General features: G+C 44.7%; 48 protein-coding genes and 1 tRNA gene (2 of these 49 cut by a window edge). 34 read left to right on the top strand and 15 right to left on the bottom strand.

Features of this window, described 5'->3' with window-relative positions:
* The 3 genes in view from L5M51_RS14205 to L5M51_RS14195 are tightly spaced (at most 11 nt apart) and all read left to right on the top strand, a layout consistent with a single transcriptional unit that may run on beyond the window.
* Positions 1 to 517 carry the 3' portion of a pilus assembly protein gene (locus L5M51_RS14205; protein ID WP_263148975.1) on the top strand. It extends 2,990 nt beyond the left edge of the window, so 517 of the gene's 3,507 nt are visible here — the last part of the coding sequence; its start codon lies off the left edge, out of view; it ends in the stop codon at positions 515 to 517.
* 11 nt (positions 518 to 528) lie between these two features.
* Positions 529 to 921: a type IV pilin protein gene (locus L5M51_RS14200; RefSeq protein WP_263173357.1), complete on the top strand. Its 393-nt coding sequence runs from the start codon at positions 529 to 531 to the stop codon at positions 919 to 921.
* Positions 918 to 1,223 carry a TapY2 family type IVa secretion system protein gene (locus tag L5M51_RS14195; RefSeq protein WP_113941310.1) on the top strand — a complete coding sequence of 102 codons (306 nt, stop codon included), beginning with the start codon at positions 918 to 920 and terminating at the stop codon, positions 1,221 to 1,223. The genes L5M51_RS14200 and L5M51_RS14195 overlap by 4 nt, the downstream gene beginning before the upstream one ends.
* A gap of 92 nt (positions 1,224 to 1,315) precedes the next feature.
* On the opposite strand, the gene L5M51_RS14190 is transcribed toward L5M51_RS14195, so the two are convergent.
* Positions 1,316 to 1,810 carry a GspH/FimT family pseudopilin gene (locus L5M51_RS14190; protein ID WP_028760913.1) on the bottom strand — a complete coding sequence of 165 codons (495 nt, stop codon included), beginning with the start codon at positions 1,808 to 1,810 and terminating at the stop codon, positions 1,316 to 1,318.
* A 143-nt stretch (positions 1,811 to 1,953) separates the two neighbouring features.
* Positions 1,954 to 2,466 (bottom strand): GspH/FimT family pseudopilin, encoded by a 513-nt coding sequence (locus L5M51_RS14185; protein WP_263173355.1) that lies wholly within the window; start codon positions 2,464 to 2,466, stop codon positions 1,954 to 1,956.
* 241 nt (positions 2,467 to 2,707) lie between these two features.
* Here L5M51_RS14185 and glnB point away from each other — a divergent pair, with 241 nt between their 5' ends.
* Both glnB and L5M51_RS14175 read left to right on the top strand, forming a co-directional pair.
* Complete coding sequence (gene glnB, locus L5M51_RS14180) at positions 2,708 to 3,046, top strand: nitrogen regulatory protein P-II (protein WP_028760911.1); 339 nt, start codon at positions 2,708 to 2,710, stop codon at positions 3,044 to 3,046.
* Between the two features lie 196 nt (positions 3,047 to 3,242).
* Entirely contained in the window at positions 3,243 to 4,532 is a 1,290-nt protein-coding gene (locus L5M51_RS14175; protein WP_105249931.1) for an NAD(P)/FAD-dependent oxidoreductase, read from the top strand.
* A 51-nt stretch (positions 4,533 to 4,583) separates the two neighbouring features.
* Here the strand turns inward: L5M51_RS14175 and L5M51_RS14170 are convergent, their stop codons facing one another.
* Positions 4,584 to 5,600 (bottom strand): LacI family DNA-binding transcriptional regulator, encoded by a 1,017-nt coding sequence (locus L5M51_RS14170; protein WP_263173353.1) that lies wholly within the window; start codon positions 5,598 to 5,600, stop codon positions 4,584 to 4,586.
* Between the two features lie 388 nt (positions 5,601 to 5,988).
* Here L5M51_RS14170 and L5M51_RS14165 point away from each other — a divergent pair, with 388 nt between their 5' ends.
* The 3 genes from L5M51_RS14165 to L5M51_RS14155 all read left to right on the top strand — a co-directional run bounded on the left by L5M51_RS14165 (position 5,989) and on the right by L5M51_RS14155 (position 11,030).
* Positions 5,989 to 8,667: a TonB-dependent receptor gene (locus tag L5M51_RS14165; RefSeq protein WP_411569251.1), complete on the top strand. Its 2,679-nt coding sequence runs from the start codon at positions 5,989 to 5,991 to the stop codon at positions 8,665 to 8,667.
* Between the two features lie 96 nt (positions 8,668 to 8,763).
* A complete protein-coding gene (locus L5M51_RS14160; RefSeq protein ID WP_263173350.1) occupies positions 8,764 to 9,468 on the top strand; it encodes a SapC family protein in 705 nt (234 codons plus the stop codon).
* Between the two features lie 20 nt (positions 9,469 to 9,488).
* Positions 9,489 to 11,030 (top strand): tryptophan halogenase family protein, encoded by a 1,542-nt coding sequence (locus L5M51_RS14155; RefSeq protein ID WP_263173348.1) that lies wholly within the window; start codon positions 9,489 to 9,491, stop codon positions 11,028 to 11,030.
* Positions 11,031 to 11,084: 54 nt separating this feature from the next.
* Here L5M51_RS14155 and L5M51_RS14150 read toward each other — a convergent pair whose 3' ends face one another.
* Genes L5M51_RS14150 through L5M51_RS14140 form a run of 3 tightly spaced genes read right to left on the bottom strand, consistent with a single transcriptional unit; the run spans position 11,085 to position 13,543 of the window.
* The gene (locus tag L5M51_RS14150) at positions 11,085 to 11,327 is read right to left on the bottom strand and encodes a hypothetical protein (RefSeq protein ID WP_263173346.1); all 243 of its coding nucleotides are present in this window, start codon (positions 11,325 to 11,327) and stop codon (positions 11,085 to 11,087) included.
* A 48-nt stretch (positions 11,328 to 11,375) separates the two neighbouring features.
* Positions 11,376 to 12,611, bottom strand: a complete 1,236-nt coding sequence (locus L5M51_RS14145; protein WP_263173345.1) for a tryptophan halogenase family protein — start codon at positions 12,609 to 12,611, stop codon at positions 11,376 to 11,378.
* Between the two features lie 14 nt (positions 12,612 to 12,625).
* The gene (locus L5M51_RS14140; protein WP_263173343.1) at positions 12,626 to 13,543 is read right to left on the bottom strand and encodes a sulfite exporter TauE/SafE family protein; all 918 of its coding nucleotides are present in this window, start codon (positions 13,541 to 13,543) and stop codon (positions 12,626 to 12,628) included.
* A 495-nt stretch (positions 13,544 to 14,038) separates the two neighbouring features.
* Between L5M51_RS14140 and L5M51_RS14135 the strand changes: the two genes are divergently transcribed.
* The 8 genes from L5M51_RS14135 to nagP all read left to right on the top strand — a co-directional run bounded on the left by L5M51_RS14135 (position 14,039) and on the right by nagP (position 25,994).
* The gene (locus L5M51_RS14135) at positions 14,039 to 15,052 is read left to right on the top strand and encodes a substrate-binding periplasmic protein (RefSeq protein ID WP_263173342.1); all 1,014 of its coding nucleotides are present in this window, start codon (positions 14,039 to 14,041) and stop codon (positions 15,050 to 15,052) included.
* Positions 15,052 to 16,539: a methyl-accepting chemotaxis protein gene (locus tag L5M51_RS14130; protein WP_263173340.1), complete on the top strand. Its 1,488-nt coding sequence runs from the start codon at positions 15,052 to 15,054 to the stop codon at positions 16,537 to 16,539. Before L5M51_RS14135 ends, L5M51_RS14130 begins: the two co-directional genes overlap by 1 nt.
* A 28-nt stretch (positions 16,540 to 16,567) precedes the next feature.
* Positions 16,568 to 19,366 (top strand): family 20 glycosylhydrolase, encoded by a 2,799-nt coding sequence (locus tag L5M51_RS14125; protein ID WP_263173338.1) that lies wholly within the window; start codon positions 16,568 to 16,570, stop codon positions 19,364 to 19,366.
* Between the two features lie 223 nt (positions 19,367 to 19,589).
* The gene (gene nagK, locus L5M51_RS14120) at positions 19,590 to 20,525 is read left to right on the top strand and encodes an N-acetylglucosamine kinase (RefSeq protein WP_263173336.1); all 936 of its coding nucleotides are present in this window, start codon (positions 19,590 to 19,592) and stop codon (positions 20,523 to 20,525) included.
* Between the two features lie 17 nt (positions 20,526 to 20,542).
* Complete coding sequence (nagB-II, locus tag L5M51_RS14115) at positions 20,543 to 21,541, top strand: glucosamine-6-phosphate deaminase NagB-II (protein WP_263173334.1); 999 nt, start codon at positions 20,543 to 20,545, stop codon at positions 21,539 to 21,541.
* 55 nt (positions 21,542 to 21,596) lie between these two features.
* A complete protein-coding gene (gene nagA / locus L5M51_RS14110) occupies positions 21,597 to 22,766 on the top strand; it encodes an N-acetylglucosamine-6-phosphate deacetylase (protein WP_263173333.1) in 1,170 nt (389 codons plus the stop codon).
* A gap of 173 nt (positions 22,767 to 22,939) precedes the next feature.
* Positions 22,940 to 24,094: a transmembrane glucosamine N-acetyltransferase NagX gene (nagX, locus tag L5M51_RS14105; RefSeq protein WP_263173332.1), complete on the top strand. Its 1,155-nt coding sequence runs from the start codon at positions 22,940 to 22,942 to the stop codon at positions 24,092 to 24,094.
* 601 nt (positions 24,095 to 24,695) lie between these two features.
* Positions 24,696 to 25,994 carry an N-acetylglucosamine MFS transporter NagP gene (gene nagP / locus L5M51_RS14100; protein ID WP_105252977.1) on the top strand — a complete coding sequence of 433 codons (1,299 nt, stop codon included), beginning with the start codon at positions 24,696 to 24,698 and terminating at the stop codon, positions 25,992 to 25,994.
* Between the two features lie 82 nt (positions 25,995 to 26,076).
* Here the strand turns inward: nagP and L5M51_RS14095 are convergent, their stop codons facing one another.
* From L5M51_RS14095 to L5M51_RS14080, 4 genes are all read right to left on the bottom strand, one after another.
* Positions 26,077 to 26,799, bottom strand: a complete 723-nt coding sequence (locus tag L5M51_RS14095) for a TorF family putative porin (protein ID WP_131525457.1) — start codon at positions 26,797 to 26,799, stop codon at positions 26,077 to 26,079.
* A gap of 183 nt (positions 26,800 to 26,982) precedes the next feature.
* Positions 26,983 to 27,348, bottom strand: coding sequence for a cupin domain-containing protein (locus tag L5M51_RS14090; protein WP_263173331.1), 366 nt, complete (start codon positions 27,346 to 27,348; stop codon positions 26,983 to 26,985).
* 30 nt (positions 27,349 to 27,378) lie between these two features.
* Positions 27,379 to 28,869, bottom strand: coding sequence for a CoA-acylating methylmalonate-semialdehyde dehydrogenase (locus L5M51_RS14085; RefSeq protein ID WP_263173330.1), 1,491 nt, complete (start codon positions 28,867 to 28,869; stop codon positions 27,379 to 27,381).
* Between the two features lie 69 nt (positions 28,870 to 28,938).
* Positions 28,939 to 30,276 (bottom strand): aspartate aminotransferase family protein, encoded by a 1,338-nt coding sequence (locus tag L5M51_RS14080; protein ID WP_263173329.1) that lies wholly within the window; start codon positions 30,274 to 30,276, stop codon positions 28,939 to 28,941.
* A gap of 280 nt (positions 30,277 to 30,556) precedes the next feature.
* Here L5M51_RS14080 and L5M51_RS14075 point away from each other — a divergent pair, with 280 nt between their 5' ends.
* The 6 genes from L5M51_RS14075 (at position 30,557) to L5M51_RS14050 (ending at position 35,844) form a co-directional block, all read left to right on the top strand.
* The gene (locus L5M51_RS14075) at positions 30,557 to 32,053 is read left to right on the top strand and encodes an aldehyde dehydrogenase (protein ID WP_263173328.1); all 1,497 of its coding nucleotides are present in this window, start codon (positions 30,557 to 30,559) and stop codon (positions 32,051 to 32,053) included.
* 426 nt (positions 32,054 to 32,479) lie between these two features.
* Positions 32,480 to 32,887: a hypothetical protein gene (locus L5M51_RS14070; RefSeq protein ID WP_263173327.1), complete on the top strand. Its 408-nt coding sequence runs from the start codon at positions 32,480 to 32,482 to the stop codon at positions 32,885 to 32,887.
* A 106-nt stretch (positions 32,888 to 32,993) separates the two neighbouring features.
* Complete coding sequence (locus L5M51_RS14065) at positions 32,994 to 33,389, top strand: hypothetical protein (RefSeq protein WP_263145988.1); 396 nt, start codon at positions 32,994 to 32,996, stop codon at positions 33,387 to 33,389.
* A gap of 262 nt (positions 33,390 to 33,651) precedes the next feature.
* Positions 33,652 to 34,065: a septal ring lytic transglycosylase RlpA family protein gene (locus L5M51_RS14060; protein WP_263145991.1), complete on the top strand. Its 414-nt coding sequence runs from the start codon at positions 33,652 to 33,654 to the stop codon at positions 34,063 to 34,065.
* A gap of 306 nt (positions 34,066 to 34,371) precedes the next feature.
* Positions 34,372 to 35,229: a sulfurtransferase gene (locus L5M51_RS14055; RefSeq protein WP_263145993.1), complete on the top strand. Its 858-nt coding sequence runs from the start codon at positions 34,372 to 34,374 to the stop codon at positions 35,227 to 35,229.
* Between the two features lie 108 nt (positions 35,230 to 35,337).
* Complete coding sequence (locus tag L5M51_RS14050) at positions 35,338 to 35,844, top strand: DUF2937 family protein (protein ID WP_263145995.1); 507 nt, start codon at positions 35,338 to 35,340, stop codon at positions 35,842 to 35,844.
* On the opposite strand, the gene L5M51_RS14045 is transcribed toward L5M51_RS14050, so the two are convergent.
* Positions 35,828 to 37,135, bottom strand: coding sequence for an NAD(P)/FAD-dependent oxidoreductase (locus tag L5M51_RS14045; protein ID WP_263145997.1), 1,308 nt, complete (start codon positions 37,133 to 37,135; stop codon positions 35,828 to 35,830). The two genes, L5M51_RS14050 and L5M51_RS14045, sit on opposite strands and share 17 nt — an antisense overlap.
* A 237-nt stretch (positions 37,136 to 37,372) precedes the next feature.
* Here L5M51_RS14045 and L5M51_RS14040 point away from each other — a divergent pair, with 237 nt between their 5' ends.
* From L5M51_RS14040 to gabT, 10 genes are all read left to right on the top strand, one after another.
* Entirely contained in the window at positions 37,373 to 37,921 is a 549-nt protein-coding gene (locus tag L5M51_RS14040) for a cupin domain-containing protein (protein WP_028760885.1), read from the top strand.
* 433 nt (positions 37,922 to 38,354) lie between these two features.
* Positions 38,355 to 39,116, top strand: coding sequence for a gamma-glutamyl-gamma-aminobutyrate hydrolase family protein (locus L5M51_RS14035; RefSeq protein ID WP_219252965.1), 762 nt, complete (start codon positions 38,355 to 38,357; stop codon positions 39,114 to 39,116).
* 2 nt (positions 39,117 to 39,118) lie between these two features.
* Complete coding sequence (locus L5M51_RS14030; RefSeq protein ID WP_105249908.1) at positions 39,119 to 40,474, top strand: glutamine synthetase family protein; 1,356 nt, start codon at positions 39,119 to 39,121, stop codon at positions 40,472 to 40,474.
* Positions 40,475 to 41,073: 599 nt separating this feature from the next.
* Complete coding sequence (locus tag L5M51_RS14025) at positions 41,074 to 42,174, top strand: polyamine ABC transporter substrate-binding protein (RefSeq protein ID WP_028760882.1); 1,101 nt, start codon at positions 41,074 to 41,076, stop codon at positions 42,172 to 42,174.
* 177 nt (positions 42,175 to 42,351) lie between these two features.
* On the top strand, positions 42,352 to 43,488 hold the full coding sequence (potA, locus tag L5M51_RS14020; RefSeq protein ID WP_028760881.1) for a polyamine ABC transporter ATP-binding protein: 1,137 nt from the start codon (positions 42,352 to 42,354) through the stop codon (positions 43,486 to 43,488).
* On the top strand, positions 43,485 to 44,390 hold the full coding sequence (locus L5M51_RS14015) for an ABC transporter permease subunit (RefSeq protein ID WP_263173326.1): 906 nt from the start codon (positions 43,485 to 43,487) through the stop codon (positions 44,388 to 44,390). Before potA ends, L5M51_RS14015 begins: the two co-directional genes overlap by 4 nt.
* Positions 44,387 to 45,202 (top strand): ABC transporter permease subunit, encoded by an 816-nt coding sequence (locus L5M51_RS14010; RefSeq protein WP_105249905.1) that lies wholly within the window; start codon positions 44,387 to 44,389, stop codon positions 45,200 to 45,202. The genes L5M51_RS14015 and L5M51_RS14010 overlap by 4 nt, the downstream gene beginning before the upstream one ends.
* A 262-nt stretch (positions 45,203 to 45,464) precedes the next feature.
* Entirely contained in the window at positions 45,465 to 46,751 is a 1,287-nt protein-coding gene (locus tag L5M51_RS14005; RefSeq protein ID WP_212599957.1) for an NAD(P)/FAD-dependent oxidoreductase, read from the top strand.
* Positions 46,752 to 46,801: 50 nt separating this feature from the next.
* Positions 46,802 to 48,250: an NADP-dependent succinate-semialdehyde dehydrogenase gene (gene gabD / locus L5M51_RS14000; RefSeq protein WP_263173325.1), complete on the top strand. Its 1,449-nt coding sequence runs from the start codon at positions 46,802 to 46,804 to the stop codon at positions 48,248 to 48,250.
* A gap of 32 nt (positions 48,251 to 48,282) precedes the next feature.
* Positions 48,283 to 49,560 (top strand): 4-aminobutyrate--2-oxoglutarate transaminase, encoded by a 1,278-nt coding sequence (gene gabT / locus L5M51_RS13995; protein WP_263146007.1) that lies wholly within the window; start codon positions 48,283 to 48,285, stop codon positions 49,558 to 49,560.
* A 147-nt stretch (positions 49,561 to 49,707) separates the two neighbouring features.
* Here gabT and L5M51_RS13990 read toward each other — a convergent pair whose 3' ends face one another.
* Together L5M51_RS13990 and L5M51_RS13985 are read right to left on the bottom strand one after the other, a co-directional pair.
* Positions 49,708 to 50,715, bottom strand: a complete 1,008-nt coding sequence (locus tag L5M51_RS13990; RefSeq protein ID WP_263173324.1) for an LLM class flavin-dependent oxidoreductase — start codon at positions 50,713 to 50,715, stop codon at positions 49,708 to 49,710.
* 540 nt (positions 50,716 to 51,255) lie between these two features.
* Positions 51,256 to 52,821, bottom strand: coding sequence for a peptide MFS transporter (locus tag L5M51_RS13985; RefSeq protein ID WP_263146012.1), 1,566 nt, complete (start codon positions 52,819 to 52,821; stop codon positions 51,256 to 51,258).
* Positions 52,822 to 53,240: 419 nt separating this feature from the next.
* Between L5M51_RS13985 and mak the strand changes: the two genes are divergently transcribed.
* Both mak and L5M51_RS13975 read left to right on the top strand, forming a co-directional pair.
* Positions 53,241 to 54,137, top strand: coding sequence for a fructokinase (gene mak / locus L5M51_RS13980; protein ID WP_028760873.1), 897 nt, complete (start codon positions 53,241 to 53,243; stop codon positions 54,135 to 54,137).
* A gap of 230 nt (positions 54,138 to 54,367) precedes the next feature.
* Complete coding sequence (locus tag L5M51_RS13975; protein WP_105249900.1) at positions 54,368 to 56,488, top strand: methyl-accepting chemotaxis protein; 2,121 nt, start codon at positions 54,368 to 54,370, stop codon at positions 56,486 to 56,488.
* Between the two features lie 242 nt (positions 56,489 to 56,730).
* Here the strand turns inward: L5M51_RS13975 and L5M51_RS13970 are convergent.
* Positions 56,731 to 56,807 (bottom strand) — tRNA-Ile (locus L5M51_RS13970).
* A 254-nt stretch (positions 56,808 to 57,061) separates the two neighbouring features.
* Positions 57,062 to 57,671 carry the final stretch of an RNA polymerase sigma factor RpoD gene (gene rpoD / locus L5M51_RS13965; RefSeq protein WP_105249892.1) on the bottom strand. 1,229 nt of this gene lie beyond the right edge of the window, so 610 of the gene's 1,839 nt are visible here — the last part of the coding sequence; the start codon falls outside the window, past its right edge — the gene reads right to left on this strand; its stop codon occupies positions 57,062 to 57,064.

The following is a 57,671-nucleotide window of genomic DNA, read 5'->3' as shown; positions in this document are numbered from 1 at the left end:
TCGTAATGTGGTGACTAAGAGTTTTACTGGCGGTGATGTTCCCGAGGCGATCACAATCAATGATCTCTATGATGTGACTTCTACTGCACCTGCGTCTGAAGCCGACAACATAAGTTTCGGTAAAAAACTCGGCTGGTTCTATGATTTTAGTGGTCTAGGTGAAAAGAGTTTAACAGCTGCCTTGATTGTCCAAGGCAAAGTTTATTTCACTTCTTATTCTCCCCCTGCTGACTCGGTTGCCGATAACGTGTGTTTGGTGTCTGGTTCTGGCAAGTTATATCCGTTCGATTTGCACAAAGGAACGAGATCCTTTTCTCAATTATATTATGAACTGGGTGAACGTGTACCGGATACACCGCAGATTGTTATTCCTGCACCTGAATCCGGTAAAGATCCGTATATCTATATTATTGGAGTTGGTAAAGGTGAGAAAAATGAAAATGGGGATTATACAGGTACAATCAACGTTGCTTCTGGGTTAGGTGTTAATAAAATTTATTATCATATAAATGAATGAGTTATTAATTTATGAAGGTTAAACTTAAAGGTTTTACCCTGATAGAGGTGATGATCGCCGTCGTGATCATTGGTATTTTGGCATCGATTGCATACCCTTCTTATACGCAATACATTGCTCAGAGTGCAAGATCAGAAGGGTTAGCTGCTTTGATGCGTATAGCAAACTTGCAGGAACAGTATTATCTCGATAATAAAAAATATGCTACTGATTTAACAAAACTTGTAGGGGCAAACCCTTATATCACTGAGCATAAACATTACTCTGTATCATCAAGTGGTGAATCAAGCTTTACGATTAAGGCAGTTGCTCAAGGGGTTCAGGCTAGTCGTGATGCCTCGTGCTCTTCTTTAACAATATCAGATACTGGGGCAAAAGGTCCGAGTGCGGAGTGTTGGAAATGAAATTAATAAACCTCTTTATAACGGTGGCTTTCTTACCAAGCTTAGTTTGGGCTGACTCTGGAGCGACAGTCAGCGAACAAGACTTCAAATGCTACATTACATCAAAGAAAAGTGCTGAGATTGCCTTCTATCATTGGAAGAGTAGTGAAATGAATGTGAGAATGGCTAGCCTTGTTGGTACTACTCGCCAATCAAATGATGGATCGAAATATTACATCTATAGTGTTGAGGAGTGTGTCGCATTAAACGCTGAATTTACTAATACTAAGGCGCAAGTTTTGGATAAGTTAACACCTAGATAAACATCTAACATGTATTTTTAAATATTAACAACGAACGATTTAAGGATAATATTATTTTAGGGTAGTGAACGGTAGATTTAGTCTCCCATAGTTTATGTGCAGCTTTTCCCATCTGCGCCCTCTTTTATTAAACCTGAAGTGCTAATGTTGATGCTTTTAGAATTGTCACTTTGCCCATTTGAACAATAGATAATTGATGTTTCAACTGAGACTAAACCATCGGGTGTAAAATCAATTTTTTTATCGGCGGGCCCTGATAGGGAAATTACATCGTGTGTATTGAAACTATCGATCACTTTCAATACATTCTTGGCACCCCCATTGTCAATATATACACTGAACCCCTTATTCCAGTCTGTGCCGCATGGTGATGCCGCGTATGGGCAGACTGTTACTGTTGCGCCATAGTTGACAGCTTGGTTTCTTGCAAAAGCAAACACATCACTAATTTTTCGTATTTCATTAGCGCTGCGTGTCCCTTCGTATAGCGACGTAAGTGATGGAACCCCTATGGCTAGTAGGATTGCTGCTACGGCAATTGTGACCATCAGTTCGACTAAGGTAAATCCTCTTGAAATAATTAACATGTAGCTATCCTCGTTAAAACTTAGCTAAGTATATGCGAGGAGACTCTAATGGTCAGTATCTATTCTATATTTTCAATATACCCAATAAATTGATTTTCTTGCTTTTATATAATTAAATTTAAATAGGGAGTATATATTTAAATTTAATCGCAATTGATATTCTTTGCGGTAGAAAGGCGAACTCTACCCGCCTGATTAACAACGATTGCACGGGAGTTTTTGCTATCAATTGTTCGTGGGCAATACTTGAAAGTACCATTACTTCCAGAAGCTAACCCATCAGGTTGAAATTTTATCGAACTTTTATTGTATGTTAAAAAATCTTTCGAATCGAATTCATCAATGACCTTAATAATTTTATCGTTAGCATCGAAGCTTTCGACTACACCTGTATCAATGAAAATTGTTAATCCCTTTTGCCAATCTTGAGTGCATTTTCCATTTACGAGTGGGCATGCTGTGACCCTATAACCATAACTAACAGCTGTATTTCGCGCAAATTGAAGTGTCTGCTGGATAGTTTTAATATTGGTATCAGCTCTTATCTGATCGCTGAGCTCGGTCAAGGAAGGAGCTCCAACTGTTAACAAGATTGTTGAAATCGATATCGTAGTGATAAGTTCTATCAGGCTAAAGCCTTTTCGATGTGAGTTCATAACAGATCCTTGTTATTTTACGCTTGCATCCCGCGAGCGAGTTAGTGCTGGTTAGAATGTAAGTATAAAATCTGGGGCAATATTCATAGTACTTTTTTTAGACTTTTATGTGCTAAAAGCGATTTTATAGAAACTGTGTTTTATGAGTAAAGCACTACATTCACTTCAATATTGACGTAACCCCGTGTAAGCTAGTGTTATTCTGTTTGTTTATGTTATTGCAAGGGATGAGGAATTTTTAATGAAAAAAGTTGAAGCCATTATTAAGCCATTTAAGTTAGATGATGTGCGCGAATCACTTGCAGAAATTGGTATCACTGGGATGACGGTACTGGAGGTTAAGGGCTTTGGTCGTCAGAAAGGGCATACAGAGCTGTATCGTGGTGCTGAATACATGGTGGATTTTCTGCCAAAAGTAAAAATAGAGTTAGTGATCCAAGACGATCTGCTCGACCAAGCAATTGATGTCATTGTTGAAACGGCCCGCACAGGCAAAATTGGTGATGGTAAAATTTTTGTCACTGATGTTGAACGTGTTATCCGTATTCGAACGGGTGAAGAAAACGAAGAAGCGGTATAAACAGCTTACGAACGATTCTAAAGGGCCTAGTGGCCCTTTTTTGTTGCCTAAGCATATGGAAAAACTAAATAGTACCGCTAGGTTTCTGAAATATCTTTAATGGAAAATAGCCTGTTTTACTCAACTAATGTAGTTATCTCTTATCTGTAACATGGTATAACTTAGCCTCGCAAATGAGTTTTATGAGGTTGTCATTTTGGCTACAAAAAGAATAGTGATCGTGGGTGGTGGTGCTGCTGGTTTAGCGCTTGCATCGAAGTTGGGCCGTAAATGGGGCGGTAGTGATGTCGTCGATGTGTGCTTAATTGATAAAAGTCCTATTCATATATGGAAGCCTAAATTACACGAAGTCGCTGTTGGTGTGATAGATCAATCTATTGAAGGTTTACTATATCGCGATCATGGACTTAAAAACGGTTATCGCTATATTCGTGGTGAGATAGAGCAGTGTGAGCCGGATGCTAAATCGATTCAGTTAGCTGCAGTTTATAATGATGAAGGCGAGTTGCTCCTAGAGCAGCGACAAATCAATTATGATTTTTTAGTGCTTGCATTGGGTGGAGTTTCTAATAGTTTCAATACATTAGGTGCTGATGAGCATTGTATTTTCTTAGACAGCCTTGAAAATGCCAATTTATTTCATCATAAATTACTCGACGCTTTACTCCAATTAAATGAAACGCAAGAAAGAGTCAGCATTGGTATTGTCGGTGCGGGTGCGACAGGTGTTGAATTGGCAGCAGAGCTTCATCATGTCATTGAGTCTGTTAAAGAGTACGGCTATCTGAATATCGCTAAGCATCATCTTGATGTGCATTTGATTGAAGCGTCACCTAAAATCCTTCCTCAATTACCAGAGCGTGTAAGCGCTAGGGCTCAAGCTGTTCTTGATCAGATTGGTATACGTTTACATATCGGTGTTCAAGTTAAAGAAGTGACTCGTGATGGTTTCATTACCCAAGATGGCGATGTGATTAAAGCAGGCTTAAAAGTATGGGCTGCCGGTGTAAAAGGGCCAAAAGCATTTCAGCATTTTGCAAAACTGCCCATTACTCCGCGAAATCAGGTAGAAGTTGATGATTGTATGCGAGTTAAAGGTCATCAAGATATTTACGCCCTTGGCGATTGCGCTCTATTGATCCAAAGTTCTGGCCAGCCTGTTCCACCAAGGGCGCAAGCAGCAGCTCAGATGGCTGATACCTTGTTTGATAATATCGTTAATCGATTACAAGGTAAGCCTGAAAAGGCCTTTATTTATAAAGATTACGGCTCATTAGTGTCTTTAAGCCGCTTCTCTGCGGTAGGCAATTTAATGGGGAACCTACGTTCTGGCACTTTCTTTGTTGAAGGCCATATAGCAAGATTGATGTATATCTCTTTGTATCAGAGGCATTTAGCCAGCCTTTATGGTTGGTTTTCGGCAATTGTGTATCGAGTGGCACAAAAGTTATTGAAGTGGCAGCGTCCGAAGCTCAAATTACATTGATTTCTATGTGATTTAGGAGATAGAAAGAGAGCAAATATGCTCTCTTTTTTTTTATTGTTTAGGAATTGCCGACGAGTCACGAATGATAGGTTCAGGAGTAAAGGTTCTAGAATATATGGCATCTTGCTCGCGACGTTTTGCTATTAATAATTCAGTAGCAACCTGAGCAATTTCTGCGTTTGGCTGATGTACAGTGGTAAGTTTAGGCCAGGTTTGACGTGAGAATGGGCTATCTTCGAAACCGACAATTGATAAATCAGCGGGTATGTCTAAACCCGCTAAACGAGCCGCAAAAAGTGCACCAGCGGCAATTTCATCGTTACAAGCAACAATCGCCGTCGGGCGATTTTTTAGTTTGATGAGCTTGTTAGCACCATCAACACCGGACTCAAATGAGTACTTCCCTTCAATTATGTAGTTTTCATTCAGCTTTAGGTTGTTTATTGTTAATGCCTGTTTAAAACCAAGTAATCGCTCTTTGGTGGATTCATGGTGTAAATCTCCGCTTAAAAAAGCGATATGCTTGTGACCTAAATCAATCAGATGCTGGGTGATTTGTACTGCACCGAATTTATCGTTGACTAAAATAGTCAACCCATTCTGATCGTTGTCCTTTTCTCCCGCAATAATGCGCACATAGTTAGCATCAATTTCAGTGAGTGCTTTGAGTACTTTAGGATCTTCTGACAAGGGCGGTGTCAGTACTAATCCAGCGAGCCTAGAATATTTGACTAGTGCTGTAAGCTCATCACATATGGTCTCTGATTTGGCATTGCAAGGGTGGATGACAAGTTCATAGCCCTTGTCTTTACAGGCTGACAAAATCCCATTTTGCATATCAATAATATAGTAAGCGTTTGGATTATCGTAAATAAAACCAATAGCATAGGATTTAGTTCCTGCTAGATTTCTTGCTGCTAAATTAGGTTGGTAGTTAAGTGCTTTTATCGCCTCGTTCACTTTGTCAACGGTGGCCTGCTTCACTGAAGGTTCGTTATTGGTTACACGGGATACTGTCTTGATAGACACTCCAGCACATTTAGCTACGTCGTTGATAGTGACTTTCATTGATGTAAAAACTCTTTGTCTAAGGTCGCGAGGGGTTTAACTGTTCTATGAACGTAAATTCTTTACCAGCAATTTACAAGCTTACATTTTTTATCAGTTTTTTCTGACTTATACATCTTATAGTGCGAGCTTTTGATGTGCTTAGCAATCCTGAATTGTTACAAATTGGCGTTAATTTATCATTGTTACAATTATGCTTGGAGTTGTAAATTTACGTCATAATATTAAAGCTCATGTTTTATAATGATTTTTAATAAAAATACTGATTCAACATTCTGCTTTATGACATTTTTTTACTTCCATCGTTATTTTGTTGTGGCAAGGCTGTTAATTATTGTGTAATGTTTGCACCAGACATGACAGCGTTGTCATTCCTCAGGGAATGGTTATGAATACTAAAACGATAATAAAGTTATGGAAGGGAAACGAGATGCGACCATCAACCTTTAAGAAAACTGTACTAGCTACAAATATTGCTATCCTACTCGGCAGTGCTGTATCCATTAGCGCTGTTGCTGCAGACGCCGTGGCAACCACCGCAGCACCTGAAAATATTGAAAAAATTGAAGTTCGCGGTATTCGCGCTTCCCAGCAAGCTAACTTAAATGCTAAACGCTTCTCAGACAGTACTGTGGATGCGATTACTGCTGAAGACATTGGTAAATTTCCGGATAAAAACGTTGCAGAATCTCTGCAACGTATTCCTGGTGTCACGATCCAGCGTCAATTTGGTGAAGGCGCGGGTGTTTCAATTCGTGGTGCGGGTCAAGATCTGACTTTGACGACTCTGAATGGACAAAACGTAGCTTCAACAGGTTGGTTTGTTCTTGAGCCAGCAAAACGTTCATTTAACTATGAATTATTACCATCTGAATTAGTTGGTAACTTAGAGGTCTATAAATCATCTCAAGCGGACTTAGCTGAAGGTGGTGTGGGTGGTACTGTTGTAGTTAATACACGTAAGCCATTGGATATGGATTCAATGACTTTCTTTGCTTCTGCTGAAGCTCAATATCAAAGCGATTCGGGTGAAACAGATCCACAATTTTCAGGCTTAGGTAGCTGGAAGAATGATGATGAAACTTTTGGTGTATTAGTTTCTGGCGTTATGCAAAATCGTAGCTTGCAGCGTCAAGGCGATGAAGCGTTTTGGGAATGGGGTGCTGGCCCTGTCGCATTTGAACAAGAGCGCGAACGTTCAGCTATTGCTGCAACATTCCAGTATGCCCCATCTGATTCATTAAACTTTGTGTTTAACGCGATGGACATGCAAATGGCCGCGGACAACACCAACTACGCATTATGGTTTACGCAAGCTGACACTTCATGGTCAGGAGCTCCAGGTTCTGGTGCTTGGGGTAACACGGAATGGATTGGTGGCTGCGGTTTATGTGGTGGTGATAAGCCAGATGCATCACAGTCAGGTTCTCAAGTTGCAGGCCCTGTTAACTTGGCATACTGGCAAGCTCGCCCTCGTGAAGCGACAATGAAGTCTCAAGTTTTCGACTTGAAGATGGAATATAGCGGCGATGGATACCAGTTTACGACTCAAATCGGTGATACAAGCTCTACTGGTGGTACCGATTTCGAAATGGTTGTTGAAGATGGTCTGGGTGGTACAGCATTAAATGGTGCAACTTACGACTTTACCAATGGTCATCAAACTTGGGATTTAAATGGTTTTGATACAGCTACTTATGATCCTGGTTCGCTTGCAATGGGTACTGGCAGTAACTTTAATAAAACACCAAAAACAGATGATGAAACTTATATTCAAGCAGATATTAAGTTTGATGTAGATCTAGGTGTGGTTAATGCCATTAAAACGGGTCTGAAATATGCGAAGCATAATACAACGAGTCGACGTTTTGACTTTGTACAAGCCGATGACTTTAATCCTGTCATATCAACAGCAGGCTTAAATACTGGTACTTTTGCTGTAGGTACGAGTGAATACGATATTATTCGTTTTGATCCAGATGCACTAAAAGATTGGGCTAAATCGAGCATCATCGGTGAGACTGAAGATTTTGGTTCATACCGTGAAATTGATGAAGATAACTATGCTGCTTATGTGATGGCTAACTTTGCATCAGAAGGTGTACGCGGTAACTTTGGTGTGCGTTATGCGGGTACTGAAGCGACCTCAACGTACTATGTTGATGGTAAGAAAGCCGATGCTTCAGCTAATTATGGGGAATGGTTACCAAGCTTAAACGTAGCATTCGACTTAGCACCTGATCTCATATTGCGCGCATCAGCGGCTCGAGTTATGGCTCGTCCACAGTATGATGACATGTATGTTAACCCTAACGTTTTAGGTGCAAATGATGATGTGCCTAATAACCAAAAATGGGTTGTTGGTAATATCGGGTTAAAACCATTTATTGCTAATCAAATAGACTTAGGCATTGAATGGTATTTCAATGAAGAGTCATTACTTTCTGCGGCTTTGTTTATGAAGGATGTTAAAAACTTCGTAACCTTTAGTGAGTACCATGCAGATAGCGCCGATATCCCATTTACTGGCACGTTAAAACCTGATGAAGTTGCTGGTGGTTGGACTGTGCAAGAGAAAGCCAATGGCGAATCGGCGACAATCCAAGGTTTAGAGCTGCAATATCAACAAGACTTTGGGAACGGCTTCGGCTCAATTGTTAACTACACTTATACTGATAGTGAAACTAGCCCAAATACATATACAGATCGCAACCCGTTCTTAAGCGATAGTTCAAAGCACTCATATAACTTAACTGGTTATTTTGAAAACGATTTGTTCCAAGTTCGTTTAGCATATAACTGGCGTAGTGAATATATGATCCGTGAAACTGGTTCATACGGTAATCGTTTACACGATGCATTTGGTAGCTTGGACTTGAGTGCAATTTGGCATGTTACTGATTATATGGATATTAAACTTGATGGTAATAACCTGTTAGAAGAAGGTTCACGTCAGTTTGGTAACAATCAGTTCCAATCTAATCTAAGTGGTTTTACGGATGGCTTCCCTGTATTTGAATACAACATGGCCCGCCGAATTACATTAGGCGCTAGCGTACGATTCTAATCTCGATTTAACTCATGTATAAATGAAAAAGGGAGCTTGCTCCCTTTTTTTATATCTCAATAATATTCAATCAGAAGAAGCCCTCAAGGAGCTCATATGACTAATTCAATCACCCCACTTGACTCAGCAAAACATGCGCACCTGAAAGTGACTCCTACCACTTATGAACATGTTGCTGCGCAACACTTACTACCTATTTCAATTTATGAGTTTGCCTTTGCTGCTGTAGATGCTCCTGTTGTTTTTGTTAAAAATAGTGAAACAGGAGAATATCAGTCCGTAATTATGCTTGGATTAAAACCTGGACAGAATTTGAAGCAAAAAGATGGCAAATGGTTAGGGCTGTATATTCCAAATATACTTAAAAACTATCCGTTTGGTTTAATGTTGAGTGCTGAACAGCAGGATAAAGTATGGGTGGGGATACGAGAAGAAAGCGCTCATGTGAGCACTGATAAGGGAAATGCATTGTTTGAAGGTGGAGAGGAAACTGCGTTTTTAAGATTGCGTAAAGACAGTATTATAAAAAACTTCGAACAAGAGCAAATGAGTAAGGCAATTATTGCATTTTTTGCTCAAAAAGAATTATTTTCTCCCCAAAGTCTTACCGTTGACATCAAAGGCGAAAAACGCGGCATAAATGGTATCTATTTCATCGACGAAGCTAAGTTAAATCAACTCAACTCAGATGAGTTCTTAGATATCAAGCAACGGGGCCTTTTAGCGCCGATTTACAGCCATTTGAACTCATTGCATCAAATTAATCGCCTAGCGAAAGAAGAAATCGAGTTGAGCGTTTAAGTAATCAGCAGGCATAGATCATGACTTCAAGAAAAGAAATAAAGAGTGTCGTCATTGTTGGTGGCGGAACTGCAGGTTGGATTTCTGCCTGCCATTTAGCTAAAAAGTTGAATGTTAGAACACCTAAAGTACAAGTTATGTTAGTTGAGTCCCCGAATATTCCCACTATCGGTGTTGGTGAAGGGACTGTACCTATGTTACGCGAAACATTAAAGTATTTTGGTATTCGAGAAGATGAGTTTATTCGTTGCTGTGACGTAACATTTAAGCAGAGTGTTAAATTCATTGATTGGAATAAACCCAATTCAGGGGAGTACTATCACCATTTATTTGATTATCCCTACTTTAAAGACGTTACTTCAACTTGGCTTAATAAATCTCTTTCAGATAGAGGCCGCTACGCTGATCTTGTGTCAGTTCAAGGTCATTTGATTGATGCGGGACTTGGACCTAAAGTGATGACACAGCCTCAATATCGAGGTGCTATGCATTACGCGTATCATCTCGATGCTGCAAAGTTTACCAAGATGTTAACCAAATTTGGTGTTGAACAGTTAGGCGTTAAACATCTTCTTGCAGAAGTCATTGATACAAAAATGGACGCTCTGGGACATATCTTAGAGTTACATACTGATAATGCTGGTGTATTGAATGCGGACTTGTATGTTGATTGTACAGGATTTAGTGCTCAACTCATTGGAGATGCATGTAAAGTTCCCTTCGTTGATAAGAGTGACATCTTGTTTGTCGACTCAGCATTAGTTGTGCAGCTTCCTTATGAAGATAAATATACGCCTATCCCTTGTTTCACTAAATCAACAGCACAAGAGGCTGGCTGGATATGGGATATCGGTTTGTCTGAACGTCGTGGTGTTGGTTATGTGTATTCCAGTCAATATTCATCAATAGAGCAAGCTGAGAGTGTATTGCGGGAATATCTTGGTAAAGCAGCAGAACACGTCTCGTTTCGACACATACCGATGAAGGTGGGGTATAGAGAGAAATCGTGGCAAGGTAACTGTGTGGCGATTGGTTTGTCGAGTGGTTTTGTTGAACCTCTAGAAGCGACTGGTCTGCTTATGTTTGATGCGACAGCCAGAATGTTAGCCGAATGTTTTCCTGCTAATACTGACGTTATGCCACTTGTGGCTAATCGTTATAATCAGCGCGTATCGAATGCTTGGAATCGGGTGATTGATTTTATTAAACTTCATTATGTCATCGCTAAACGAATGGATACGCCATTTTGGGTTGATAATAGAAATGAAATAAGTATTCCAGACACATTAAAAGAACATTTAGAATTGTGGCGCTATCACATACCGACTGCCTATGACTTTACTTCTACGCTAGAATTTTTCAATTTAGAAAATTATTTATATGTACTCTATGGCTCAGACTTTGAGTCAAAATTAGAGAGGAAATTAAATGATGAAGAGGAAAGGCTTTTCACGGTAATGACCGAGAAATTAGGCAAGCAGGTTACATTACTCAAATCGCAATTATTACCCCATAGAGAGTTAATTGAACGTATCAAGTTGTATGGCATCCAACTTAATTAATGGTTGAATTAAATGGTAAGTAGAGCAAGATTTTTAATCTTGCTCTTTATTATTTTAAATATTTTTTATTTTCGCTAAGAATTCTTGATGTGATAAAGATTGCTCTTTTGCTCTAAACTGTTGTGTTTTTAAGTTGTCGAGTATTCTTGATATTTCATTTTGGGGACAAGGTATATGAATTTCAGGAATATGCTGCATACCATAAAGTACGTAGCGATAATTCTCATCTGTAAAAACTGAACTATATCCATTGGCAAGATCGACATACTCACAAACTTTGTCTTTCCATAGTGTCATTTTTTGTTCTAGAGCAGGGATGAATGCTGAGCTTTGTGCTGCTTTTTGTCAAAATTCATTTTCATCTCTATCAGTTAAGCAGTAATGAAGTACGATAAACTGTCTAAGATCGGTATACAAGCCGTTCATTGCGGTATTATATGACGTCCTTATTGCTTGGGAGGGATTTGATGACGTTAAATGCGTCGCTAGCAATCTTGCACCTAAGTTTATAAGATGCAAGCCTGTCGATTCTAAGGGTTCAATAAATCCACCTGCGAGACCCATTGCAATACAATTTCCAACCCAAAATTCACGTCTACAACCTATCTTCATATCTAAGTGAACAGTTCTTATGATCTCTTGTTCATCGCCAAGATAAGCTTTTAATTCAGCCTCAGCCTGTTCCCTCGTTAGACTATTGCCATCGTAGACATAACCCGTTCCTTGACGATTCGTTAGGTCAATTTCCCAAGCCCAACCATGACTAAGCGCTGTTGCTGTCGTATAAGCTCTTGGTAGCTGGTGAGGCAGATATTCCCGCTGCATTGCAACGGCTTTATTGCAAGGTAATTCTGTTTCGAATGATTGCCAGTTATCATTCTTTAGGCTTTGAATTAAAAGCCCTTTAAAGCCTGTGCAGTCGATAAATATGTCGCTCTTGAATGAGCCTAGGTCAGTTACAACCTCAGTGATGTTGCCATCATTAACCAGAACGTCCGTTACATTTGCTTCTACATGCTCTACACCTGCTTGGGTGGCTTTACGCTTTAAAAAGGCCGCCATGAGCGTCGCGTCTAAGTGGTAACCATAGGGGACAATACCTTGATATTGGTTCAAGTATTGCGTTTTAGGGCTTAAGTTATTTTGCATTAAGCTAAATGAAAGACTTGTTGCTTCAGCAAAGGGAGTGCTGTTTGATTCATTAATCTGATTATTTAAAATCCAAGCACTTGCATTATCAATTTTTCCAGATGGTTTTTGTTGCTCAAATGGATGGAAATATTCATGCATTTTACCATCTACTGCTTTCATCCAGTTACGAAATAATATGCCGGTCTTTAATGTTGCGTTTGTTTCTCTAAGTAGCTCATTTTCATCTAATCCCATAGCTGCAAAGAAGAATCGTAGACTATGAACGGTAGCTTCGCCAACGCCAATAATACCAATTTCTTTACTTTCGATAAGTCTAATATCTATGATATTAGATGAGTGGTTATATAACTTACTCAAGTAGAGAGCCGTCATCCAGCCTGTGCTACCGCCACCGACAATCGTGATACTTTTTAGCGGAGAATTATTCATCTTAATGTTTCCTATTAACTCGCCAACATGACGCTACCCGTCAAAATGATCCAAATGGAGAAAAAGAGTTTTAATACTTTTACAGGGAGAAAGAGCGCTAATTTACGAGCGAGTAATCCTCCGATAATGGCGCCAGGGCCTGCGAATAACACTAGCTCAAAGAGGGCATGGCTATTTGTTGAAAAAATATGGAGAGGGCTTGCCGACCAGACTGTAATCGCAGAAACGACAACGCCAGTGGCGACCGCCATTTTGGCGCATAGTCCCCTTATCATGAGATAAATGACGACTAATTCACCGACGCCTACCGATAACCAAGCTGTGATAATACCGCCGAAATAGCCAATGAGAGCGAGCCAAAGAAAATCGACCGGCATTATAGAGCGAGTGATTTGTGTGCTACTTTTGCTACTGATAATGATGGCGATACCAAGCACTATCGAGAAAATGCTAAAGCTGGTGTGTAGCGAAGAGGGCGAATTGAGTTGTAGTAATTGGCTACTCCAGAAACCTAAGACAGAAAAGAAGGCTGCAAGTAATGATGCTTTTACAAAACCAGACCATGCATCATCTTCTCGGTGGTGCTTTTTATAATGCAGTGACCATGAAATCGCGCCTGCTGTCATGCCAAAGCATTGGATCATAAATGAAGTCGAGACACTTTGAGACTCACTAAAGTTGAGGCTCGAAAATACCGGAATAAAGATGACGCCACCGCCAGCTCCTGTCGAGTTTGCAAATATCGCTCCTGTGATTCCTAGAAAAACGAAGCGTCCATATTCTTGGATAAGATCAAATAGCGAATGAAAATGGCTCGCCCAAAATAACCAAGTTCCACAGAGTAGCAATACCAAACTGAGGTTTAGGTAATACCGATTTAAGCGCGGAGCAGGCTGGGTATTATTGTGCACAAGTGTGTTAATGGGATTCATCAATAGCTACCGTGATCTTCGTCATGTTATCGCTATGTTATCAATGAAAGACAGCGTTGTCACATACGCTTGAATAAATAAATTAAACATTTTAAGTGTATGAATAATTTGCATTAATTATGTCTATTCATAAAAAATAACAATAATTGTCAAAAAAATGTAGAAATCCTGTTCTTTCTTGTGTACTTTAGCAATGACAACGCTGTCATCTGCTTGTGTGACGCGTTGTTTGTAAGGTCTGCATGAGAGGATGAGGTCTCCTTATCATGTGTTTGGCAGGAGTATTGCTGTCGGGCGGCGATACGTTTGTCTTTGATATTTTGATAGTCTCTCCCCAGAAACTAGCGTGGGCTGGGTACTGTAAGCAGTGCCCAGCCATTTTTTTAGGATGTTTTTACGGTATTACTCAACTGCCTACCTCAGCACTTGAACGTTAGCGGCATAGATAAATAAAACTCACTGGTATAAACCAGATAATAAAAGAGGCTGCAATTTATGGCGATTCCTTTAACGGCTGCGATGCGTGTCATTGCAATTGGCATGTCGAGTGTCATTGGCCATGTCGCACTCATCATGACAAGAAGAACGGTTTGCATACCCCTGTTTATAATGGCATTAGCGTTTTTTTCGGCATTTTCCTCTTTTGCTGTATTTGCTACTGACACAGCTATAAACAATTTAGCTGCAAATTCTGATGTGTCTAAATCGTCTGCACAGGTTTCAAAAAAAATCACCACCGCGATACAGCAGGAATGGTTGCTAAAGTTACTTGAAGAAGCACTGCGGCGCTCGGATTCGGGTTATCAAGTGCAAGAAATGTCGACTCAAATGAATCAAAAGCGCAAGGTCGAAGAAGCACTCGCTGGGACAGTAGACGTGTTTTGGAGCATGACCTCAAAAGAATTGGAAGAAACTGTGCTTCCCGTGCGCATTCCATTGTTTAAAGGGTTACTTGGTAATCGGCTGCTGATTATCCGTAAATCGGATGAGGCACGATTTGCTAATGTGAAAACCATGGCGGATTTTAGGCAGTTAAAGGCGGGGCAAAATCGTTATTGGCCCGATGCCACGATTTTAGAAGCCAATGGATTATCCGTCGTCACTAGCTATCAGTACACCAATTTATACTCCATGTTAGAAGGCGGGCGTTTCGATTATCTTGCCCTCGGTGCCCAGGAAATTGGCGAAGAACTCGCAAATCACCCCGATCCCGCACTTAAGGTCGATAGCCATATCCTGCTGCAATATCGCTCGCCAGCTTATTTCTTTGTTTCCCCTAAGCGCCCCGAACTTGCTGCGGCCATTTTAGCCGGGCTTGAAAGTATGGTAAGCGACGGCTCTTTTGATGAGATGTTTAATCGCGAGCTTAAAATTGAGCAGCTGTACCGTGAGGCTAAGTTTGAACAAAGGGTGATTATCCGTCTTGATACACCTGATTTAAGTCCATTAACACCAATAGAACGCACAGAATTATGGTTAGATCTTTTTAGTATGCAAGGTGCAAAATAATGAAAACATTAGCCTTAAAAGTACAGATTGGATTAGCGGCAGCGATTTTTATGATTGTTAGCGTTCTGTTCGGTGCATCTTACTGGTTGGCGAGCGATAAATTGGCCGCCAGTGAAACTGAGTTCGAAGAAAATACCGTCGCCAATTTGCAAGTCACTATGGCGCAGCCCATCTTCACCTACGACTATGAGCAGATCCGTGCGGTGCTATCTGTGATGCTTAAATCTGCGCAAATTTATCATATTGTCGTGAGTGACCATCGCGGTAAAGTGTTAGCCGAGAGTCAACAGGCTCAAACAGTGGCCGATGAGTATCTAGTGAAACGTGAAATTCAATTTGCTGATCAAGGTAACCCAACGGGCCAATTGGCTATTCAGTTTTCTATGTTGCCTATTCGCGCTCAGTTGTCAGATTTACTCTTAGGTTATTTCTTGCAGGCGTTGTTAATTCTCGGTGGCAGTTTAATTGTTATCTTCATTATTCTTAAACGTTTAGTGATTAATCCACTTGAAAATGTGGTCCGTGCTATGGAAGAAATTGCCAGCGGTGACGGTGATTTATGCCACAGATTACCCGTCGAGAGTCAGGATGAGATTGGCCAGCTTGCCAAGGCATTTAATGGTTTTGTTGAGCAAATTCACGGCACGATTTCCAGAGTGCACGAAACCTCAGGGCAATTACTGGGCGATGCCAAAGCGCTTGGTTCATTGTCGCAAACCAACAATGATCGCGTGCAAACCCAATTAAAAGAAACCGAGGCGGCAGTGACGGCTGTAACTCAGCTGAGCGCCAGTGCCAATGAAGTCGCCATTAATGCCAAACGCACCGCGGATGCGGCGAGTCAGGCCGATAAAGCGGTCGATGACAGTCAGCGGCAGTTCGATTCGGGATTAGATATTACCCGTAAGTTGGCATCTGAATTAGCCCGCTCGGCACTGTCTGTTTCACAGTTACAGCAAGAAACGCAAAAGATTGATGAAGTCGTTGTAGTCATCAACAGTATTGCCGAACAGACCAACTTACTGGCGCTTAATGCTGCGATTGAAGCGGCGAGGGCGGGTGAACAAGGGCGCGGTTTTGCTGTGGTGGCCGACGAAGTGCGTACGCTGGCGAGCCGAACCCAACAGGCAACTGGTGAGATCCAGAAGATGATCCAGCAGGTCCAGAGCCGAGTGGCCGAAACAGTCACTGTGATGAAAGCGAGCCAAGCCCTCTCAACTCAGGGCGTTAACCGCTCGGAAGAAATTAAGTTAGTACTCACTAAAGTGACTGATTTAGTCTCAAATATCAGTAATATGAACATCGAAGTTTCCCATGCGGCACAGGAGCAAACCTGCGTCACCGAAGCGATTTCTCGTACGTTAAATGATCTTGCCAATGTCTCAGGTTCAGCCTCACTCGATAGCGAGCACTTAGCGCACTCAAGTGAGCGACTGTTTCACCAAGGGGAAAGACTGCGGACGTTAGTAACTTCCTTCAGATTGTAGCCATTTCTGGAGCTAGATAAGGATAATCATGAAAAAAACACTCTCAGCAAGCGCCATTTTACTGGCTTTAGGATTAACGGCCTGTTCCGAGGCGCCTGTGGCGCCTTCCGCAGCGTCAGCCGATAAGGCTGTGGCTCAAACACTGCAAGTTCAGGACGCATTAACTCAAGCGCAGTTGCAACAACTCGGGGATTCGCTAGTCGTAACTTATCGTGTTGTGACCAATGTGCCAGACGATAAGTGCCTAAAAGATAAAGCCGATGGTCGCTGTTTTGTCGCTCAAATTGATTTCGTGCCCGGTATGGATTTAGCCAGCCAAGATTGGGAAATTTATTTAAGCCAAATGCGCCCAGTGCAATCGGTTGAAAGCGGTGAATTGACGATAACGCACGTTAAAGGCGATTTACATCGTATTACGCCAACGGCCGCTTTTAAGGGATTTGTTAAGGGCGAGAAAAAGCAACTGACATTCCGTGGTGAGCCGTGGCAATTGGCTGAAACCGACGCTATGCCAAACTATTACCTCGCAGCAAAAGGATTAGAACCCGTCATTATCGCCAGCACTCAAGTGGGTAAAGATGCCGAAACGGGTTTAGAGACGCGTCCGTATGTTGAAGGGTTTACGAATTTTAAAACCCAATATCAACGCACTGAAACGGATAAACTCGCGCCAGCCGATGCCGCGCAATTATTTAAAGCCAATCAAAGCGTAACTGAAGATGCCGCCTTGGCTGTGGATACCATTATCCCAACGCCACAAAAGGTGAAGATCCATTCAACTGATACACCAGTATCTCTTGCTGGTGGTATTAAGCTCGAATATCAGCAAGATAACCCAGAGCAAAAGAGTCAAGTTGCGGTAGCGGTGGCACGTTTAGCTCGCCTGGGGGTGGCTGAATCTGCGAGTGGCATTACGGTGAAATTTGCCAGCCAAAAAGGGGATGAGGGCAGTTATCGCTTAGATATTCAGCCAACTGAAATTGTGATTGCTGCCAATGATGCGGCGGGCTTCTCTTACGGTTTGTCATCACTAGCAAGCCTTGTGGATGTGCATTCGCTGAAAGTGAATTCCATGACCATTGAAGACAGCCCACGTTATCCGTTCCGTGGCATGCACATTGATGTGGCTCGTAATTTCCACAGCAAACAATTGTTGCTGGATTTGCTCGACCAAATGGCGGCTTATAAGCTCAATAAACTGCATTTACACATGGCTGACGATGAAGGTTGGCGACTCGAAATCGACGGGCTACCTGAGTTGACCGACATCGGTAGTAAACGTTGTCATGATCTTGCTGAAAATACCTGTCTGTTACCGCAACTGGGCAGTGGTCCTTTTGCGGAGTCGAGCGTTAATGGTTTCTATACTAAACAAGACTATATCGACATAGTGAAATATGCCGAGGCGCGTCAAATTCAAGTGATCCCATCGATGGATATGCCGGGTCACAGCCGCGCCGCGATTAAAGCGATGGATGCGCGTTTTCGTCGATTACAGGCTGAAGACGTAGAGCTTAAAAACACGGGCAAAGTGCAGGTTGTCCCTGTGCAGGAAACGGCAAATCAAGCTAACACAGCGGTAAAAGCTTTAGATGCGGGGGCTCGTCAATTGCAAGCAGAAGGAAAAACCACTGCAGCTGAGCAATATTTGTTATCCGATGCAAACGACAAAACGGTTTATTCTTCAGTGCAATATTACGACGACAATACGCTTAACGTGTGTATGGAGTCGACTTATCACTTTGTCGATAAAGTGATTGATGAAATTGCCAAGTTACACCAAGCCGCGGGTCAACCATTGACGCGTTACCACATTGGTGCCGATGAAACGGCGGGAGCTTGGAAACAATCTCCGCAGTGTTTAGCATTTGTCGCCAATAACGATAAAGATGTTAAGTCGATAGATGACTTAGGCGCTTATTTTATTGAACGAATTTCGACTATGTTAGCGGCAAAAGGCATTGAAGCAGCAGGATGGAGCGATGGTATGAGCCATGTTCGCCCTGAAAATATGCCTGCTAAGGTGCAGTCTAATATTTGGGATGTGATTGCCCACAAAGGTCATTCGCGCGCCAATCAGCAGGCAAATCTCGGCTGGGAAACCGTACTTTCTAATCCTGAGGTGTTGTACTTTGACTTCCCCTATGAGGCCGATCCTAAAGAGCATGGTTATTACTGGGCGAGCCGCGCGACCAATAGCCATAAAGTCTTTAGCTTTATGCCTGATAATTTAGCCGCTAACGCCGAGCAATGGACCGATATTGAAAATCAGCCATTCGAAGCGGATGACAGAATAAAACTTGATGAGGCGGGTAACAAAGTCTCGGGCCCAAGGGAGAAAGGCAAACCTTTTACTGGCTTGCAAGGGCAGGTTTGGAGTGAGTCGATTCGCAATGACGATACTGCCGAGTACATGATATTTCCACGTTTGTTGATGCTGGCCGAGCGTGCTTGGCATCAAGCCGCGTGGGAAGTGCCTTATCAGTATCAAGGCGCTGTGTATAACCAAAGCTCGGGGGCTTTTACCTTAGCCATGCGTGATGCACAGGCAAAGGAGTGGCAACAACTTGCGAATACCTTGGGCCACAAAGAGTTTATCAAGCTAGATAAAGCGGGGATTGATTATCGCGTACCGACGGTCGGCGCCGAGATCCGTGACGGTAAACTGTTTGCTAATATTGCCTATCCCGGGCTCAAACTTGAATACCGAAGTCTAAATGGCCAATGGCAAGTTTATCAAGCGGGATTGGCGGTCACTGCACCGATTGAGATCCGCGCCATTGCGGCCGATGGTATTCGTAAAGGCCGAAGTTTAATCGTTAACTAAATCAATTTTTATATCTGGCTGTATTTTAAAGATAAAGTACAGCCTTTTTGTTTTTCTATGTCAGTGATTTCCGATATTTTATTTTAGATGAAGAATTGCCTTAAAAAGTAAATGACAACGCTGTCATTTTTACTGTAACATTGAGTTAACTAAAGTTGAGCGCTGTATTAACGGCAAATAATAAGCAACGGTAGCGCTGCATTGATAGGTGAAGAGGGGTGTCATGGGGTTAGTCCAGACAAAAGATCAACCACTGTTTATAGGTGTAGATGGAGGCGGTAGTAAATGCCGAGCTACCATCTACTCAGCAGAGGGTACCGTTTTAGGGACAGGTGTTGCTGGACGCGCAAATCCACTGCATGGTCTCACACAAACATTTGAATCCATTGAAGCATCGACTCGCCTGGCGTTGCTGGATGCGGGCATGAACGAGAGCGATAGTCACTTGCTGGTGGCGGGTCTTGGTCTTGCTGGCGTAAATGTCCCTAGGTTATATCAAGATGTTATCAACTGGCAGCATCCTTTTGCAGCCATGTATGTCACTACCGATTTGCATACGGCTTGTATTGGTGCCCACCGCGGTGCCGATGGCGCGGTGATCATCACGGGTACTGGCTCTTGCGGTTATGCCCATGTTGGTGATACCAGCTTGAGTATTGGTGGTTATGGTTTTGCATTGGGCGATAAGGGCAGCGGTGCTTGGCTTGGATTAAAAGCTGCGGAACACGTGCTGTTAGCACTCGATGGCTTTGCCGTACCAACTCGATTAACTGACATGCTGTTGAGCTACTTTAACGTCACCGATGCGCTCGGCATTGTCGAAAATCTAGCCGGTAAATCATCAAGTTGCTACGCCGCATTAGCCAGAAGCGTACTCGATTGTGCCAATGAAGGTGACGCGGTAGCGACTGCTATCGTACAAGAAGGCGCAGATTATATTAGCGACATGGCGCGTAAGCTATTTAGCCTAAATCCGGTGCGTTTTTCGATGATCGGTGGCCTTGCAGAGCCTTTACAAGCCTGGCTCTGTGCCGATGTGGTCGCCAAAATTTCAGAAACCTTAGCCCCACCCGAACTCGGTGCTATGTATTTCGCCCAACAAGAATTTAATAAGTCGTTGTCAGTGCAAATAGGCACTGAAGCCAAATCCTGTATTTGAACGTGAAGGTAAAAGACATGACAAACACTATTATGGAGCAAGAAGCTCGCACTGCACCGCAAAAAATCGCTGGCCAGTTAGAAGCTAACGCTGAAATCATGCAGCAGTTAGGTGAGAAACTGCGCGCCTTCGAGCCCCGTTTTGTAATGATCGTTGGTCGTGGTTCATCGGATCATGCGGGTGTGTTCGCTAAGTACTTATTTGAAATCGAAGCGGGCGTACCGACGTTTGCCGCCGCCCCTTCAGTGGCGAGTGTGTATGGTAAGACCTTGAAACTCGAAGGCGCATTAGTGATTGTGATTTCACAATCTGGCCGTAGCCCTGATATTTTGGCGCAGGCGCGTATGGCAAAAAATGCTGGCGCTTTTTGTGTTGCCTTAGTCAATGATGAAACCGCACCGATTAAAGATATCGTCGATGTCGTTGTACCTTTACGTGCCGGTGAAGAAAAAGCCGTTGCCGCGACTAAGAGTTACCTCGCGACCTTGTCGGCGATTTTACAACTCGCCGCCGCTTGGACTCAAAGCGAATCGCTTGCTAGCGCCGTCGCTTCTTTACCCCAAGCGCTGCAAACGGCGGTGGACGCTGAGCCACAACTCACGCCAGAATCCGTTGCCGACGTGAAGAACTTAGTCGTACTTGGCCGTGGTTTAGGTTATGCGGTATCTAAGGAAATTGCGCTTAAGTTAAAAGAAGTGTGTTCTATTCATGCTGAAGCCTTCAGTAGCGCCGAGTTCCTCCACGGTCCTGTGACCTTAGTTGAGAAAAAACTCACTATCGTCGATGTGTGCATTGGTGATGAATCCTACGCTAGCCACATCGAACAGATTGAAAATGTAAGCCAACGCGGCGCCGATTTAGTGCATCTGAATCAAACCTCGACGGACATTCACCCACGTGTTGCTCCGTTAGCGTTATTACAACGTTTCTATATCGACGTGGCTGCGGTTGCGATTGCCCGCGGTATCGACCCCGATCAACCTGCTGGCCTTAAAAAAGTGACCCAAACGCTCTAAGCCGCCGAAATTAAAGACTTAAGTCACTCGTGTTATTTATTGAAAGAGGTTTGCGATGAAAATCACCTTGATCGCCGAGCGTATTTTTGATGGTGAATATTTCCATCAAGATGTGCCTGTTACTGTCGAAGACGGGCACATTCTGGCGTTTGATACGGTTGTTGGCGCGAAGGAAATCCGCCAAGCCGGAACGCTGGTGCCAGGTTTTATCGATGTACAAGTGAACGGTGGCGGCGGGGCGTTATTCAATGCCGATCCGAGTGTTAATTGCATTGAAACTATCGGCCGTGCCCATGCGCGTTTTGGCACTACCGGATTTTTACCTACGCTGATTACCGACGATGTCAGCGTGATGGCAAATGCAGCCGATGCAGTGGCCGAGGCTTTAGTTAAGGGTAGCGCTGGCGTTTTAGGGGTGCATTTTGAAGGACCACATTTATCTGTGCCTAAAAAAGGCGTGCATCCTCAGGGTTTTATTCGCGAAATAACCGATGCAGAACTCGCGGTATTTTGTCGTCAAGACCTGGGGATTAAAGTCGTCACGCTTGCGCCTGAGAATGTGTCGCCAGAGGTGATCCGCAGGCTCGTTGCTTCGGGCGTGAAGGTATGTTTGGGTCATTCTAATGCCGACTACGACACTGTAGTTGCAGCATTAGCGGCAGGCGCGACGGGCTTTACCCATCTTTATAATGCGATGTCACCACTGGGCTCCCGTGAGCCGGGCATGGTTGGCGCGGCGATTGAGAGTGAAACCGCGTGGTGTGGTTTGATTGTCGATGGTCACCATGTGCACCCAGCGGCGGCAAAGGTTGCACTACGGGCAAAACCGAGGGGCAAGATGATGTTAGTCACCGATGCTATGCCGCCTGTCGGTATGGACGATGAGACTAGCTTCGAGCTCTTTGGTACTCGAGTGCTGCGAGTCGGTGACAGATTAAATGCCGTGACAGGCGAGCTGGCGGGCTGTGTGCTCGATATGGCGACTGCGGTCAATAATACCGTCAACTTGTTGGGTTTGCCTTTGGCGGAAGCTTTGAGAATGGCGGCGCTTTATCCCGCGCAGTTCCTCGGGATTGACCATAAGGCTGGCCGTTTAGCACTGGGACATAGGGCTGATTTTGTTTTGCTCGATGCGCAGAACAAAGTGCAGGCAAACTACATTGCGGGACGGGCAGTCTATTCAGGGCCGATTTATGCGGGCCAGGCAATAGGGGCACACCCTTAAATCGCTTTTGCAGTTTAGGTGATGTGTAACAATTGGCCCTTGTCGTATTTTGATGACAGGGGCTAAGTTTTTTTATTGTACAGCACTAATTTTATACAGTATTAGTTTTGTACCGTATTAGTTTTGCTCAACTTTTATAAAAGCTTTTAATAACAATAATAAAGGATGATGGCATGGGGACGACACAGACAAACGCAATTGCGCCAGTAAAGGTGAATAAACCTAGGTTGATGTCGCTGGATGCACTGCGCGGCTTCGATATGTTTTGGATTTTGGGCGGTGAGGCTCTGTTTGGTGGCTTGCTTATTTTAACGGGCTGGGCAGGTTGGCAATGGGGCGATGAACAAATGCACCATAGCCAATGGCATGGTTTTCACTTCTACGATTTGATTTTTCCGCTGTTTATTTTCCTCTCTGGTGTGGCCTTAGGTTTATCTCCCAAACGTTTAGATAAATTACTGATGAAGGATCGATTACCTGTGTATCGGCATGGGATTAAACGACTCTTTTTATTGCTGCTACTGGGCATTTTATACAATCACGGTTGGGGTACGGGCGCGCCTGCCGATCCTGAAAAAATTCGCTATGCCAGTGTGTTAGGCCGAATCGCCTTTGCATGGTTCTTTGCCGCATTACTGGTGTGGCATACGAGTCTACGAACGCAAGTTATTGTCGCCTTGGGCATTTTACTCGGTTATGGCGCAATGCAACTTTGGTTGCCTTTCTCAGGTGGACAGGCGGGCGTGCTCTCGCCAACGGAATCCATCAATGCCTATGTCGATTCAATTTTACTACCCGGCATAAGCTATCAGGGGCGCACGCCCGATCCTGAAGGTTTACTGTCGACCATCCCCGCCATAGTCAATGCGTTAGCGGGTGTGTTTGTCGGCCACTTTATTGTTAAATCCCATCCTAAAGGTGAGTGGGTCAAAGTGGGATTACTCGCCGCAGCGGGTGGTGCTTGCTTAGCCTTAGGTTGGCTGTTGGATCTTATTATTCCGGTCAATAAAGATCTGTGGACCAGTTCATTTGTGCTGGTGACGTCGGGCTGGAGCATGATCCTGCTGGCGGTATTCTATGCATTAGTCGATGTGCTTAAGTGGCAAAAAACCGCATTTTTCTTTGTGGTGATTGGCACCAACGCCATCATTATTTACCTAGCGTCGAGTTTAGTGGATTGGAAATATGTCGCCCAAAGCGTGTTTGGCGGCTTAGTGATGGCCTTGCCTGAAAGCGCTCAAGCGTTAGCTGCAGTTATCAGCTTACTTGCGGTGCAGTGGCTGGTGTTATATTGGATGTATCGCCGCAATATTTTTGTCAGAATTTAATCTGTTCGCTTAATTGCTTGAGCCGCACGCACTCAGTGTCTGCGGCTTTTTTTACATTATTTTCTGGATGTGAGTCATCACTTACTTATACCCATCGTATTAAATATCTGTTCATTCAGCGGGAGTTCAACGCGCTTTAGACAAGGCGAAGGCTTGAAAGCATAGTGGTGCTCTGTCGAAAACCTTAAACGCAGTATAAAGCGCGTTGCCATGTAGTGAACATCAGCCGCCCTTCGGGAGCCACACAGGCATCCCACTCCGGTGTTGCATTGACTTAAAAGGGAATAACCATTTCAGCGTCAATGCGCCTTGGATTGAGATGCCTGTGAGGCTCTGAACTGATTAGATATTTATGTGATTGGTATTTCTACTAGTTGTCGGCTAATTAATGATTACGAGGGAATATTCGCGAGAATTTATTAAATGACAGCGTTGTCTTTTTGTGTTATTTGTTTTAACATCACTGAAACAATGGTGCGTTTGGATGATAACATTAGCCATTGCGGACGAGTCGCGATACGGATATTCGGGAACTTAGGCATTAATTTAAACCCCGTTATCACCTAAATAATTAATTACTATAAGAAGCAGGTTTATGGAAATGACACTCGATAAAAGCCAGCAGAAAAGCAGCTTTCTCCCCATGGCCATAGTGGCCGCTCTCTTCTTCATCCTCGGATTCGCCACTTGGTTGAATGGTTCTTTGATGCCTTATTTAAAACAAATATTGCAACTCAATCCCTTTCAAGCGTCGTTGATCCTGTTTTCTTTCTACATTGCAGTAACCTTTACTGCCTTGCCATCCGCTTGGCTTATTCGCAAAGTCGGCTATAAGAATGGTATGGCGATAGGCATGGGCGTGATGATGTTGGCGGGATTACTGTTTATCCCTGCTGCGGAAACACAAATATTTGCCCTATTCCTTTTCGCCCAATTAGTGATGGGTGCAGGTCAAACCCTATTACAAACCGCGGTTAATCCTTATGTGGTGCGTTTGGGGCCTGAAGAATCTGCGGCCGCCCGTGTCAGTGTGATGGGTATTTTGAATAAAGGTGCGGGTGTGATTGCGCCTTTGGTGTTTTCGGCGTTGATTTTAGACAGCTTTAAAGACCGTATTGGTACTGAGCTAACTCAAGTGCAAATTGAAGAAATGGCTGACGGTTTAGTATTCCCCTATTTAGGCATGGCCATTTTTATCGGTATCTTAGCGCTCGCGGTAAAAAAATCACCTTTGCCAGAGTTGTTGAATGAAGATGAAGCTGCTGAAAATACGGATAAAGGGCAACTTAAAGCGGCATTATCTCACCCTAACTTAGCCTTTGGCGTGTTAGCGCTGTTTGTTTATGTTGCTGTAGAGGTTATTGCTGGCGATACCATTGGTACATTTGCTTTGTCTTTAGGCATAGAGTCATACGGTGTTATGACTTCCTATACTATGGTGTGTATGGTGCTGGGTTATTCTTTAGGTATCCTGTTAATTCCTCGTTTTATTTCACAACCTAAGGCTTTGATGGTGTCGGCTATTCTGGGTTTGTTACTGACATGCGGTATTTTGTTTGGCGACAATAATTCCTACGCTATTGCTAATGTTTTGTTAGTGCCTTTTGGCGGTGTGGCGCTGCCCGATACTTTGTTGATGATTGCTTTTCTTGGTTTAGCTAATGCGATTGTTTGGCCTGCGGTGTGGCCGCTAGCTTTGTCAGGTATGGGTAAATTGACCAGTACAGGTTCTGCGCTTCTCATCATGGGGATTGCAGGTGGTGCCTTTGGTCCAGTGTCTTGGGGGTTAATGAGTTCAGCGACAGATATGGGAATGCAGGGCGGTTATATTGTGATGTTGCCATGCTACTTGTTCATTCTGTTCTACGCGGTGAAAGGCCATAAGATGCGCAGTTGGTAGTCAAGTCTGTTTGAACAGCTAAAAAGAAGCCCTCGATGATGAGGGCTTTTTTGTGTCTTAGTTAATCTAACCTAAGGCGAAATTAGAACGCGTAACTTACGCTCGCAAGCACGGTATCTGAGTTTTTGAATGCGCCATCAGAGACCTTTTGGTCACCGCTGAGATCTGTTCCTAACCAAGCGAGAGAAAGCCCAAAGCCTGCCAATTCGGTCGATACGCCAACAGAGTAATCAGAGTAGCTATCAAAACCTTCACCATCATCTAAGGCATCACCCACATTGTAACCATAGTGCAAATCTAGGCTCCAATTCTCGACAAATTCGTAGGAGTAGTTTAGTTCTCCATAGTGATAATCTAAGTCAGTACCACCGTAATCATTGGTAAACCAATAGGCTAGGCGAAAGCCCTTAAATTCCATACCCGTAATCACTTCGAAATAACCTATATCACTCTCACCTGAGTAGTTATAACGGTTAAGGGTGATGTCGTAGGTCAGATCTTCGTTGATCTCACCACCATAGGCGACATAGAAATCGTATTCGATCGCTGGGCCGTTATAACCTGGCTCATCAAAGTCCACGTTACTTGCCCAAGCCCCGACAGAGAAACCCGAATCGAAGCTCCAATCGATACCACCTTGCAGGGCAGGATCTCCAGCGGTTTGTGATACGCCGCGAAAACGATAGTCGTTAGTAAGACTAATTTCCCCAGTCACTTCGGCGGCGACCATGCCGGAGAATAGGGTCGTGGTTAGCGCGAGTCCTACAAGCTGTACCAGCCGTTTTTTTTTCAGATTATTATGCACGGTATTTCTCCCATTTTCTTTGTTGACTCGGACGTGTTACTGGCGACCATGGTTATTCAATCGCGCTAGTGCATCCGTTGGTTTGCCAAACAACAGCCTAGGAAAACCCGTTGCTGTGACCTCATGGCGAGTTATTGCTAAGATAACTTAGCTTTTTTGAGGCTAACATCAGCCTCGTTGATCTCACTTTTGTTCGAAAATGACGTAAACCTTGCGGCAGGGCACTACGACTTCCCAAGTGCCTTGAAAACCCGCGGGTATGATAAACCTGTCACCCACAGTGAACGTCTGCGATTGACCTTGAAGATCTGTGATAACACTCATCCCTTCGAGGATTTCGCAGTACTCGTATTCAGTGTAGTTTATTTTCCAAGCGCCTGATTCACTTTGCCAAATTCCACTGTGAAATTGATCACAAGGGCTAGAATAATGATTCTCTAGCCCTTGAGTTGGATTGCCTACTAACAACTTTTCCGCCGGTAACTGGTAGGTTTCGACGGGTGTTTGCGCCGTAGCAAAGCGAATAATGGCGTTGATACTCACAGTCATTTGCGATTTCCTTGTTGAGCTGACATTCGGCTATTTCATCGTTGGCATCACAAACTCGGCTTGAGTCTGTTTACCCACGGGCCAGCGGGCAGTAATTGCCTTACGCTTGGTATAAAAACGCACGCCATCGGGGCCATGCATATGCAGCGGCCCAAACAGTGAACGCTTCCAACCGCCAAAACTGTGGAACGCCATTGGTACTGGGATCGGCACGTTCACTCCAACCATACCGACTTGTACGTGGTGACAGAAATGTCGCGCCGCTTCACCACTTTGGGTGAAAATCGCCGTGCCATTGCCAAATTCGTGTCGGTTAATCAGCTCAAGCGCCGTTGGGTAATCTTTCACGCGCACAATCGCCAGCACTGGGCCAAAGATTTCTTCGCGGTAGATGCTCATTTCAGGCGTGACATGGTCGAATAGACAGGCGCCGAGGAAATAACCCTGTAGATTTTCTTCAACACTCAGTTTACGGCCATCGACCAGCAGCACTGCACCTTCTTGCACACCGGCTTCAACATATTGGGTGACCTTGGCAAGGTGCTGTTTTGAGATCAGCGGACCCATTTCCATCTCTGGCGTCAGGCCGTTGCCGACTTTTAAGGTTTGGATTTGCGGTAGCAGTTTTTCCACTAACGCGTCGCCCACATCGCCTACCGCGAGTACGACTGAAATTGCCATACAACGCTCACCAGCACTGCCGTAAGCGGCACCCATTAAGGCGCTAACGGCTTGATCTAAATCTGCATCTGGCATGAGTAACATATGGTTTTTCGCGCCGCCTAAGGCTTGCACGCGTTTGCCATGTTTAGAGGCTGTGCTGTAGATGTATTCGGCAATCGGCGTTGAGCCTACAAAGCTCACCGCTTGCACATCTTTATGGGTGAGTAAGGTATCGACGGCTTCTTTGTCGCCGTTAATCACGTTAAACACGCCATCGGGAAGACCCGCTTCTTTAAGCAGCTCGGCAATCCGCATCACCGAGCTTGGGTCTTTTTCTGAAGGTTTCATAATAAAGGTGTTACCGCAGGCAATCGCGATTGGGAACATCCACATGGGAACCATCACGGGGAAGTTAAAGGGCGCTATGCCTGCGACAACACCTAAAGCTTGATTAACTGACCAAGAATCGACGCCGCCACCCACTTGCTGGGTGTGTTCACCTTTAAGCAAGTGCGGAATACCACAGGCAAATTCGACCACTTCGAGACCACGGATCAACTCGCCCTTAGCATCGTCGATCACTTTGCCGTGCTCACGGGTGATAAGCTGCGCCATTTCATCTAGGTGCTGCTCGACTAAGGCTTTGAATTTAAATAGCACTCGAGCACGGTTGAGCGGCGTGACTTGTGACCATGTTTCAAAGGCGGTTTTAGCGATTGCGATGGCTTCACCCACTTCAGTTTCGCTTGCGAGTGAGACTTGGCCACGTAGTTCACCCGTGGCGGGTTCAAAAATATCTTGGGTTCTGGTACTGGCAGGGGTGTGCTGACCATTAACAAAGTGAGTGATCTTGAGCATAGTTAACCTTTGATGTGCCCCGCCGAAGCGGGGTGTTAAATGTGAGAGTGGAACGAGCAGCTGGCGTTATTATCCAACGGCGTTAATGGCATCGCTTAGGCTATTAACCATTTGGTCAATTTCGCGTTTATCGACAATCAGTGGCGGTGACATGGCAATAATGTCGCCCGTGGCTCGCACTAAAGTGCCGTGGCGGAAGCAGTGTTCAAACACGCCGTAACCCCGTTTACCGGCGCCTTGAGCGTTAGGGGAGAATTGAATCCCAGCGACTAGCCCTGTGTTGCGAATATCAATCACATTCGGCAACCCTTTGAGGCTGTGCACTGCGTCTTCAAAGTAGCGCTCAAGCTCAAAGCTGCGTTCGAATAATTGCTCATTCTCATAAATCGATAGGGTGGCAAGCGCCGCAGCTGCAGCCACTGGATGACCGGAATAGGTGTAGCCGTGGAAGAACTCAATCAGTTCATTGGGGCCTTGCATGCAAGTGTCGTGGATAAAATCTTGCACAAACACTGCGCCCATAGGAATCGCGCCGTTATTGATGGCTTTAGCCGTGGTGATAATGTCTGGAATAACGCCCCAACGCTGACTCGCAAAGGCGGCGCCAACGCGGCCAAAAGCGGTGATGACTTCGTCAAAAATCAGTAGGATGCCATGCTTTTTAGTGATTTCACGCAGACGTTTTAAGTAACCTTGTGGCGGCAATATCACCCCTGCTGAACCCGACATTGGTTCAACGATTACGGCGGCAATATTTTCGGCGCCATGCAGGGTAACAAGCTGTTCTAATACCTCGGCTTTTTCTGCGCCAAAGTGCGAGAGTCCACGGGTAAATGCCGCATTTGGGATATCTAAGGTGTGCGGTAAGTGATCGACGCCTTGCAGTAATTGGCCGCTAAATGCTTTGCGGTTATTGCTTAACCCACCCACAGAGATGCCGCCAAAGCCGACACCGTGGTAACCCATTTCGCGGCCGATAAAGCGAGTGCGTGAGGCTTGACCGTTGGCTCTGTGATAGCAAAGTGCCATCTTAAGCGCAGTATCGACGGACTCAGAACCTGAGTTAGTAAAGAAGACTTTGTTTAATCCTTCAGGACTGAGCTCGACTAACCGCTCGGCAAGTTCAAAGGCAATAGGATGACCCATTTGGAAGGAGGGCGCGTAGTCCATCTCTTTAATTTGTTTGCTGACCGCTTCGCTGATTTCCTTGCGACCATGGCCTGCGTTACAACACCATAAACCTGCGGTGGCATCTAACACTTTATTACCATCAATATCCGTGTAATACATGCCTTCCGCTTTGGTGAGTAACCGCGGGTTGGTTTTGAATTGGCGGTTGGCGGTAAAAGGCATCCAGAAATGTTCAAGTGAGGGTGCGCTTGAGGAATTGAGCGGCAAATCGGCCATAGTGTCTACCTTGTCCTGTATTTTCAGGTATTGTTTTAGGGTGGCTAATATTTGCTATGCTATGTTAGAAATAATGAACATGGAAGAGCCGTGTGCAGTTATTTGTGGCAAAAAAGCTATTTTTGTAAAAAATATTGAATTTTATTGCTTAAACAGCGTAACCTGAAGCTCGGATTATGACTGTGATGATGTTTAGCATTTGCGTTAAAGTCGTCACAGACCACTATTTTCTTGTCGATGAACGATAAACCACACCTATACGAATTATTAAGAGGTCATCATGAGCACACCGAAGAAACGCAGCGAATGGGAAAGTCTGGCTGCCAGCCTGTCTATTAATGGTAAGGCGTTTATCAATGGCGAATACCAAGATGCCGTTTCGGGTAACACCTTTGATTGTATTAGTCCTATTGATGGTCGCTTGTTGGTAAAAGTGGCGAGTTGCGATCTTGCAGATGCTAATCTTGCGGTTGCTAATGGCCGCAGCGTATTCGAGTCTGGTGTTTGGTCGCAGCAATCTCCGGTAAAGCGCAAACAAGTGATGATACGTTTCGCCGAGTTACTGGAGGAAAATGCCAATGAACTCGCGCTGTTAGAAACCCTCGACATGGGTAAACCGATTCGTTTCTCCAAGGCTGTGGATGTAGTGGGGGCTGCCCGTGCGATTCGCTGGTCTGGTGAAGCGATTGATAAAATTTACGATGAACTCGCGCCAACGGCTCACAATGAAATTGGCATGATCACCCGTGAGCCTGTGGGGGTTGTGGCCGCGATTGTGCCGTGGAACTTCCCAATGCTGATGGCGTGTTGGAAGCTCGGGCCCGCGCTGGCCACGGGTAATAGTGTGGTGTTAAAACCCTCTGAAAAATCACCCTTAACGGCTATCCGCATGGCGCAACTCGCCATTGAAGCTGGGATCCCACAAGGCGTACTCAACGTGTTGCCAGGATTTGGTCATACTGTGGGTAAAGCCTTAGCGTTGCATATGGATGTGGATACGCTGGTTTTCACAGGTTCCACCAAAATTGCCAAGCAATTAATGATTTACGCTGGTGAGTCGAACATGAAACGCGTGTGGCTAGAGGCGGGAGGCAAGAGCCCGAATATCGTCTTTAATGACGCGCCAGATCTCAAAGCCGCTGCTGTTGCTGCCGCCGAAGCCATTGCTTTTAACCAAGGTGAAGTTTGCACCGCAGGTTCGCGTTTGCTGGTGGAGTCCGGGGTGAAAGATGAGCTTATCGCGCTTATTGCTGAGGAGTTAGCATCATGGCATCCGGGACATCCACTCGATCCCGCCACTGTGAGCGGCGCCGTTGTCGATAAACAACAGTTAGATACAGTACTCAGTTACATCAAAGCGGGTAAAGATGAAGGTGCAACCTTAGTCCACGGTGGCAGCCAAGTCATGGCAGACACAGGCGGCGTGTATGTGCAGCCAACGGTATTTTCTAACGTAAACAACCAGATGAAGATTGCCAGTGAAGAAATCTTTGGCCCTGTGTTATCTGTTATTGAATTTAATGGCATGGAAGAGGCGATATCAATCGCCAACGATACTATTTACGGTTTAGCCGCTGGTGTATGGACATCGAATATTAGCAAGGCCCATAAAACTGCCAAAGCCCTGCGTTCTGGTATGGTGTGGATCAACCATTACGATGGCGGCGACATGACAGCGCCATTTGGTGGCTATAAACAATCAGGTAATGGCCGAGATAAATCTCTGCACTCCTTCGACAAATACACAGAACTGAAAGCGACTTGGATCGTGCTATAAGCGGACTATTTTTATAACCGCTCTTTTTTTCTATATAAGAGAAGGAGCCGCTTTCGCTCAATACTAAAACCTCTTTTCATATAACATGGAAAGAGGTTTTTTATTTTTTGGAGCTCAAGCCGTCCCCATTTTTTCTAAGCCATATTTTACTTGTAAAATCTGTATCTGCTGCTGTGGATATGATGTTGCATTCTTGATTCGTAATCTTGTTACTCACTCATACCCGATAGAATATTGACTTTAAACACTCCCATTAATATCTCAATTTACTTCCATTCTTATCTGCTTCATAAATATCGTATGCTATCGCTTATAAATTTGTGGCTTTCAAACATTACCATTAATGCACTTAGTCATAGTGTGAAAAGTGTTGTAAGTTATTTGTGATATTATAGGGTGCTTAGATCATTGAATAAGAAGACAAGTATGAACAACGTAGAAGAGTTTGGGGCAATCGTCAGTAAAGCTCTCGATAGTTACAAATCTGATTTTATGGAACTTGTTAGGGAATATGCGATTTCTTGTAAGAATCAAGGTGAGGCATATTGCGATTTTTTTGTCGACATCGCCTCTATGATGAATGGCGCATGGCTTTTGACCGCAGTATGTGAGTTTGAGTATGTTTCTGAATTTAAAGCCTTTAATTGGTATCAATTATTGAATTTTGATATAGACAATATGCCAGAAGATGATTTGTTCTCCCTACAAAATAAGCTATATGAAATCGGTTATATTTGGTTGGTGGAGCAATTAATTTCCTCTAAAAAAGAAATAAAATGTATCGAAATTAGGTTGTTTCATAATGGCAGCAATGAATACCAATCTTTGGCATAATTAGCTTCTAACAGAGCTAAACGACATCTGTCACTGGGCTCATTGGATAGAATTTTTTGTGTGTGGTTATGTCATACCGTTGGTAGTATTTACCTCTAGGGCAAGTATGAAGAACTTTATTAGCAAAGATCTAGATATTGAAGAGTTCAAAAAAAGATTCGATAACACCAGAGAAAGTTTTATAAATTCTCTAAAAACAGCAAGTAAAGGTTATCGAAATGTAAGGTTCTTCGCTTGTGATGAAAGTGGAGTCCCCATTAAATGGGTATGGGATGATGAAACGTTCACACATAACTGGGAAGAGGGCACTCTTGAAGACGCTATTCAGTTTGCCCGTCACATGATAAATAGTGGAATGTATTTTATGTTTATGGGTTGTTTGTCTGGTTCCAGTGATCTTGATATTTGGCTGACCACCTTTGAAAACCCCATAAAGAAACCTACATGGCCAAGTGGTAAAGAACCCAAATTTGAGATTATCCATGAAGTGTTAACTCGTTAGGGCTTTGTTTACCGATCTAAATTAGGAAACAAAGCCTCGTTATGACTGCATATTTTATCTCAACGTAAGAGCATTCACCTGTAAATACGTGATTTTAGCGTGCAACTGCTGTAGCCTCGTGGAAATTTATTGTTTCTTATTTTGATCTTTTAGGATGCAGGTCTTGAGCTTTGCCATCTAAGGTTGTTGGTTATTTTCCCCGAGACTTTTGCTGAGCCTTTCGCTCGTCAGCAAAGCGTTCACTCATTAGAGAGGGTGTCATGTGAATGCACTTCAAAACCCAATTAGGCAGTTCAATGTCGTCAAACTAGCTGTGCTGGCATTGTTAAGTTTTTTGGCTGGCTGTTCTTCACTGCAGACGGGTGAGAATGGAAACTGGGTGGGATTCACGGAAGCTGGTCAGGCTTCATTTTATGGGGATAAACATCAGAATAAGCAGACGGCCAGCGGTGAACTTTACCAGCATAAATTAAAGACAGCAGCGCATAAAAAGTTACCCTTTGGCTCGAGTGTTAAGGTCACCAATGTCGATAATGGCAAAAGTGTGATTGTGAAAATCAATGATAGGGGGCCTTTCGTGCGTGGCCGCATTATTGATCTGTCTAAATCGGCGTTCAGTAGTATAGGCAATACTTCTTCTGGCTTGATTGACGTGAAAATAGAAGTCATTAAATAGCGGCTATTTTGAAAACAGTTGTCTCGAAAAGGACTTTTGCGAAAACGGCTATCTCGAACACGGCCATATCGACAGGATCGTTTTGAAAGCGGCATCATTAAAAATGAGCAGTTTGAAAGCACTCTCTTCAAAACACGGCTTCGCTGCAATCTAATGATTGAATGCACTAATAATTGAGCGCATAAAACCGAGTCGGCGCTTTTAAATAAAATCCCAAAGCAGACAATTTGTTAAGCTGATATTTGGGCTTTACGGCATTTGGTGAGAGACTATCGGCAGATTTGGATAACAGTAAAAGGACCCGCTATGGAATACCCACTTGTTAGTACGCAGTGGCTCGAAGCACACCTCACCGATCCCCATTTAGTCTTACTCGATGCCAGTATGGAAACCGTTATTGGTAAAGAACCCCTAGTTTACGATGAGCCTATTTGCATTCCGCGCTCACGTCGATTCGACTTGGAAAATGTGTTTTGCGATAAGACTTCAACCCAAATTCATGCCTTGCCGACGTTTGAGCAGTTCAGCCAAGGGATAGCTCAACTTGGGATTGAGGTCGACAGTGTTATTGTTATCTATGATAACCAAGGCATTTATTCATCTCCACGGGCGTGGTGGACCTTTAAAGTCATGGGCTTTAATCGAGTCTATGTGCTTGATGGTGGCTTGCCTCAATGGATTGAAGAAGACCGCATTACCTCATCGCGTTATCAAGCGAAAGGCGTCGATTATGGCCCGACGGATATCGATACTTTGGCGGATGTGTTGCAATACCACCCTGAGCTTGTGATGGATGCCGAGGCCGTGTTATCACGAATTGAAGATGCCGGAACGGCGATTGTCGATGCCCGTGGTGCGCCACGCTTTTTAGGTCAAGTGAGTGAGCCGCGTCCCGGTGTGCGCTCTGGGCATATTCCTTGCTCGGTTAATTTACCCTTCGCTCAAGTACTCGATGGTAATAAAATCAAAACGGTCAGTGAGCTACAGTCTATTTATCAAGGGCTAGCAGCGGATAAATCCGCACGGATATTCAGCTGTGGTTCCGGGATTACGGCGTGTATTTTGATCTTAGCTTCGGTCGCCGCGGGGCATAAAAATCCCATCCTCTATGACGGTTCATGGGCGGATTGGGGCAGCCGTAACGATCTGCCGATAGAGTGTTAATTGAGTATCACCATTGAAATTAGTGCTGTAGATTAATTAAGTTAGCGTGGTTTTTGTTGAACATCATGTGACTTCTACGTCGTTTGGCTAAATGCCAAGGAGAAACCTTTGATAGCGAGATTGATCGATAAGTTGGTATTTGGATTTATTTTAGTGATTGCCTTACAGTTACCACAACTGGCTGATCATTATCAGCAATTTTTATCAGGCCTTTATGAATCGACTCGATGGCAGGTAGAAGGTTACGAGGCAACGGCTAAGGAATATCATTACGCCGATGTTGATGCCATGATTGCCCGCCACCAGCAAAATGAGGAGCCAAGTGTGCGTGCCGACGCGGAGCAAAAGGTACAGACACTGGCGCTTTATAAAGCGTTAACACAGGGCGTGGCGATCTTTAATACGGGCAATTTGTTTGAGAAAACTGCCTATATGTTTAACCCTGTTCGCTTTGATTATCTTGAGAAAACCATCAGCAACTTTAAGCCAGGGATACCTTTAACTTCTAGTGGTATTGGCTTTGGTGTGTTGGTGGCTTTAGTCGTGCATTATCTTGGATCTATCCCTTTTATCCTGTGGGCAAGGCGTAACAAGCGAATTAAAACAAGTCCTTAAATCTGTGATACAGCATGCCTGCAGCGAGCATAGGTGAGCGGAATGTTGGGCCGCCGGGGAAAGTGATGTGTTTGATTTTAGCAAACACATCGAAATGTCCCGCCTGTTGGCAAATGGCCTCGGCAAGCAGTTTTGCCGCCATGTGAGTGGCATTCACACCATGTCCCGCATAGGCTTGGGCGTAAAAAATATTATTGGCATCAGGAAGGCGACCAATTTGTGGCATACGGTTAGCACCGATACCTATCATGCCGCCCCATTCATAATCGATACGTACCCCTTTTAATTGCGGGAAAACTTTCTCAAGATTCGGTCTCAGTGCCGCTTCAATGTCTTTCGGATCTTTACCCGAATAGGTACAAAGGCCGCCAAACAGCAAACGACGATCTGCCGATAAGTGAAAGTAATCTAGGGCAATTCGCATATCCGCGAAGGCCATGTTTTGCGGGATAATACTCGCGCATTGGGCCTCAGTTAAGGGCTCTGTCGCCAATAAATAACTGCCTGCAGGTAATACTTTCCCCCCTACAAAGCTATTAAGTTTGTGGCCGATATAGGCATTGCCCGCCAGCACTACGTATTGGCATGTGACTTCGCCCTTAGCGGTAATGACCTTAGGTTTGGCGCCTTGAATGATTTTTTCAGCAGCGCTGTACTCAAACAACCTAGCGCCGAGATTACGGGCGACGCGTGCCTCACCCAGAGCAAGATTCAGCGGGTGTAAATGGCCGCTGCCCATATCTACCAGCGCACCTTGATAAAAATCTGAGCCTATGACTTCACCTAATTGTGGCTTAGTTAACAGCTTGATTTCTTGCTGATAACCCATGGCCTTGAGTGCGCTAAATTCTTCTTCAAGCTCATCCATGTGACGAGGTTTTACCGCTAAGTCGCAATAACCCATTTGCAGATCACAGTCGATACTGTGTTCTTGTATGCGATTTCGCACAATTTCGACGGCTTCAAAGCCCATCTGTTGAATTGCTTGAACACCTTCAGTGCCGATTTCACTTTGAAATTGCGAAGGGTCATGGCCTATGCCGCGAATGAGTTCGCCGCCATTACGCCCCGATGCGCCCCAGCCAATTCGCCTCGCTTCTAACAGCACAACACTCATACCGCGCAGTGCGAGTTCTATGGCGGTATTGATACCGCTAAAGCCGCCGCCCACGATACAGACATCGGCATTGATATTGCCTTCTAGTTGTGGGTGCGCATAAATTTCTTTAGCAGTATCAACATAATAAGAGTGTGGATACTGTTCGCTGTGCACTGGAGGTTTGCTTGCCATTATGGCTCCCAAAAATTGTTTTTATTGTAAATTGGACTTGTCTCAGTATACTCATCACACTTTTAACCATGACGCAAAAAAGTGTTCGTTTTATTTAACACGCTTTTTATGTAGAATACAATGAAAGCAGTAAAACACGCGCTTTTTGGGCGAAAATGCGTTCTGGATGGTGTTTATCCTGAACAACCTGTTCGTCATCTATCGGGATTGACCCGAGCCTTTAGGGGGATGTGAAATTTGGATATTGGAGCCAGCCTCAAAACTGTTAGAAAAATGAAAGGCTTATCTCAACGAGAATTAGCCAAACGTGCTGGTGTGACTAACAGTACGATTTCAATGATCGAGAAAAACAGTGTTAGCCCGTCAGTCAGCTCTTTAAAAAAAGTGCTGTCGGGTATCCCGATGTCTTTAGTGGACTTTTTCTCCATTGAAGCCTCAACGGATAGTGAGCAAAAGGTCGTCTATCGATCCAATGAATTACTGAATATCGGTACTGGACCACTTGAATTTAAACTGATTGGCCGTGATTACCCGAACCGCGCAATGTCAGTGATGAATGAGATTTACCCACCCGGTTCAGATACGGGTGAAGAGATGCTAAAGCACGAAGGTGAAGAGGCCGCTATGGTGATAGAAGGTAAATTCGAACTCACTGTTGGGGATGAAGTGTATATTTTGGAAGCGGGTGACAGTTATTATTTTAACAGTGAATTGCCCCATAGATTCCGCAATCCCTTCGATGAACCTTGTCGCCTAGTGAGTGCGACTACGCCTGCAAACTTCTAATTAAGTCATTAACTTACCCTATTATTCAACATATTAGGCCACTTATTAGCTAAAAGTGAGTGGCGTAATACTGTTATTCAACATTCCTGCGTATTTACCTACTTTCTAACCCTGTCATATTGGTTATGTATCCTCTTCTTTGTGTAAATAATATTGGTTCAAATTTGGTTCGAATACGGTTTAATTTACCCTGTAAAAAGTGAGCTTTATGCTGGTGTAACCGCTGGTTTATATACATGAATTAGCGAGAAATGGGGTAAATATACATTTAACTACATGTTATTTATGCTTATTAAGAATAAGTGGATTAAATAACCTTTAACAAGTGTTTAACCTCTTGCCTAGTGCTAAATTTCGGTGTACTGTGTGAAAAAATGAACATTTAAAGGCAAAGTGTTCGTTATGCTAGTAAAATCAATTCTAAAGGTGAGATATGTCAGCCGATTTACCCCTCATAGGTGTTATTGCATGCAATCAACAATTGGGATCACACCCCTTTAATATTGTTGGTGAAAAATACCTTTTAGGCGTAGTTAATGGCGCGAAAGGCTGGCCGTTAGTGATCCCATCTTTAGGTGGCGATTTACCGATAGACGCTATTTTAGATCGTCTTGACGGTATTTTGTTTACTGGCTCTCCTTCTAATGTAGAACCCCATCTTTATGCAGGCCAGCCGAGTGAGCTTGGTACACACCATGATCCTAAACGTGACGCGACAACTTTGCCGCTGATCCACGCTGCTATTGCTGCTGGGGTACCTGTATTAGGTATTTGTCGCGGTTTTCAAGAAATGAATGTGGCTTTTGGTGGCAGTTTGCATCAGAAGCTCCATGAGGTGGGTGGCTTTATTGAACATCGAGAAGATAAAACCACATCCTTAGATGTGCAGTATGGGGCTTCTCACAGTATTACTGTTGAGCCCGGGGGGCTTATTTACGAGGCCTGGGGCCGTAACTCTGCAGAGATTAACTCTGTACATACTCAAGGCGTGGAGCGCCTGGGTGTTGGGTTGCGGCCAGAAGCTTATGCTCCAGATGGGTTAGTGGAGGCTTTCTCCGTAATTGGTACTAAAGAATTTGCCCTCGGTGTGCAATGGCATCCAGAGTGGAAGGTGAGCGAGAATCCGTTTTACCTCTCCATTTTCAATGCTTTCGGTGATGCATGCCGACGTAGGGCTACAACTCGAGTGAAATAATAATGAATAAGCTAATCGCTTTTTTAAAAGAACGAAAAATCACAGAAGTCGAATGTGTTATCAGTGACATGACTGGCATCGCCCGCGGCAAGATTGCTCCAGTCGATAAGTTTCTCGATGAAAAAGGCATGCGTTTGCCCGAAAGTGTGTTGTTGCAAACTGTGACCGGTGATTTTGTCGACGAAGAGATTTATTACAGTTTGCTCGATCCCGCCGACATCGATTTTGTTTGTGTACCCGATGAAAATGCCGTCTTTATGTTGCCTTGGACCATCGAAGCCACGGCACAGGTTATCCACGATTGCTACGACAGAATGGGTAATCCTATTGAGCTTTCACCACGTAACGTATTGAAAAAAGTCTTGTCTCTCTATGACGAACAGGGCTGGGAACCTGTTATCGCTCCCGAAATGGAGTTCTATTTGACTCGTCGTAGTGACGACCACGATTTACCCCTAAAGCCTCCAATTGGTCGTTCAGGCCGCCCCGAAGCGGGTCGCCAGTCATTCTCTATTGATGCTGCCAACGAATACGATCCTATGTTTGAAGACATGTACGATTGGTGTGAGCTTCAAGGTTTAGATATCGATACTTTAATCCATGAAGATGGTCCCGCACAGATGGAGATTAACTTCAGCCATGGCAATGCATTATCTTTAGCTGATCAAGTGTTTATCTTTAAGCGCACTTTACGGGAAGCCGCGCTGAAGCACGATGTTTGCGCCACTTTTATGGCAAAACCCGTGACGGATGAGCCTGGCAGTGCGATGCATATTCATCAAAGCGTGATCAATAAAGAGACTGGCAAGAATATTTTCACCAATGAAGATGGGACTAAGAGCAAGCTATTCTTGGGATATATTGCAGGTCTACAAAAATTCATTCCTGAGTTGCTGCCACTGATGGCGCCAAATGCGAACTCGTTCCGTCGTTTCCTCCCCGGCACTTCGGCACCTGTAAACTTAGAATGGGGCGATGAAAACCGTACCTGTGGTTTACGCATTCCAGAATCTTCACCACAAAACCGTCGTATAGAGAACCGCATTCCCGGCGCCGATGCTAACTGTTATTTGGCGATTGCCGCGAGCTTGTTGTGTGGCTATATCGGCATGGTTGAGTCGCTAAAACCTTCGACTCCTGTGCAAGGTAAAGCCAATGAAAGCCGTAGCAATAATACCCATTGTTTACCGCTGACATTAGAGGAAGCATTAGCGGCGATGGAAGAAAGTGATGCCTGTAAGCAATATTTAGGCGAATCCTTCACCACTGGATTTGTTGCGGTAAAACAGGCTGAACTTGAAAACTTCCGCCGTGTTGTCAGCTCATGGGAACGTGAATTCCTATTACTCACTGTGTAATGTTTTGGATTGATTGCACTGACCGTGTTGCCGCGTTAACCCAAGGAATAAGGGGTTAACGTTGGCCATAACGATACTGATGCGTGCACTGTTTTAGTGAGGTTGCACTTAACTGGTGCAACTCGCTTGTTAAATAATATGATGGTTTTTAATGGCTTGTCCGTTAAAGTGATTATTCAATTCCATTGCTTGTCTGCAAGGGAAGTAAAATAGGTTTAACAATTTTAGGTTGTTCGCTTACTAGCGTTACTAACTAATTGTTAGTCATATTTAAAATGTGTTTATCTAAGTGTTTTTTTGCGATTACTTAGGGACTTGAGGCATTTGCCTTAATGTTGCAAAATGTACAAGCAGTGTCATATCTAGTCTATTTTTTTGAGTGTTAATGCAATACAGATGCCTCGAAAATTTGGCACGAAACCTGATACTTAACAAATTGCAGCAAGATATAAAGTAGGCATGGTTATCATGCCGTAGAGACTGCCGATGCGGTTTTTAAGGTGTAGCATTGGTCGAAAATAACAACAATATCCGGGCAGCCCGGTGACACAATGTCAGAATTTGCTTAAGCAGTTCTGCTACCCGAGAAAGGAGAAAGCATGAAGCTATTTAATAAGATGACCACATTAGCGCTGGTGACTGCGAGTGTATTTGCGAGCGCAGTGGCCCAAGCGGAAGAAGTGGTTCGCGTGTATAACTGGTCAGATTATATCGCGGAAGATACCTTAGAAAACTTCAAGAAAGAAACGAGCATTAGGGTAATTTACGATGTATTTGATAGTAACGAAGTGCTTGAGGCTAAATTACTGTCTGGTCGTAGTGGCTACGATATCGTTGTACCTTCTAACCACTTTCTCGCTAAGCAAATCAAAGCGGGTGCTTTCAAACCTTTAGACCGTGCTAAGTTACCTAATTTTAAAAATTTAAATCCAGCCCTGATGAAGTTGCTTGAAAAAGCCGATCCGGGTAACCAATATGCTGTGCCTTATTTATGGGGAACCAATGGCATTGGTTACAACATAGATAAAGTGAAAGCCGCTGTGGGGGAAGATGCGCCATTTAACTCAATGGAACTGATCTTCAATCCTAAATACGCTGAAAAAATTTCTAAGTGTGGCTTTGCTATGTTGGACTCTGCCGACGATATGGTGCCACAGGCGATGATTTATTTAGGCTTAGATCCTAACAGCACTAAGGCTGAAGACTATGAAAAAGCGGGTGAGTTACTGGAAAAAATTCGTCCTTATGTGACGTATTTCCATTCTTCACGTTATATTTCTGACTTAGCAAACGGTGACATCTGTGTCGCTTACGGTTTCTCCGGTGACGTATTCCAAGCGAAGGCCCGTGCTGAAGAAGCAAAAAATGGCAATAAGATTGGCTACTCCATTCCAAAAGAAGGTGCCAATCTGTGGTTCGATATGTTAGCTATCCCTGCTGATTCAACGAACGTCGATAATGCACTTACGCTGATTAACTATTTTCTGCGTCCAGAAGTCATAGCGCCTATCTCTAACTATGTGGCCTATGCTAACCCGAACGATCCCGCTCAACCTCTGGTTGATGAGGCTATCCGTACCGATCCTGCGATCTATCCACCACAAGAAGTGTTAGACAAACTTTATATCGGTGAAATTCGTCCTTTGAAAATTCAGCGCGTATTAACCCGTGTTTGGACCAAAGTGAAGTCAGGACAATAGTCGATAGGGGGCAAGCCTAGCTTGCCCCCAGCTTGGCAAACTTCTATGTCCAATCCTATGCATAGTTAATCCACGTATAGGATTTGACACAGTTTGTTTAACCACTTTTCATTCATTAATCGTGTTGAACCTAGAGTTTGAGCGTATCTACGCCTCATTTTCGGGTGGAGAAGTACTATGGCAATCACCTCGAGCGTCACCAATAAACCGACAACAAAGACGCAAGAAAAAGTACTGCTCAAGATTGAGCGGGTAAGCAAATTATTCGATGACGTGCGGGCTGTCGACGATGTGTCATTAACTATCAATAAAGGCGAAATTTTTGCCTTACTTGGCGGGTCAGGCTCGGGTAAGTCAACACTACTGCGCATGTTGGCGGGTTTTGAAAAGCCCACCTCTGGCCGTATTTTCCTTGATGGGGAAGATATCACCGATTTACCGCCATACGAACGTCCCATCAATATGATGTTTCAATCCTATGCTTTGTTTCCCCACATGACAGTGGCACAAAACATTGCATTTGGTTTGAAGCAAGACAAGCTGCCTAAAGCCGAAATTGAACAGCGTGTGCAAGATATGCTGAAACTCGTGCATATGGAGCAATACGGTAAGCGTAAACCGCATCAGTTATCTGGTGGTCAGCGCCAGCGTGTTGCACTGGCCCGTTCATTGGCGAAACGGCCTAAATTATTACTGCTCGATGAGCCTATGGGCGCATTGGATAAAAAACTACGTACCCAAATGCAGCTAGAAGTGGTTGAAATCCTTGAGCGTGTCGGCGTGACCTGCGTGATGGTGACCCACGATCAGGAAGAAGCCATGACAATGGCAGGTCGAATTTCGATCATGAGTGATGGCTGGATTGCTCAAACTGGCTCGCCAATGGATATTTACGAAAGCCCTAACAGTCGTATGATTGCCGAGTTTATCGGTACTGTGAATTTGTTTGGTGGCGCGATTGAAGTTGATGAAGTCGACCATCTGATCATTAAATCTAATGATTTGGCTCAACCTTTCTATGTCGGTTATGGCGTCACGACTAACGTTGAAGATAAGAATGTTTGGCTAGCAGTGCGTCCTGAAAAGACCATTATTAGCCGTGAGCAGCCTGAAGGTCAGTACAACTGGGCGAAAGGAATCGTGCATGATATCGCGTATTTAGGCGGTATTTCAGTCTATTACATTCGTTTAGAGAATGGTCAAATCGTACAGTGCAGTATGACTAACCGTGAACGCCGCGCCGATCATGCCACATGGGATGACGAAGTGTTCATTAGTTGGGAGGACACCAGTGGCGTGGTGTTGAGATCATGAAGAAACCCATTAAATTTAAGTGGCTTAAGGGCCGCTTCTGGACCCTAGGTATTCCCTACGCTTGGCTGCTGCTGTTTTTTGCCTTACCGTTTGCGATTGTCCTTAAACTGAGTTTTTCGACGGCGGCGATTGCTATCCCGCCCTATGAAGCAACATTCCAATATGCTGACGATGTATTAAATATCTTCCTGCATTTGGGTAACTATTTGATGTTGCTCGATGATTCGCTATATTACATGGCTTATCTCAGCTCATTGAAAATGGCGTTAATTTCGACCTTGGGCTGCTTGATTATTGGCTACCCAATGGCCTATGCCATTGCCCGTGCCCCTGCGCGGTTGCAAACCGTGCTGCTGCTGTTAGTTATGTTGCCTTCTTGGACCTCATTTTTAATCCGTGTTTACGCTTGGATGGGGATCTTAAGTAACACTGGTATTATCAATAATTCACTGATGTGGTTGGGGATTATTTCTGAGCCGTTACAGATCCTCAATACCAATATTGCCGTGTATATCGGCATCATCTATGCGTATTTACCCTTTATGATTCTGCCCTTGTACGCCACCTTAGTGAAACTTGATATGAGTTTGATTGAAGCTGCGTCTGACTTGGGTTCAAGCCGTTTGAATACCTTCTGGAAAATTACTTTCCCGCTGTCAAAAAGTGGTGTGATTGCTGGTTCTATGCTGGTGTTTATTCCTGCCGTGGGTGAGTTTGTGATCCCAGAGCTACTCGGTGGTCCCGATTCCTTGATGATAGGTCGAGTGTTATGGCAAGAGTTTTTCAATAACCGCGACTGGCCTGTGGCTTCGTCACTGGCGATTGTGATGCTGGGCTTATTGATTATTCCGATCACTTTATTCCATCGCTATCAGGCGCGTAGTTTGGAGAAAGACCTATGAAAAAATTAAGCTTTTCTTCAGTGATGCTCTGGTTTGGCTTGTTTTTCTTGTATGCACCTATGTTAGTGCTGGTGATTTATTCCTTTAACGACTCTAAATTAGTGACGGTATGGGGCGGATTTTCACCTAAATGGTATGGCGAGTTATTTCAAGACCAACAGATTTTAGATGCAGTATGGACCAGCCTGCGGATAGCGTTTTATAGCTCAACTATGGCAGTCATTATCGGCACTATGGCAGCCTTTGTGATGACACGCTTTAAGCGTTCATGGGCAAAACTGACCCTGTCGAACATGATTACTGCACCGCTGGTAATGCCTGAAGTGATCACTGGTCTGTCTTTGCTTTTACTGTTTGTGCACATGGCAGATTTGTTGGGCTGGCCTAGGGAGCGTGGCATGATGACAGTGTGGATTGCACACTCAACATTTTGTGCTGCCTATGTGGCTGTGGTGGTGTCTTCAAGATTGCGCGAGCTTGATATGTCAATCGAAGAGGCGGCAATGGACTTAGGGGCAACACCGCTCAAGACTTTCTTCTTGATCACTGTGCCTATGATTTCGCCGGCGCTGGTGGCGGGTTGGTTGTTGTCATTCAGTTTGTCCTTAGACGATTTAGTGATCGCAAGTTTTGCCTCTGGTCCTGGTGCAACGACCCTGCCTATGGTGGTGTTCTCTTCGGTACGTTTAGGAGTTTCTCCTAAGATCAATGCCTTAGCGACGCTGATCATACTGTGTGTTTCACTCATCGCTTTCCTTTCTTGGTATATGGCAAGACGGGCAGAGAAACGCGACCGTACACCAATGAACTAGTTAGTTTAATTTGGGGATGGCTTTGGTATTGCTAAAGCCATCCTTGATATTTGTCACCGCTCCCATCACCCGCTTTGCTTTGCAGGCTAGTCCTGTTACTCAAGATCACCAGAATTGAATCACTGAGCTAAAAATAATCTCGTGTTTGATATATCAAACAAAATGTAAATTATTGCGCTTTTCTGGCTAGTGTTTCGTTTTATGAAGGTGTAGGATGTGATGGCTGTTTAAAATAATGAACATTAGAATTCAAGGGAACAACATGTCTGCCATAGCTCACGCTGGATCATATTATGCGGCATCGGCCAACGATAAGGTTGAACGTCCGCGTCTACAGGAATCGATTGAAGCCGATGTTTGTGTGATTGGCGCAGGTTATACAGGCCTTTCTGCCGCGCTGCATTTATTAGAATCTGGCATGAGTGTGGTGGTATTAGAAGCTGCTCGCATTGGCTGGGGCGCCTCGGGCCGTAATGGCGGACAAATCGTTAATAGTTATAGCCGTGACATTGATACTATTGAAAAAACAGTCGGTAAAGAACAAGGTAAACTCTTTGGCCAAATGGCCTTTGAGGGCGGGCAAATCATCCGCGATCGTATTGCTAAGTATAATATTCAATGCGATCTAAAAGATGGCGGCGTGTTTGCCGCGATGAACGAAAAGCAAATGGGCCATTTACGCCATCAAAAACAACTGTGGGAAAGCCACGGCCATGTTAATCAGCTCGAACTTCTCGATGCTAAAGGTATTCGCGGTGTGGTAAATACTGAGCGTTATGTCGGTGGTCTACTGGATAAAAGCGGTGGCCATATTCACCCGCTTAATTTAGCCCTAGGCGAAGCGCGCGCGGTCGAATCCCTCGGCGGTAAGATTTATGAAGACTCAGCAGTGCTGAGTGTCGATGAGGGCGATAGCCCTGTTGTGCATACGGCGCAGGGCAGTGTGAAAGCCAAGTTTGTGGTGGTGGCGGGTAACGCCTATTTAGGTAAGTTAATGCCAGAGCTGCAGGCAAAATCTATGCCCTGCGGCACGCAAGTGATTACCACAGAGCCTTTGAGTGCCGATCTGGCTGCGAGCTTATTACCGCAGGATTACTGCGTCGAAGACTGTAACTATCTGCTCGATTATTTCCGTCTGTCTGGTGACAAGCGGATGATTTACGGTGGCGGCGTAGTGTATGGCGCCCGCGATCCGGCGGATATCAAATCGATCATTATTCCGAACATGCTCAAAACCTTCCCACAATTAAAGGATGTGAAGATCGATTATGCGTGGACAGGTAACTTCCTACTGACGCTATCGCGCCTGCCACAGGTCGGTCGTATCGGTAAGAACATCTATTATTCCCAGGGTTGCAGTGGCCACGGTGTCACTTATACCCATTTGGCGGGCAAGTTACTGGCCGAGATGCTCAACGGCCAAGCCACGCGCTTCGATGCCTTTGCTGCATTGCCACATTATCCTTTTCCCGGCGGTCACGCACTTCGCGTCCCTTTTAGTGCTATCGGAGCTTGGTATTACACGTTAAGAGACAAACTAGGTCTCTAACATCATCACTTTTAAGAAGCTAGGTAGCTTCACAATACGAGGAAATCCTTGTGCAATTAAATGATCCGAGTTTGCTACGTCAACAGTCTTTTATTAATGGTCAATGGTGTGATGCCGTTTCTGGTGACACGCTAAAGGTGGTTAATCCCGCAACCAATGCCCTGATTGGCTACGTTCCTAATATGGGACAAGTTGAAACTGAAATGGCGATTAAGTCGGCAGAAGCGGCTTTACCTGCATGGCGATCGCTCACAGCCAAAGAGCGCGGTGCTAAGTTAAGGCGTTGGTTTGAATTACTCAATGAAAACAGTGATGACTTAGCATTACTCATGACGACTGAGCAGGGTAAACCGCTGGCAGAAGCGAAAGGTGAAGTAACCTATGCCGCTTCGTTTATCGAGTGGTTTGCCGAAGAAGCGAAACGTATTTATGGCGATACCATTCCTGGGCATCAAGGGGATAAACGCTTGATGGTAATTAAGCAGCCTGTCGGTGTAACTGCTGCGATAACGCCGTGGAACTTTCCTGCCGCGATGATCACCCGTAAAGCCGCTCCAGCGTTAGCTGCGGGTTGCACTATGGTGGTAAAACCTGCGCACCAAACACCCTTTACCGCATTAGCGATGGCTGAACTTGCTAAGCGTGCCGGTATTCCTGCGGGCGTATTTAGTGTGTTAACGGGTGATGCGGTGCAGATTGGTAATGAAATGTGCAGCAACCCGATAGTGCGTAAGCTGTCTTTCACTGGCTCAACCAATATCGGTATTAAATTAATGGCGCAATGTGCGCCTACCTTAAAAAAACTGTCGCTAGAGCTTGGCGGCAATGCACCATTTATCGTATTTAACGATGCCAATATCGATGCCGCTGTCGAAGGCGCCATGATAGCTAAATATCGTAATGCCGGCCAAACCTGCGTCTGCGCTAACCGCATTTATGTGCAAGACGGTGTATACGACGAGTTTGCCTTAAAACTTAGCACTGCTGTTGGCAAGCTTAAGGTCGGAGAGGGCATCAACGAGGGCATCACTACGGGTCCGTTGATCAATGCTGCCGCGGTCGAGAAAGTACAAAGTCACCTTATCGATGCTATCGCTAAAGGCGCCTCTGTGATCGCGGGCGGCAAAGTTCATGATCTTGGCGGTAATTTCTTCGAGCCAACCGTGCTCACCAATGTCGATAAAAGCATGCTTGTTGCCCGCGAAGAAACCTTTGGTCCACTCGCGCCGCTGTTTAAATTCAGCGATGTCGACGATGTGATTAAACAAGCTAATGATACTGAATTTGGCCTCGCCGCCTATTTCTATGGTCGCGATATTTCATTGGTGTGGAAAGTCGCCGAAGCCTTGGAATATGGCATGGTTGGGGTCAACACTGGCTTGATTTCGACGGAAGTCGCACCTTTTGGCGGGATGAAATCTTCAGGGCTTGGCCGCGAAGGCTCTAAGTTCGGTATCGAAGAATATCTAGAAATCAAATACATCTGCATGTCCGTTTAATACGGCCCGATTTGGCGAGTGAGGAAGACTAAATGACAACAACCAATGATTCATTGATGGCACGTCGCCAAGCCGCAGTTGCGGGTGGTGTCGGGCAAATTCACCCTATTTTTACCGCCCGCGCCGAAAATGCGACTGTGTGGGATGTTGAAGGTCGCGAGTTTATCGATTTTGCGGGCGGCATTGCCGTGCTCAATACGGGTCACCTTCATCCTAAAGTGAAGGCGGCGGTTGCGGCTCAGCTGGATAATTTTTCCCATACCTGTTTTATGGTGCTCGGCTACGAGAGCTATATCCAAGTATGTGAAAAGCTCAATCAACTGGTTCCTGGGGATTTTGCCAAGAAGACGGCACTATTCACTAGTGGTTCAGAAGCGGTTGAAAACGCAGTTAAAGTGGCGCGTGCCTATACCAAACGTGCTGGCGTGATTGCGTTTACCTCGGGCTACCATGGTCGCACTATTGCGGCTTTGGCATTGACCGGAAAAGTCGCGCCTTACAGTAAAGGTATGGGGCTGATGTCGGCGAATGTGTTCCGCGCTGAGTTCCCGTGCGAAATGCATGGCGTGTCCGATGATGATGCTATGGCCTCCATTGAACGTATCTTTAAAAATGATGCCGAGCCGAGTGATATCGCCGCCATTATTTTAGAGCCAGTGCAGGGCGAGGGCGGTTTCTACGCTGCATCGCCCGCCTTTATGCAACGTTTACGCGCACTATGCGACCGTGAAGGCATTATGCTGATCGCCGATGAAGTGCAAACAGGCGCGGGCCGTACTGGCACTTTCTTCGCTATGGAGCAAATGGGGGTTGCTGCAGATATCACGACCTTTGCTAAATCTATTGCGGGTGGTTTTCCACTCTCGGGCATTACCGGCCGCGCCCAAGTCATGGATGCAGTGGGTCCCGGTGGTCTTGGCGGTACTTATGGTGGTAATCCGTTAGCGTGCGCCGCTGCGCTTGCTGTCATTGAAGTGTTTGAAGAAGAAAAGTTGCTAGAAAGGGCTAATGCCATTGGTGAGCGCATTAAGTCTGCCCTAAATGTGATGCAGGTCGAACATCCACAAATCGCCGATGTGCGTGGTTTAGGCGCTATGATCGCCATCGAATTGATGGAAGAGGGTAAACCTGCACCGCACTATTGCGCGCAAGTGTTGGCTGAAGCTCGTAACCGTGGATTGATTTTATTATCTTGCGGTACTTACGGTAATGTGCTGCGTATTTTGGTGCCATTAACGGCGCCGGATGCACAAATTGATGCAGGCCTTGGTATTCTTAACGCCAGCTTTAATGCCGTACTGAAAAGCTAATATCACTTTGATATAAAAACAGTTTTAGATAAAAGCTTTGCCCAATAAAAATCCCGCTTCGGCGGGATTTTTATTGGGGGCGATTGTTTTGGAATTGGCTGTTTTTACTGCCAGTGACTTTTAGTACCTATGACGGTTACTGAATCGCTACTTTTTAATCTCCATTAGGATCTGTAATGCTTTTTTGCGTTTATCAAGGTCATACAAGTCGTTGGTAAAAATAAACTCATTCACGCCGAGTTCTTTTACGATCATTTCCAAACGATGCTTAATCGTCGCTGGGCCACCAGTAACGGATAAACCTAAGAAATTATCGACATAGGTTTCTTCTTGCACACTCCATAAGCCATCCATAGTGTTAACCGGTGGCTTTAGCCATAACTCGTGACCACGGATAAGTGCCAGCACGCGCTGTTTTGAGGTCGTGCCCAAATATTGCGCCTCTTCATCTGTATCGGCGGCAACTAACGGTAAGCCAAGCATCACATACGGCTTATCAAGCACTTGAGAAGGTTTAAAGTCGCGGCGATAGATTTCAATCGCATCGTAGAGAAAACGTGGTGCAAAGTGGCCCGCAAACACATAGGGTAAACCGCGCTGCGCCGCTAACTGTGCGCTAAAGAGACTCGAGCCCAATAACCAAATTGGCACATTAGTGCCTTCTCCGGGAATCGCTCGCACCGCATGGCGACCATTGTAAGGGCCAAGTAGAGTTTGTAATTCACTGACTTCTTCGGGGAATTGTTCGGCGCGACTGGTATCACGGTTCAGTGCTCGACTGGTAATTTGATCGCTGCCGGGCGCGCGGCCCAGTCCTAAATCGATTCGACCAGGATATAAGCTTTCAAGGGTACCGAACTGTTCGGCGACCACTAAAGGCGCATGGTTTGGCAGCATAATCCCACCCGCGCCGACGCGAATACGCTGAGTATTGCCAGCAATATAGCCAATTAATACCGAGGTCGCCGCGCTAGCGATACCGGGCATATTATGGTGTTCGGCAAACCAAAAACGATTAAAGCCGAGTCTGTCGGCTTCCTTGGCATACTGCAAACTGCTGTGCAGCGTTTCACCCACGGTTAAGCCTTGGCGCATGGGCGCGAGTTCCAATAGCGAGAAGGGAATATCGGCCAATATTGATGTCTGTTGTGACATAGTGTCTCCAAGTGACTGCCGTTTTTGCTAGCAACAACAAGAGGCGCTAACTGTGTTAGGCGTATTGTTTGTTGCATTGCTAGCTAGGCTCATTGCTAAGAAAAAGCGTTAACGGCTCAGTCTTGATGAATAAAAGGTATTCAGTGTTATTGATATGGGGCTAAGTTCCGTGCTTCTCAAGCTTGAACGGCTAACTCTTTTCCCTTCGTTATTTCATTAGTCATGTCAATTTGAGTTTGTACTTGAGCAGCGCTATTAAACCGAGTGCGTCCGAGTTCATACTTTCTTTGTAACAAATCGAGACGGTGAAGTCATCCCTGTATGAGGGCCGATAATGTGGAACTGAAGTTCTTATTCTCAGCAACTCAGCGCTAAGCCAGTCACAGTGGGATTGCATGACTTTCGCTAAAGCTCATTTGGCTATGAGTAGCAATATAAGGGTATAAACGATGTTGAATGAAGTGATAAAAAAACTGCCGATAGCAGGGCTATCGGCAGTTAATGTTATGCAATAGATAAATCGCTATTGTCAGTCGAGCATTACTGCTCGGCTTTCACATCCCGTAGCGATGCTGCAGCACTTTCATTAATATCATGATCAGCCGCATTGCTATGTGAATGGTGAGTCTCAGTCAGGCGACGCATCAGAGGTAATACCGCAAGTGCGATAAAGGTACAGACCACAGCGGCTATACCTAGTTTATTAAACAGACTTGTGTATACGGGTAAGGTTTGCAGTGGGTCGACTAAATCCTTGGGTACACTGGCGAAGTTAGCAACCACACCGCCTAAATACTGGGAAATACCTGATGCGACGAAATAGGCACCCATCATAAAGCCGCCCATGCGTGCAGGTACGTAACGAGCAATCATGGCAAGTCCAAGACCACTCACCAGCAATTCCCCTAAAGAGTAAGAGGCATAGCCCCAGATCATGATCCATGAAGAGGTTTTACCATTGACGGCAAATTGGCCCGCAAAGCCATAGATAAAGAAGCCAATCGCCACAACGGCAAAACCGAGAGCAAATTTCGCCGCGATAGAAAAGTCTTTATCATTGCGTCCAGCCCACGAATAGCTCCATGCGAGTACTGGACTTAATACCATAATCCATAATGGATTTAATGCTTGGAACTGGGCAGGTGACCAAGTCCACAAGTGGGTACCAAAAACTTGAAAATCCCAATCCACGTTACGCAGGGCAAACAGCGCGAGTGACGTTGACATTTGTTGATAGAAAATAAAGAAGAACACAGTTTGCACGGTAAGGATCAGTGCTGCAATCAGTCCAGCTCTTTCACTGGTTTCGCTGGTGCGGATCAAGTGGAAGAAGATTGCCAATACGGCTACGCCTGCTGCATAAACGAAGACGCGCGCAACAGCTTCGTATTCAAGAATAATGGCTGAAGCGACAACCGACAATGCGGATAGACCCAATACAATCGCGAGGTTTTTCTTGTTCACTGGGCGAGTATCTGGCTCAGAACCGTAATGGACTAGACTCTTACGCATGAGTGCATAGTTACCTAACCCCACCAATATACCGACACAGCACACAGCAAAGGCCGCGTGCCAGCCAAATTCGTTGCCATATTGGGCGTTAACGTAATCTTTAATCCAAGGCGTGAGCAACATAGAGAAGGTCGAACCCACGTTTACCGCCATGTAATAGATGGTAAAAGCACTGTCGATTTTAGAATCGTCACCTTCATAGATTTTACGGACTAAGTTACCCGCATTCGGCTTGAATAGGCCGTTACCGACCACAATCACGCCGAGCGCTGAAAACATAAACCACGTATTTTCAGTGGGTACGGCCATTAGCGCATAACCCAGAGAGAGGATCCCCGCACCGAGCAGCATAGTGCGTTTGGTGCCGAGGATTTTATCCCCAACCCAGCCACCAATTGCCGGTGATACATAAATAAGTGCCGCACAGGCACTCCATACTAAGTTTGCACGTGAGTCATCAAAGCCAAGGCGCTGCACCATAAAGTACACAATCAGCGCTTGCATGCCGTAATAACCAAAGCGTTCCCATAATTCGATAAGAGACACAGTCATAAATGAATGTGTTTTACTTACCGGAGCAGTCCCAATAGTCATATCGCTTGCTTCCAACATTGTTGTTTTAATATTTGAGCTCAAAAGTATAAGGCGATAACCAATTCAAACCAATGGCAGACATAGGCAAAAACAGACTTTGTTACAAATGACCTTATCAATTTTAAGGTGGATTTAAGCGGGGACAGTTCTATCCAAGTTTTTCTGCTGCGGATAAATCAAGGAACATTCGCAGTACTATCGGATAAGCACATAATGGCATGTGCGGGTATGCGCTATGGTGTATTTAAATACATTGAGGTTGATTGCTGTTTGTCCAGCAGGCATAGTGCGCTTGTAAATTCTAATGTAGATAACTTTAAAACGAAAAGTTCTACTTAGCAGCGTCTCTACAGTTGCAGATATGCATCAGGTTGTTAATGCATCGCTTTGCGTTAAATATATTTAAACGGAGTATATGAATGTTACGAATTGGTATCGATCTTGGTGGCACAAAAATCGAGGTAGTCGCATTAGATAGCGATGGTAACGAAGTCTTTCGTAAACGCATCCCGACACCGAGAGAATATGTTGCGACAGTCAATGCTTTGGTTGCATTGGTAACTGAAGTCGAAGACAGCCTGCAGCAAACCGCCACTATCGGAATAGGTATTCCTGGGGTTGTTTCTCCTTTTACTGGCCTAGTAAAAAACGCTAATTCAACTTGGATCAATGGTCATCCACTCGATGTGGATCTGGGGACTCGATTAAATCGTAAAGTAAAAATTGCTAATGATGCGAACTGTTTTGCCGTATCAGAAGCGGTAGATGGCGCTGCCGCAGGAAAGTCAGTTGTATTTGGTGCCATTATTGGAACGGGATGTGGTGCTGGTATCGCAATTAAAGGCCAAGTACATGATGGTGGCAATGGTATTGGTGGTGAGTGGGGCCATAATCCTTTACCGTGGATGAAAGCCGATGAATTTAATACCACGACGTGTTTTTGTGGTAATAGAGACTGTATCGAAACGTTTATATCTGGAACAGGCTTTGTTCGCGACTTTCGCGCTGCGGGCGGTGTTGCTGACAGCGGTATTGAAATTGCCCAAATGATGCAAGCGGGAGATCCGCTGGCAACTCAAGCATTTAACCGCTTTATTGATCGTTTAGCCCGTTCATTGGCCCATGTGATCAATATGATGGATCCTGATGTTATCGTCCTTGGCGGCGGCGTGTCTAACATCGATGCTATTTATACCGAATTACCGAAAATTTTGCCGCTCTATGTGGTTGGCCGAGAGTGCCACACACCCGTTGTTAAAAATTATTATGGTGCTTCATCTGGGGTGCGTGGCGCCGCTTGGTTGTGGGGACGCTAATCCTAGACTCAATCAAGTATAGTGTTTGATATTAAAGGCTGAATTCATTTATTTGAATTTGGCCTTTTTTTGATTTAGTCATTCAAAAGTTTTACATTCCATTGACAACTCTTTATCTTAAGTGCTGGTAATTCTTACCCTAAGTGCTATTTTTAATGCTGTATAGAAAGTATAAAAATAAAGTAGATCAAAATAATTACGCTATTGTCGTTCTCTTGGGAGTTTACTAGATGAAGCATTTGTCCATCAGTACTAAGTTGTTGTGGATTACATCAGCATTATTTTTATCGATAGTGGCTATTTTATCTATCAGTTTATGGTGGACACTGTCGGCTCAAAACGCGCAATTATCGGATCAAGTTCAAAATACCCTACAAACTGAAACGCGGGATAAACTCGAAGCCCGCGCCGGTGAATATGGCGAAATGGTCGCTGGATTTATTAACGAAGCCTATCGTATTCCTTACTCTTTTGCCGGTATGGTGGAGAGTACGGCAGAAGAACTTCCCTTAAAGCGTGATCGTTTAGAACTCACTGTGGCGGCTGTGCTTAAGAAGAATGCGCAAGTTTCCTCCATGTATGCCCAGTTTGAACCTAATGGTTATGATGGGCTCGATACTGAGTTTCTGAATATTAATTCCAGCCACAGTGTAACGACATCAGGTGCCCTAGAGGTTTACTATACCCGTGATGACAATGGCACTGTTGCACATCAACAGGTTGAAGATTCGTCAGAAAAATACCTTACTAGCCTAAATGAATTTGGGATCCGTGATGCAGAATGGTATTTATGCGGTAAAGAAACCTTAAAGCCCTGTCTAATGGAGCCGTATTTATACGAAATTACTCCCGGTAACAAAGCATTAATGACCTCGCTAACTGTTCCTGTGCTTAAGCGTAAACAGTTTATCGGTGTGGTCGGTGTTGATTTAAACTTACCAGTCTTTCAAACCCTTATCGATAAGTTATCTAAGAGCCTCTACGATGGGCAAGCGAAAGTAACTTTATTGAGTACCCGCGGTTTAGTGGTTGCAGCAAGTCATTACAGTAAAAAGGCTCGTCCTTTGGCTGAGTCTATAAATCCAGCAATTGCCTCACAAATCATCTCGTTACACAAGAACTCGGGTTACATGGTTAACGATGATGAAATTATTGTTGCCTACCCAATTAAGATCCCTTTAGCGAATGCCGAGTGGTCCTTAGTGATCCAAGTGCCGACTGCGCAGGCGTACAAGAGTTCGATTGTGTTAAATAATGACATGGATGAAATGGCAACTTCCTTGGGAAGTTTGTTGCTCATGGTCGGTGTTGTCGTGTCGATTGCTGCTGTGATTACGATTAGCCTAGTGATCCGTAGCATTATTTCACCCTTAAAGATGATCCAAGGCCGTGTAGAACACTTGGCAAGCGCTGATGGCGATTTAACGCAATCGATAGAAGTGGACTCCCATGCAGAGTTGATTGCGTTAGCAAAAGGTTTCAACTCCTTTATTTATAAACTGAAAAACCTGATTGCCGAGCTGAAAACCCTCGCGAGTCGTTCTCAGGAAGAAAGCCAAGCTTCAGCGAAAATTGCCCAGCTCACTCGTGATAGTGTCAATCGTCAATATGGTGAAATTGAGAGTGTGGTAACGGCCGTAAACCAAATGAGTGCCACGGCACTTGAGGTTGCTAAGGCGTCTGAGCAAACCGCTGCAGAAACAGAAGCTATGTCACGCAACATTCGTCACAGTGAAGAAAGTCTGACTAAGGCGATGGGCTTTGTGGCGACTATGTCTAAAGAGTCAATGGAAGCTAAGCTGGCCGTGAGTAAAGTCGCAGACAGTAGTATGAATATTAGTCGTATTCTTGAGGTGATCAGTTCCATTGCCGCACAAACAAACCTGCTGGCATTAAATGCGGCGATTGAGGCGGCGAGGGCGGGTGAACAAGGACGGGGTTTTGCTGTGGTGGCTGACGAAGTCCGTGCGCTGGCATCTAAGACTCAAAGCTCGACGAATGATATTAGTACTCTTATCGATGCACTGCAAAAAGAAGTTCAAAGTGCTTCTGGCATCATAGATAAAGGCGCTGAACGGGCACAAATGGCCGTATCTCAAACTGAGCAAGCGCTGAACTCATTGAACTCTATGGTGAGTCAGATTGAAGAAATTTCGGGCCAAGTGACCCATATCGCGGCAGCGGCAGAAGAGCAGAGCGCGGTGACTGAAGAGGTTAATCGCAATATTACAGGCATTTCTGATTCGGCTTCTGAACTTGCACGTCTTGCGGGTGAAGCACAGCAAAGCAGTGTAGTTTTAGCAAACTTAGTGAAGCAGCAACATGAGCAGTTAGGCAAGTTAAAAACCTAGCACCAGAGGTTTGTTGAATTAGTTCATTGATTTTAAATAGGCTCTTTGATTGTGTTGCTGCTTAACACTTATCAAAGAGCCTATTTTTATGGATATTTAAATAGCATCGAATAGGCTAAAAATTTAAAACAGTTCAGCGAGGGGAATGTGTAAATACACGGATATTGTGTGATAACTAGCGGAGATCAGTTTTTAGATACAAAAAAGCCCATTGGATCAATGGGCTTTTTCGTTGAATCGGGTGGTGGCCCCTCACGGACTTGAACCGTGGACCTAACGATTATGAGTCGTGTGCTCTAACCAACTGAGCTAAGGGGCCGACTTAAGGTAATCGTCATTACCTGAAGCGGGAGGAAGTATACTAAGCTTACTTACGCTTGTCACCCGTGTTTTGGCTGGAAATTCACGCAACTGATTCAATTGGTTATCTGTTAATCAACTTAAATGCTATCGTCGCCTAAATTTAAGGCTTCGATGCTGTGCTGATGTCAATATTAGCGTGGGAAAGACAATAAAAAGCCCTGCATGGGCAGGGCTTTAATCCATCTTAGCTGACTTTAGGCTTGTAACAGCCTATTCATCTAGGAACGATTTTAAGATTTCTGAGCGTGAAGGGTGACGCAGTTTGCGCAGTGCCTTAGCTTCAATTTGACGAATACGTTCACGGGTCACGTCGAACTGTTTACCCACTTCTTCAAGAGTGTGGTCAGTGTTCATATCGATACCAAAACGCATACGCAGCACTTTCGCTTCACGGGCGGTTAAACCTGCTAACACTTCGTGGGTGGCGTTTTTCAAGCTTTCGCTGGTCGCTGAATCCAGTGGTAATTCGAGGGTAGTATCCTCGATAAAATCACCTAAATGCGAATCTTCATCGTCACCGATTGGGGTTTCCATGGAGATAGGTTCTTTAGCTATTTTCAGTACCTTACGGATCTTATCTTCCGGCATCATCATACGCTCAGCCAGTTCTTCAGGTGAAGGCTCGCGGCCCATTTCCTGTAGCATTTGGCGAGAGATACGGTTCAGCTTGTTGATGGTTTCGATCATGTGTACTGGAATTCGAATAGTACGAGCTTGGTCGGCGATAGAACGGGTAATCGCCTGACGGATCCACCAAGTTGCATAGGTCGAAAATTTGTAACCACGACGGTATTCGAATTTATCCACGGCTTTCATTAAG

The sequence above is a fragment of the Shewanella sp. SM73 genome (assembly GCF_025653795.1).
Classification (GTDB): domain Bacteria; phylum Pseudomonadota; class Gammaproteobacteria; order Enterobacterales; family Shewanellaceae; genus Shewanella; species Shewanella oncorhynchi.
This window is presented reverse-complemented; position numbering and strand designations above follow the sequence as displayed.

Excerpts from the sequence above, each read along its gene's own strand:
- L5M51_RS14200 (WP_263173357.1), top strand. The coding sequence starts at position 529 with ATGAAGGTTAAACTTAAAGGTTTTACCCTGATAGAGGTGATGATCGCC.
- L5M51_RS14195 (WP_113941310.1), top strand. The coding sequence starts at position 918 with ATGAAATTAATAAACCTCTTTATAACGGTGGCTTTCTTACCAAGCTTA.
- L5M51_RS14190 (WP_028760913.1), bottom strand. The coding sequence starts at position 1,810 with ATGTTAATTATTTCAAGAGGATTTACCTTAGTCGAACTGATGGTCACA.
- L5M51_RS14185 (WP_263173355.1), bottom strand. The coding sequence starts at position 2,466 with ATGAACTCACATCGAAAAGGCTTTAGCCTGATAGAACTTATCACTACG.
- glnB (WP_028760911.1), top strand. The coding sequence starts at position 2,708 with ATGAAAAAAGTTGAAGCCATTATTAAGCCATTTAAGTTAGATGATGTG.
- L5M51_RS14170 (WP_263173353.1), bottom strand. The coding sequence starts at position 5,600 with ATGAAAGTCACTATCAACGACGTAGCTAAATGTGCTGGAGTGTCTATC.
- L5M51_RS14165 (WP_411569251.1), top strand. The coding sequence starts at position 5,989 with ATGAATACTAAAACGATAATAAAGTTATGGAAGGGAAACGAGATGCGA.
- L5M51_RS14160 (WP_263173350.1), top strand. The coding sequence starts at position 8,764 with ATGACTAATTCAATCACCCCACTTGACTCAGCAAAACATGCGCACCTG.
- L5M51_RS14155 (WP_263173348.1), top strand. The coding sequence starts at position 9,489 with ATGACTTCAAGAAAAGAAATAAAGAGTGTCGTCATTGTTGGTGGCGGA.
- L5M51_RS14150 (WP_263173346.1), bottom strand. The coding sequence starts at position 11,327 with ATGACACTATGGAAAGACAAAGTTTGTGAGTATGTCGATCTTGCCAAT.
- L5M51_RS14145 (WP_263173345.1), bottom strand. The coding sequence starts at position 12,611 with ATGAATAATTCTCCGCTAAAAAGTATCACGATTGTCGGTGGCGGTAGC.
- L5M51_RS14140 (WP_263173343.1), bottom strand. The coding sequence starts at position 13,543 with ATGAATCCCATTAACACACTTGTGCACAATAATACCCAGCCTGCTCCG.
- L5M51_RS14135 (WP_263173342.1), top strand. The coding sequence starts at position 14,039 with ATGGCGATTCCTTTAACGGCTGCGATGCGTGTCATTGCAATTGGCATG.
- L5M51_RS14130 (WP_263173340.1), top strand. The coding sequence starts at position 15,052 with ATGAAAACATTAGCCTTAAAAGTACAGATTGGATTAGCGGCAGCGATT.
- L5M51_RS14125 (WP_263173338.1), top strand. The coding sequence starts at position 16,568 with ATGAAAAAAACACTCTCAGCAAGCGCCATTTTACTGGCTTTAGGATTA.
- nagK (WP_263173336.1), top strand. The coding sequence starts at position 19,590 with ATGGGGTTAGTCCAGACAAAAGATCAACCACTGTTTATAGGTGTAGAT.
- nagB-II (WP_263173334.1), top strand. The coding sequence starts at position 20,543 with ATGACAAACACTATTATGGAGCAAGAAGCTCGCACTGCACCGCAAAAA.
- nagA (WP_263173333.1), top strand. The coding sequence starts at position 21,597 with ATGAAAATCACCTTGATCGCCGAGCGTATTTTTGATGGTGAATATTTC.
- nagX (WP_263173332.1), top strand. The coding sequence starts at position 22,940 with ATGGGGACGACACAGACAAACGCAATTGCGCCAGTAAAGGTGAATAAA.
- nagP (WP_105252977.1), top strand. The coding sequence starts at position 24,696 with ATGACACTCGATAAAAGCCAGCAGAAAAGCAGCTTTCTCCCCATGGCC.
- L5M51_RS14090 (WP_263173331.1), bottom strand. The coding sequence starts at position 27,348 with ATGACTGTGAGTATCAACGCCATTATTCGCTTTGCTACGGCGCAAACA.
- L5M51_RS14085 (WP_263173330.1), bottom strand. The coding sequence starts at position 28,869 with ATGCTCAAGATCACTCACTTTGTTAATGGTCAGCACACCCCTGCCAGT.
- L5M51_RS14080 (WP_263173329.1), bottom strand. The coding sequence starts at position 30,276 with ATGGCCGATTTGCCGCTCAATTCCTCAAGCGCACCCTCACTTGAACAT.
- L5M51_RS14075 (WP_263173328.1), top strand. The coding sequence starts at position 30,557 with ATGAGCACACCGAAGAAACGCAGCGAATGGGAAAGTCTGGCTGCCAGC.
- L5M51_RS14070 (WP_263173327.1), top strand. The coding sequence starts at position 32,480 with ATGAACAACGTAGAAGAGTTTGGGGCAATCGTCAGTAAAGCTCTCGAT.
- L5M51_RS14065 (WP_263145988.1), top strand. The coding sequence starts at position 32,994 with ATGAAGAACTTTATTAGCAAAGATCTAGATATTGAAGAGTTCAAAAAA.
- L5M51_RS14055 (WP_263145993.1), top strand. The coding sequence starts at position 34,372 with ATGGAATACCCACTTGTTAGTACGCAGTGGCTCGAAGCACACCTCACC.
- L5M51_RS14045 (WP_263145997.1), bottom strand. The coding sequence starts at position 37,135 with ATGGCAAGCAAACCTCCAGTGCACAGCGAACAGTATCCACACTCTTAT.
- L5M51_RS14035 (WP_219252965.1), top strand. The coding sequence starts at position 38,355 with ATGTCAGCCGATTTACCCCTCATAGGTGTTATTGCATGCAATCAACAA.
- L5M51_RS14030 (WP_105249908.1), top strand. The coding sequence starts at position 39,119 with ATGAATAAGCTAATCGCTTTTTTAAAAGAACGAAAAATCACAGAAGTC.
- L5M51_RS14025 (WP_028760882.1), top strand. The coding sequence starts at position 41,074 with ATGAAGCTATTTAATAAGATGACCACATTAGCGCTGGTGACTGCGAGT.
- potA (WP_028760881.1), top strand. The coding sequence starts at position 42,352 with ATGGCAATCACCTCGAGCGTCACCAATAAACCGACAACAAAGACGCAA.
- L5M51_RS14015 (WP_263173326.1), top strand. The coding sequence starts at position 43,485 with ATGAAGAAACCCATTAAATTTAAGTGGCTTAAGGGCCGCTTCTGGACC.
- L5M51_RS14010 (WP_105249905.1), top strand. The coding sequence starts at position 44,387 with ATGAAAAAATTAAGCTTTTCTTCAGTGATGCTCTGGTTTGGCTTGTTT.
- L5M51_RS14005 (WP_212599957.1), top strand. The coding sequence starts at position 45,465 with ATGTCTGCCATAGCTCACGCTGGATCATATTATGCGGCATCGGCCAAC.
- gabT (WP_263146007.1), top strand. The coding sequence starts at position 48,283 with ATGACAACAACCAATGATTCATTGATGGCACGTCGCCAAGCCGCAGTT.
- L5M51_RS13990 (WP_263173324.1), bottom strand. The coding sequence starts at position 50,715 with ATGTCACAACAGACATCAATATTGGCCGATATTCCCTTCTCGCTATTG.
- L5M51_RS13985 (WP_263146012.1), bottom strand. The coding sequence starts at position 52,821 with ATGACTATTGGGACTGCTCCGGTAAGTAAAACACATTCATTTATGACT.
- mak (WP_028760873.1), top strand. The coding sequence starts at position 53,241 with ATGTTACGAATTGGTATCGATCTTGGTGGCACAAAAATCGAGGTAGTC.
- L5M51_RS13975 (WP_105249900.1), top strand. The coding sequence starts at position 54,368 with ATGAAGCATTTGTCCATCAGTACTAAGTTGTTGTGGATTACATCAGCA.